At 66.2% G+C, this 54327-nt stretch carries 61 protein-coding genes and 1 pseudogene (1 of these 62 only partly in view); 38 read left to right on the forward strand and 24 right to left on the reverse strand.

Annotated features, from left to right (window positions below):
- Nucleotides 1-588 precede the first annotated feature (588 nt).
- The 20 genes from A5659_RS09710 to A5659_RS09800 all read left to right on the forward strand — a co-directional run bounded on the left by A5659_RS09710 (nt 589) and on the right by A5659_RS09800 (nt 17937).
- Complete coding sequence (locus A5659_RS09710; protein WP_231997793.1) at nt 589-945, forward strand: phosphoenolpyruvate carboxylase; 357 nt, start codon at nt 589-591, stop codon at nt 943-945.
- Nucleotides 942-1301: a hypothetical protein gene (locus A5659_RS27670; protein ID WP_156748950.1), complete on the forward strand. Its 360-nt coding sequence runs from the start codon at nt 942-944 to the stop codon at nt 1299-1301. The genes A5659_RS09710 and A5659_RS27670 overlap by 4 nt, the downstream gene beginning before the upstream one ends.
- A gap of 114 nt (nt 1302-1415) precedes the next feature.
- The gene (locus A5659_RS09715; protein ID WP_067144726.1) at nt 1416-2567 is read left to right on the forward strand and encodes a PPE family protein; all 1152 of its coding nucleotides are present in this window, start codon (nt 1416-1418) and stop codon (nt 2565-2567) included.
- 113 nt (nt 2568-2680) lie between these two features.
- On the forward strand, nt 2681-2887 hold the full coding sequence (locus A5659_RS09720; RefSeq protein ID WP_231997794.1) for a hypothetical protein: 207 nt from the start codon (nt 2681-2683) through the stop codon (nt 2885-2887).
- Complete coding sequence (locus A5659_RS09725; protein ID WP_067144729.1) at nt 2887-3807, forward strand: NADP-dependent oxidoreductase; 921 nt, start codon at nt 2887-2889, stop codon at nt 3805-3807. Before A5659_RS09720 ends, A5659_RS09725 begins: the two co-directional genes overlap by 1 nt.
- Before the next feature lie 17 nt (nt 3808-3824).
- The gene (locus A5659_RS09730) at nt 3825-4253 is read left to right on the forward strand and encodes a cupin domain-containing protein (protein WP_066865062.1); all 429 of its coding nucleotides are present in this window, start codon (nt 3825-3827) and stop codon (nt 4251-4253) included.
- An 81-nt stretch (nt 4254-4334) separates the two neighbouring features.
- Nucleotides 4335-5813, forward strand: a complete 1479-nt coding sequence (locus tag A5659_RS09735; protein ID WP_067144731.1) for an NAD(P)/FAD-dependent oxidoreductase — start codon at nt 4335-4337, stop codon at nt 5811-5813.
- A gap of 97 nt (nt 5814-5910) precedes the next feature.
- Nucleotides 5911-6810: an NADP-dependent oxidoreductase gene (locus A5659_RS09740; protein WP_231997795.1), complete on the forward strand. Its 900-nt coding sequence runs from the start codon at nt 5911-5913 to the stop codon at nt 6808-6810.
- 33 nt (nt 6811-6843) lie between these two features.
- Nucleotides 6844-7233, forward strand: coding sequence for a RidA family protein (locus A5659_RS09745; RefSeq protein WP_066865053.1), 390 nt, complete (start codon nt 6844-6846; stop codon nt 7231-7233).
- Nucleotides 7230-7895, forward strand: a complete 666-nt coding sequence (locus A5659_RS09750; RefSeq protein WP_066865051.1) for a nitroreductase family protein — start codon at nt 7230-7232, stop codon at nt 7893-7895. The genes A5659_RS09745 and A5659_RS09750 overlap by 4 nt, the downstream gene beginning before the upstream one ends.
- Before the next feature lie 7 nt (nt 7896-7902).
- Entirely contained in the window at nt 7903-9372 is a 1470-nt protein-coding gene (locus A5659_RS09755) for an MFS transporter (RefSeq protein ID WP_067180704.1), read from the forward strand.
- Nucleotides 9373-9418: 46 nt separating this feature from the next.
- Nucleotides 9419-10447: a methyltransferase gene (locus A5659_RS09760; RefSeq protein ID WP_067180706.1), complete on the forward strand. Its 1029-nt coding sequence runs from the start codon at nt 9419-9421 to the stop codon at nt 10445-10447.
- A gap of 241 nt (nt 10448-10688) precedes the next feature.
- Complete coding sequence (locus A5659_RS09765; RefSeq protein WP_066865042.1) at nt 10689-11114, forward strand: MmpS family transport accessory protein; 426 nt, start codon at nt 10689-10691, stop codon at nt 11112-11114.
- Nucleotides 11111-14047, forward strand: coding sequence for an RND family transporter (locus tag A5659_RS09770; RefSeq protein WP_066865039.1), 2937 nt, complete (start codon nt 11111-11113; stop codon nt 14045-14047). The genes A5659_RS09765 and A5659_RS09770 overlap by 4 nt, the downstream gene beginning before the upstream one ends.
- 563 nt (nt 14048-14610) lie before the next feature.
- A complete protein-coding gene (locus A5659_RS09775) occupies nt 14611-15378 on the forward strand; it encodes an SDR family NAD(P)-dependent oxidoreductase (RefSeq protein ID WP_067180708.1) in 768 nt (255 codons plus the stop codon).
- A gap of 17 nt (nt 15379-15395) precedes the next feature.
- Nucleotides 15396-15926: a cupin domain-containing protein gene (locus tag A5659_RS09780; protein ID WP_231997796.1), complete on the forward strand. Its 531-nt coding sequence runs from the start codon at nt 15396-15398 to the stop codon at nt 15924-15926.
- 93 nt (nt 15927-16019) lie between these two features.
- Nucleotides 16020-16331, forward strand: coding sequence for a hypothetical protein (locus A5659_RS09785; protein ID WP_066865033.1), 312 nt, complete (start codon nt 16020-16022; stop codon nt 16329-16331).
- Nucleotides 16332-16336: 5 nt separating this feature from the next.
- The gene (locus A5659_RS09790) at nt 16337-16747 is read left to right on the forward strand and encodes a GNAT family N-acetyltransferase (RefSeq protein ID WP_066865029.1); all 411 of its coding nucleotides are present in this window, start codon (nt 16337-16339) and stop codon (nt 16745-16747) included.
- Nucleotides 16744-17514 (forward strand): SDR family oxidoreductase, encoded by a 771-nt coding sequence (locus tag A5659_RS09795; RefSeq protein WP_066865026.1) that lies wholly within the window; start codon nt 16744-16746, stop codon nt 17512-17514. Before A5659_RS09790 ends, A5659_RS09795 begins: the two co-directional genes overlap by 4 nt.
- Before the next feature lie 12 nt (nt 17515-17526).
- A complete protein-coding gene (locus A5659_RS09800; RefSeq protein WP_066879192.1) occupies nt 17527-17937 on the forward strand; it encodes a cupin domain-containing protein in 411 nt (136 codons plus the stop codon).
- Nucleotides 17938-17987: 50 nt separating this feature from the next.
- On the opposite strand, the gene A5659_RS09805 is transcribed toward A5659_RS09800, so the two are convergent.
- The 5 genes and pseudogenes from A5659_RS09805 to A5659_RS09820 all read right to left on the reverse strand — a co-directional run bounded on the left by A5659_RS09805 (nt 17988) and on the right by A5659_RS09820 (nt 21184).
- Nucleotides 17988-18218, reverse strand: coding sequence for a hypothetical protein (locus A5659_RS09805; protein WP_066865019.1), 231 nt, complete (start codon nt 18216-18218; stop codon nt 17988-17990).
- A 107-nt stretch (nt 18219-18325) separates the two neighbouring features.
- On the reverse strand, nt 18326-18937 hold the full coding sequence (locus A5659_RS09810; protein ID WP_369829367.1) for an N-acetylmuramoyl-L-alanine amidase: 612 nt from the start codon (nt 18935-18937) through the stop codon (nt 18326-18328).
- Nucleotides 18938-19109: 172 nt separating this feature from the next.
- Nucleotides 19110-20012: an N-acetylmuramic acid 6-phosphate etherase gene (murQ, locus tag A5659_RS28940; protein WP_369829368.1), complete on the reverse strand. Its 903-nt coding sequence runs from the start codon at nt 20010-20012 to the stop codon at nt 19110-19112.
- A 96-nt stretch (nt 20013-20108) separates the two neighbouring features.
- Nucleotides 20109-20819, reverse strand: a pseudogene (locus A5659_RS28945) (BadF/BadG/BcrA/BcrD ATPase family protein); the annotation flags it as partial.
- Nucleotides 20816-21184, reverse strand: a complete 369-nt coding sequence (locus A5659_RS09820) for a VOC family protein (RefSeq protein ID WP_067180710.1) — start codon at nt 21182-21184, stop codon at nt 20816-20818. The pseudogene A5659_RS28945 and the gene A5659_RS09820, both read right to left, overlap by 4 nt.
- Before the next feature lie 60 nt (nt 21185-21244).
- Between A5659_RS09820 and A5659_RS09825 the strand changes: the two genes are divergently transcribed.
- On the forward strand, nt 21245-22573 hold the full coding sequence (locus tag A5659_RS09825) for an adenylate/guanylate cyclase domain-containing protein (RefSeq protein ID WP_066879184.1): 1329 nt from the start codon (nt 21245-21247) through the stop codon (nt 22571-22573).
- Between the two features lie 134 nt (nt 22574-22707).
- Nucleotides 22708-23436: a class I SAM-dependent methyltransferase gene (locus tag A5659_RS09830; protein ID WP_067180712.1), complete on the forward strand. Its 729-nt coding sequence runs from the start codon at nt 22708-22710 to the stop codon at nt 23434-23436.
- A gap of 7 nt (nt 23437-23443) precedes the next feature.
- Here the strand turns inward: A5659_RS09830 and A5659_RS09835 are convergent, their stop codons facing one another.
- From A5659_RS09835 to A5659_RS09845, 3 genes are all read right to left on the reverse strand, one after another.
- Entirely contained in the window at nt 23444-24613 is a 1170-nt protein-coding gene (locus tag A5659_RS09835; RefSeq protein ID WP_067180799.1) for a glycosyltransferase, read from the reverse strand.
- On the reverse strand, nt 24610-25647 hold the full coding sequence (locus A5659_RS09840; protein WP_231997798.1) for a UDP-glucuronic acid decarboxylase family protein: 1038 nt from the start codon (nt 25645-25647) through the stop codon (nt 24610-24612). The genes A5659_RS09835 and A5659_RS09840 overlap by 4 nt, the downstream gene beginning before the upstream one ends.
- A 187-nt stretch (nt 25648-25834) precedes the next feature.
- Nucleotides 25835-26293 (reverse strand): hypothetical protein, encoded by a 459-nt coding sequence (locus A5659_RS09845; RefSeq protein ID WP_066865000.1) that lies wholly within the window; start codon nt 26291-26293, stop codon nt 25835-25837.
- A gap of 86 nt (nt 26294-26379) precedes the next feature.
- Between A5659_RS09845 and A5659_RS09850 the strand changes: the two genes are divergently transcribed.
- A complete protein-coding gene (locus A5659_RS09850; protein ID WP_067180717.1) occupies nt 26380-27885 on the forward strand; it encodes an adenylate/guanylate cyclase domain-containing protein in 1506 nt (501 codons plus the stop codon).
- 32 nt (nt 27886-27917) lie between these two features.
- Here A5659_RS09850 and A5659_RS09855 read toward each other — a convergent pair whose 3' ends face one another.
- Genes A5659_RS09855 through A5659_RS09860 form a run of 3 tightly spaced genes read right to left on the reverse strand, consistent with a single transcriptional unit; the run spans nt 27918 to nt 29492 of the window.
- On the reverse strand, nt 27918-28355 hold the full coding sequence (locus A5659_RS09855) for a nitroreductase family deazaflavin-dependent oxidoreductase (RefSeq protein WP_067024087.1): 438 nt from the start codon (nt 28353-28355) through the stop codon (nt 27918-27920).
- 26 nt (nt 28356-28381) lie between these two features.
- Nucleotides 28382-28540 (reverse strand): hypothetical protein, encoded by a 159-nt coding sequence (locus tag A5659_RS28120; RefSeq protein ID WP_197497967.1) that lies wholly within the window; start codon nt 28538-28540, stop codon nt 28382-28384.
- Nucleotides 28541-28568: 28 nt separating this feature from the next.
- Entirely contained in the window at nt 28569-29492 is a 924-nt protein-coding gene (locus tag A5659_RS09860; RefSeq protein ID WP_067024090.1) for a LysR family transcriptional regulator, read from the reverse strand.
- A gap of 97 nt (nt 29493-29589) precedes the next feature.
- Between A5659_RS09860 and A5659_RS09865 the strand changes: the two genes are divergently transcribed.
- From A5659_RS09865 to A5659_RS09880, 4 genes are read left to right on the forward strand one after another with little or no spacing between them, the layout of a single operon-like run.
- Complete coding sequence (locus tag A5659_RS09865) at nt 29590-30867, forward strand: SRPBCC family protein (protein ID WP_067024093.1); 1278 nt, start codon at nt 29590-29592, stop codon at nt 30865-30867.
- Nucleotides 30864-31187: a hypothetical protein gene (locus A5659_RS09870; RefSeq protein WP_067138457.1), complete on the forward strand. Its 324-nt coding sequence runs from the start codon at nt 30864-30866 to the stop codon at nt 31185-31187. The genes A5659_RS09865 and A5659_RS09870 overlap by 4 nt, the downstream gene beginning before the upstream one ends.
- A gap of 5 nt (nt 31188-31192) precedes the next feature.
- Nucleotides 31193-32023 carry a TauD/TfdA family dioxygenase gene (locus A5659_RS09875; protein WP_067138455.1) on the forward strand — a complete coding sequence of 277 codons (831 nt, stop codon included), beginning with the start codon at nt 31193-31195 and terminating at the stop codon, nt 32021-32023.
- Complete coding sequence (locus tag A5659_RS09880) at nt 32020-32898, forward strand: TIGR03619 family F420-dependent LLM class oxidoreductase (protein ID WP_067138453.1); 879 nt, start codon at nt 32020-32022, stop codon at nt 32896-32898. The genes A5659_RS09875 and A5659_RS09880 overlap by 4 nt, the downstream gene beginning before the upstream one ends.
- 95 nt (nt 32899-32993) lie before the next feature.
- Here the strand turns inward: A5659_RS09880 and A5659_RS09885 are convergent, their stop codons facing one another.
- Both A5659_RS09885 and A5659_RS09890 read right to left on the reverse strand, forming a co-directional pair.
- On the reverse strand, nt 32994-33503 hold the full coding sequence (locus A5659_RS09885) for a DUF2505 domain-containing protein (RefSeq protein ID WP_067180802.1): 510 nt from the start codon (nt 33501-33503) through the stop codon (nt 32994-32996).
- 28 nt (nt 33504-33531) lie between these two features.
- Entirely contained in the window at nt 33532-34236 is a 705-nt protein-coding gene (locus tag A5659_RS09890) for a M15 family metallopeptidase (protein WP_067180720.1), read from the reverse strand.
- Between the two features lie 120 nt (nt 34237-34356).
- Here A5659_RS09890 and A5659_RS09895 point away from each other — a divergent pair, with 120 nt between their 5' ends.
- Nucleotides 34357-35913: a serine hydrolase gene (locus tag A5659_RS09895; RefSeq protein ID WP_067180723.1), complete on the forward strand. Its 1557-nt coding sequence runs from the start codon at nt 34357-34359 to the stop codon at nt 35911-35913.
- A gap of 7 nt (nt 35914-35920) precedes the next feature.
- On the opposite strand, the gene A5659_RS09900 is transcribed toward A5659_RS09895, so the two are convergent.
- The 3 genes from A5659_RS09900 to A5659_RS09910 all read right to left on the reverse strand — a co-directional run bounded on the left by A5659_RS09900 (nt 35921) and on the right by A5659_RS09910 (nt 40062).
- A complete protein-coding gene (locus tag A5659_RS09900; RefSeq protein WP_067180804.1) occupies nt 35921-37462 on the reverse strand; it encodes an LCP family protein in 1542 nt (513 codons plus the stop codon).
- A 193-nt stretch (nt 37463-37655) separates the two neighbouring features.
- Nucleotides 37656-38522 carry a phytanoyl-CoA dioxygenase family protein gene (locus A5659_RS09905; protein WP_066864964.1) on the reverse strand — a complete coding sequence of 289 codons (867 nt, stop codon included), beginning with the start codon at nt 38520-38522 and terminating at the stop codon, nt 37656-37658.
- Between the two features lie 82 nt (nt 38523-38604).
- Nucleotides 38605-40062, reverse strand: coding sequence for a phospholipase D-like domain-containing protein (locus tag A5659_RS09910; RefSeq protein WP_066879155.1), 1458 nt, complete (start codon nt 40060-40062; stop codon nt 38605-38607).
- A gap of 184 nt (nt 40063-40246) precedes the next feature.
- On the opposite strand from A5659_RS09910, the gene A5659_RS09915 reads away from it, so the two are divergent.
- A complete protein-coding gene (locus A5659_RS09915; RefSeq protein ID WP_066864956.1) occupies nt 40247-40636 on the forward strand; it encodes a DUF732 domain-containing protein in 390 nt (129 codons plus the stop codon).
- Between the two features lie 46 nt (nt 40637-40682).
- Here A5659_RS09915 and A5659_RS09920 read toward each other — a convergent pair whose 3' ends face one another.
- The 3 genes from A5659_RS09920 to A5659_RS09930 are packed head-to-tail and all read right to left on the reverse strand — an operon-like array spanning nt 40683 to nt 42846.
- Complete coding sequence (locus A5659_RS09920) at nt 40683-41279, reverse strand: methylated-DNA--[protein]-cysteine S-methyltransferase (protein ID WP_067180808.1); 597 nt, start codon at nt 41277-41279, stop codon at nt 40683-40685.
- Nucleotides 41280-41293: 14 nt separating this feature from the next.
- A complete protein-coding gene (locus A5659_RS09925) occupies nt 41294-41791 on the reverse strand; it encodes an RNA polymerase sigma factor (RefSeq protein WP_066879151.1) in 498 nt (165 codons plus the stop codon).
- Nucleotides 41792-41841: 50 nt separating this feature from the next.
- On the reverse strand, nt 41842-42846 hold the full coding sequence (locus A5659_RS09930; RefSeq protein ID WP_067138473.1) for an oxygenase MpaB family protein: 1005 nt from the start codon (nt 42844-42846) through the stop codon (nt 41842-41844).
- A 97-nt stretch (nt 42847-42943) separates the two neighbouring features.
- Here A5659_RS09930 and A5659_RS09935 point away from each other — a divergent pair, with 97 nt between their 5' ends.
- The 5 genes from A5659_RS09935 to A5659_RS09955 all read left to right on the forward strand — a co-directional run bounded on the left by A5659_RS09935 (nt 42944) and on the right by A5659_RS09955 (nt 46795).
- Nucleotides 42944-43540 (forward strand): TetR/AcrR family transcriptional regulator, encoded by a 597-nt coding sequence (locus A5659_RS09935; protein ID WP_066864946.1) that lies wholly within the window; start codon nt 42944-42946, stop codon nt 43538-43540.
- An 11-nt stretch (nt 43541-43551) separates the two neighbouring features.
- Nucleotides 43552-43824 (forward strand): hypothetical protein, encoded by a 273-nt coding sequence (locus A5659_RS09940; protein WP_066864943.1) that lies wholly within the window; start codon nt 43552-43554, stop codon nt 43822-43824.
- Between the two features lie 58 nt (nt 43825-43882).
- Nucleotides 43883-44293, forward strand: coding sequence for a DUF4267 domain-containing protein (locus tag A5659_RS09945; RefSeq protein WP_066865234.1), 411 nt, complete (start codon nt 43883-43885; stop codon nt 44291-44293).
- A gap of 70 nt (nt 44294-44363) precedes the next feature.
- The gene (locus A5659_RS09950; RefSeq protein WP_067180726.1) at nt 44364-45935 is read left to right on the forward strand and encodes an adenylate/guanylate cyclase domain-containing protein; all 1572 of its coding nucleotides are present in this window, start codon (nt 44364-44366) and stop codon (nt 45933-45935) included.
- Nucleotides 45936-45967: 32 nt separating this feature from the next.
- Entirely contained in the window at nt 45968-46795 is an 828-nt protein-coding gene (locus A5659_RS09955; RefSeq protein ID WP_067024914.1) for an LLM class F420-dependent oxidoreductase, read from the forward strand.
- Nucleotides 46796-46797: 2 nt separating this feature from the next.
- Here A5659_RS09955 and A5659_RS09960 read toward each other — a convergent pair whose 3' ends face one another.
- The 3 genes from A5659_RS09960 to A5659_RS09970 all read right to left on the reverse strand — a co-directional run bounded on the left by A5659_RS09960 (nt 46798) and on the right by A5659_RS09970 (nt 49373).
- Nucleotides 46798-48273 (reverse strand): YdiU family protein, encoded by a 1476-nt coding sequence (locus A5659_RS09960; RefSeq protein WP_067180728.1) that lies wholly within the window; start codon nt 48271-48273, stop codon nt 46798-46800.
- Between the two features lie 30 nt (nt 48274-48303).
- Entirely contained in the window at nt 48304-48870 is a 567-nt protein-coding gene (locus tag A5659_RS09965) for a hemerythrin domain-containing protein (RefSeq protein WP_066864929.1), read from the reverse strand.
- Nucleotides 48871-49100: 230 nt separating this feature from the next.
- Complete coding sequence (locus A5659_RS09970; protein WP_067180731.1) at nt 49101-49373, reverse strand: WGxxGxxG family protein; 273 nt, start codon at nt 49371-49373, stop codon at nt 49101-49103.
- Between the two features lie 340 nt (nt 49374-49713).
- On the opposite strand from A5659_RS09970, the gene A5659_RS09975 reads away from it, so the two are divergent.
- Both A5659_RS09975 and A5659_RS09980 read left to right on the forward strand, forming a co-directional pair.
- Nucleotides 49714-50676, forward strand: a complete 963-nt coding sequence (locus A5659_RS09975; protein WP_066864923.1) for a hypothetical protein — start codon at nt 49714-49716, stop codon at nt 50674-50676.
- Between the two features lie 92 nt (nt 50677-50768).
- Entirely contained in the window at nt 50769-51692 is a 924-nt protein-coding gene (locus tag A5659_RS09980; protein WP_066864920.1) for a CoA ester lyase, read from the forward strand.
- A 3-nt stretch (nt 51693-51695) separates the two neighbouring features.
- Here the strand turns inward: A5659_RS09980 and A5659_RS09985 are convergent, their stop codons facing one another.
- Nucleotides 51696-52970: an HNH endonuclease signature motif containing protein gene (locus A5659_RS09985; protein WP_067180734.1), complete on the reverse strand. Its 1275-nt coding sequence runs from the start codon at nt 52968-52970 to the stop codon at nt 51696-51698.
- Nucleotides 52971-53022: 52 nt separating this feature from the next.
- On the opposite strand from A5659_RS09985, the gene A5659_RS09990 reads away from it, so the two are divergent.
- Nucleotides 53023-53379, forward strand: a complete 357-nt coding sequence (locus tag A5659_RS09990; protein WP_066879137.1) for a DUF488 domain-containing protein — start codon at nt 53023-53025, stop codon at nt 53377-53379.
- Between the two features lie 8 nt (nt 53380-53387).
- Nucleotides 53388-54014 (forward strand): GNAT family N-acetyltransferase, encoded by a 627-nt coding sequence (locus A5659_RS09995; protein ID WP_067024926.1) that lies wholly within the window; start codon nt 53388-53390, stop codon nt 54012-54014.
- 7 nt (nt 54015-54021) lie between these two features.
- Here A5659_RS09995 and crcB read toward each other — a convergent pair whose 3' ends face one another.
- Nucleotides 54022-54327, reverse strand: partial view of a fluoride efflux transporter CrcB gene (crcB, locus tag A5659_RS10000; protein WP_067180737.1) — the 3' portion only. The gene runs 78 nt beyond the window's last position; only the last 306 of its 384 coding nucleotides appear in the window; its start codon lies beyond the right edge, outside the window; its stop codon occupies nt 54022-54024.

Genomic DNA, 54327 nt, shown 5'->3' on the forward strand with positions numbered 1-54327 from the left:
GTCGGTGGGGGGCGGTTCGCGTGAGCACCGCGAGGGCGTCGGGGAATCCGCGCACACCGCCGATTCGCGGGCGGACGACTTCCAAGTTATGTGATCCACAGTTCTCGCCACCGCTAGCGCTGGCAATCAGTGTAAGCGTGTTCCTGCCCCACCTGGTGAACCGCCATTCGGCGCTTCATCCCCTGATCGCCGCTGCCGCAAGAGCAAACCGAGTGCGCGCGAGCAGCTCGAAACACTCGGCAAATCACCCGGGTGAATCAGTCGCGGGGGCGATGACCAAACGTCGCGCGCCGATTAATGCTGGCTTAACAACTGGCGAGCGGACGGTACGTGGAGCCGAACGCGTTTTCGGATCCGCGTGGGCGCCGCACAAGTGAGCAACGCCTCGCGATGACGTGGACGACCTGGCTGCGTTGAGCACCACCGAACGCCATCGCCACAAACGGGAGAAACCAGATGACGCCTCGTCAATTTCAACGATCGCCGGCCGAAATCGGCTCCGGCGCCGCACGAACGCCACGGCTGCTGGATCGAGTGCTCGATGCCGCCTTCGCCCGGCGTTGGTCCCATCGGAAGGGAGATACCGCGATGGACCCGGTCTCGGCGATCGAGGATCAACTTCACGCGCTGCAGCCCATCTGCAGTGCCGAGCGGGTGTCGACCGGCACCACCTGCGGTGCGCCGGCGGTGGCGGTCGCCGAGATCCACGCCGTCGACGGATGCGACCGGATGGGGCTCACCCCAGACGGCGACTTCGTCGAGACGTTCTGCCAAGCCTGCTTGGCCATCGTGCGATCGGCGATGGCGACCTACGTGAGCGACAGGCGCGAGATGGCTTCCCGATGCGGCACCCGCCCGGTGTGCGCCACCTGCGGGCGTCCCACGGGATACCTGCGCAGTGTCTTTGCTGTGCGCCCGATCGGACCTGGGCGGCTGACATCATGACCCCACTACAAATTGCCATCCTGTCTGTGGCCGCGGTGGCCGGTGATTATGCGGTCCTTACGTTGATTAATGGCCAGCTAAGCGAATTCGGTGTCGCCACCGCCGTTTGCGCGGGATCGTTGGTCACGGCGGGACTGATCATCCATGCCGCCAACCGGCGCCGCCAGGCGATGGCGCGGGGACGCGCGGCTGTCTGGGAGCGCCGTGATCGGCAGGCGGCTACCATCGCCGCACAGCGGGCACCGCTGTGCGGAGGAGCCAGCCAAAAGCCAAGTGAGTCAACCAGTTTCGTCGACCGGCAACTGACGCGCTTATGCGGGGCATGCGCGCCGACTTTCAACCGAGAGCCGACATGATGAGCCCGCGGCCGCCCAGGCCGATGATCCCCGAAGCCACCGGCTCACTGCGCCAGATCAGCCGCTATCTCCGCGGAGCGACCGGATAATAAACGCGCGCTGGGAGTTTCGAAGATGGATTTCGGGGCGCTGCCACCAGAAGTCAACTCCGGCCGCATGTACTGCGGTCCCGGCTGCGGGTCGATACTGGCTGCCTCGGCGGCCTGGGACGGGATGGCCGCCGACCTGCATTACACGGCCGCTGCCTACGGGTCGGTGATCTCCGACCTGACCAGCGCGGCATGGCTGGGTTTGGCATCGGTGTCGATGGCGGCCGCCGCCGCGCCCTACGTCTCGTGGCTGACGACGACTGCCGCGCTGTGCGAGCAAGCGGCTACCGGGGCCAGGGCCGCCGCGACCGCCTACCAGGCCGCATTTGCGATGACGGTCCCTCCGCCGGTGGTCGCGGCCAACCGCGCGCAGCGGATGGTGCTGATCGCGACTAACATCCTCGGTCAAAACGCGCCGGCCATCGCGGCCACCGAAGCCGAGTACGGCGAAATGTGGGCCCAAGATGCCGCCGCGATGTACGAGTATGCCGGCGCATCCGCGGCCGCTTCGGCGGTGCCGCCGTTCACCTCGCCTCCGCCCACCACAAATCCAGCCGGGGCCATCATGTCGACGGGCTCGCAACTGCTCTCAGCGGTGCCCAACGCGCTTCAGGGGCTTGCGCTGTCCCCGGCCACCGCGCCGTCACTGTCGTCGTTCTCGCAGTTGCTCAGCTTCCTGAGCCCGGTGAACTTGGGCGTTTCGTCGGCGGCAACGGCCATCACGTCGACGGGCACGGGCGGATCATATGCGGGCTTGGGGTACGCGATGCACTACGACCCAGAAGGTGCCAGCAAGATGGACGCCATTCTGGAACGTTTGGGGGCGCCGCCGGCAGGCTCCGCGGCCGGCGGGCTCGCGTCAGTCGGTTCGGCAGGGCCGGGGGCGGGTAGCGGTGCGTCACCTGTAATGACAGCGGGTTTGGGCCGGGCATCCTCGATCGGCGCGCTATCGGTACCGCCACACTGGGCCGCGGCCACGCCGACCATCAGAAGTGTCGCGGTGACATGGCCGAACGCGCTCCCGGGTGCCATCCCGACCGTCCTCGCAACGAGCCCCGAAAACATGCTCGACGAAATGCTGTTGGCGAGTATGGCGGTGCGCGGCATCCGCGGTGCGCCCCCTCAGGGCCGGCCCACGATCACGATTACCGTGACGCCTTCGCGTTCACCCGGGTGAATTAGCTCGCCGGGTGATGACGACTCACCCCGCGCCGGTGAATGCTGACTCAGCAGCTGGCGAGCGGAGGGCAAATGCAGCCGACCACGTACCGGATGTGCATTCGAGGCCGCGTGACCGAGCGGCTCGGGTTCGCATTCGAAGGGATGCGCCTCGAGGCCGGTACGACCGAAACCGTGTTCACCGGCGAAATCCGCGACCAGTCACAGCTTTACGGACTCCTGGACCGGGTCCGTGATCTCGGCCTCGAGCTCGTCAGCGTACAACCGCAGCCCGCGGCTGACCCGACGACAACAACCCACATCAGGAAGGACATGTAATGCGAGCCATAACTGTTTCAGATCGTGACGCCGGTACCGCTGGTCTGTCGCTGACGGACCTGCCTTATCCTCAGGCGGCCGACAACGATGTCGTTGTGCGGGTCCACGCCGCTGGTTTCACCCCGGGGGAGCTCGACTGGCCGCACACGTGGATCGACCGCTCGGGTCACGACCGGACGCCGAGCGTGCCCGGCCACGAGCTGTCGGGCGTGGTGGTTGAATTGGGCTACGGCACCACACTTTTAACCGTTGGACAGCGGGTGTTCGGCCTCGCCGACTGGGCCCGCAACGGCTCGCTGGCGGAGTACGCCGCCGTGGAAGCCCGTAATCTCGCACCGCTGCCGATGGACATCGACCATACTGTGGCCGCGGCGCTGCCGATCTCGGGATTGGCGGCCTGGCAGGGTTTGTTCGACCACGGCCGCCTCGCCGCCGGGCAGACGGTTCTGGTCCACGGCGCCGCCGGCGGGGTGGGGTCGATCGCGGTGCAGCTCGCTCGCGAGATCGGTGCGCGCGTCATCGGTACCGGCCGGACCGCAGACCGGGACCGGGCGACGGAGCTCGGCGTCCACGCCTTCATCGACCTGGAGAACGAAAAGCTCGAAGACGCAGGCGAAGTCGACGTGGTGTTCGACGTGATCGGCGGAGAGGTTCTCGCCCGATCGGCCGCTCTGGTGCGCGCCGGCGGAACGCTCGTCACCATCGCTGAGCCGCCGAAGACGCAGCCGCAAGACGGAAGGGCAATTTTCTTCCTTGTCGAGGCCGATCGCGCCCAGCTCGCCGCCCTCGCCGCGCGAGTGCGCGATGGACGCCTTCGGCCGGTGGTCGGTGCAGTGCTGCCGCTTGCCGAAGCAGCCGCCGCATTCGCTCCGGCGAAGCGCGTCCCAGGCAAGACGATCCTGCGCGTCGCCGAAGACTGAAAACGGAGGCAGCCGAAATGGCCATGAAAATAGCACTCGCCGCACTGGTGGTTGCGGTAATGCTCGCGCCCGCAAGCGATGCCGCGCCGGTGCCGGAGAATTCGGATCAAAACCCGGTGATCCGACCAGTTTTCAGCCAACCCACCAACGTTCCCGGTAAATCGCTGGAAGCGGTGGCCGTCAGCTATCCGCCCGGCGGTAAAAGCGAAGCCCACCACCACGCAAAATCGGCGTTCATCATGGCGTACGTGATCTCCGGAGCGATCCGCAGTCAGGTGGAAGGTGAGCCGGCACGCGTCTACCACGCCGGTGAGACGTGGAGTGAAGCCCCTGGCGCGCACCACACGATCAGCGAAAACGCCAGCACCACCGAACCCGCCGAATTACTGGCGGTTTTCCTGCTCGATACCGGAGACGGCCCGCTCACCACCAACGACAACGCCTGAAGATGAGACATCGTTCACTCCGGGCGCTCGAAACCGTCGCACGACGGCTAATCCGTCGAGTCGGTTTGGAAAAGAGGGCAGATGAAAGCCAGTAAAGACTTCGACGTGATCGTCATCGGTGGCGGAGTGGGCGGTGTGGCCGCCGTGCGCAAGCTTGCATCCGTGGGCCTTTCGGTAGCGCTCGTCGAGGATCGTCTGGTCGGCGGAGAATGTCATTACTGGGGTTGCAACCCGAGCAAAACGTTACTCCGCCCGATCGAGGTGTTCAACCTCGCAAAAGCGGTTCCCGGTGTGCGAGAGGCGATTTCGGACCGCAGGTTGGACGTTGCGGCCGTCTTCAAGAAGCGCGACGCGATCATCGAGAACCTGTCGGACCAAGACCGAATAGAGTCGCTGCGGCAAGCCGGTGTTGCGGTGTTTCACGGGTTCGCTCGGTTGAGCGGCCAACGAACAGTGCGGGTGGCCTACACCCTGGGAGACACCACCGAAGCCGTCTTGACCGCACGTCACGCGGTCGTGCTGGCCACCGGCACTCGTCCCAACGTGCCGGAGATACCTGGGCTGGCGCAGGCACGCCCGTGGACCAATCGGGACCTGACGACCATGACGCGGGTGCCGCCTCGCGCGCTGCTGGTGGGTGGCGGCCCCGTCGCTGTCGAGTTCGCGACCATCCTGAGCGGGTTAGGCTCAGCGGTAACGCTTCTGGTGCGTGAGAACACTCTGCTAGCCAGCTGCGAACCCGAAGCTCGAGAGCTGGTCACGCAATCGCTGCGCAGCAAAGGCGTGACGATTCACTTCGAGACGGAGTTGTCGGCGGTATGCCGGCCCGTGCCGGGCGGCTGCGTCACGGCAACTTTCCACGACCAGACCATCGAGGTAGACGAAATCGTCCTGGCCGCGGGACGCCGCACCAACACCGACACCATCGGACTGGAATCCCTTGGCCTGCCAAGCGGCGGCTTCGTCACAGTGAACGACCATCTCCAGGCGGTCGGCGTCTCGGGCGGTTGGCTCTACGCCCTCGGGGATACCACCGGGCGTGCCCGGCTGTCTCATATCTCCACCTACCACGGCCGGGTCGTGGCCGACATCATCGCGGCCCGGGCCGCGGGACGTGAACTATCCGACAACGAGTTGATCGCCCGTGATGCCGGCAATGTGGCGCAGGTTATCTACACCGAGCCTCAAGTGGCCTGGGTGGGGCGCACCGAAAGTCAGGCCCGGGCAGAAGGGTTCGCGGTTCGGACGAGGGCTGCCCGTTACCCCGGCGCGGTGTCGTTCCTTGCCCTGTACCGGGACGGCTTCCAAGGATGGGCAAAATTGGTGATCGACGCCGAGACCAACACACTTCTCGGCGCGACATTCGTGGGCCCGCAGTTCTCCGAACTGGTTCAAGCAGCCACACTGGCCATCCTCGCGGAGGTCCCGGTCAGTCTGCTACGCCATGCCGTCGCACCACATCCGACGGTCAACCAGGTTTGGGATCCGCTACTGACCCAAGAATCCGAGCTCGGCCCGTTGCTGGAGAACGAGGCGCGGCAAGCGCAGAAGAGCGCGTGAGCGAATCCCTGAGAGGAACGGCAATGACCTACGAGTGGCCGGTAGTGCGACTGTGACCATGCTGGTAGCGGGGGTCCGTACGCTCGGCGGCGACGTGGTGACGTTCGAAGCGGACGACCCGCGACCGTTGGCGGCCGACGAGGCTCTTGTCGACATTCGAAGTGCCGGCGTTGGCAACTGGGACAACGTCATTCGCTATGGCGGCTGGGACGTCGGAACACCGCCGCCGCTGGCGCTCGGCGTCGAGGCCGCCGGGGTCATCAAGGCCGTCGGTGGCCACTCGAGCGGATTCAGCGTAGATCAAGAGGTGCTGTGCCACCCCGTGCCGCTACGCGACCAAGGCACGTGGGCGCCGTTGCTGATCGCACCCGCCGGGTCGCTCGCCCACAAACCGCCCGAGGTTCCGTGGGAGATCGCAGCGATCTTTCCGGTGCCGGCCTTGACCGCCGAGCAGGTGGTTGCCGAGGCGTTGGCACTGCGCGGTGGAGAAACGTTGCTCGTTCATGGCGCGGGCGGAATCACCGGTGGGCTGATCGTCCAGATGGCCGCCCTGCGCGGGGCCGAGGTGCTCGCGACCGCCGGCCCGCGCAGCGCCGACCGGGTCCGCGGCCATGGCGCCCGCGAAGTCATCGACTACCGCGATCCGCTCTGGCCCCGACACGCACGTGCGTTGGCCAAGGACTCCATCGACGCCGTCGCCAACGCGGCCCCAGGCGGTGCTGCCGCGGCGATGACCGCGCTTGCCGACGGCGGCCGGCTGGCCACCATCACCCCCGATCCACCCGCATCGACCCGGGGGATCAGCGTGACAGCGGTTTACGTCCGCTCCGACGGGGCCCAACTCGGCCGCCTCACCGCGCTACTCGCCTCCGGTCGATTGAGCATGCCGACCCCGCGTTCCTGCGGCCTCGATCAGGCCGCCGCCGCCCTCGCGCACGTCGTCGCGGGCCACGAGCCCAGCGGAGTGGTGATCACGCAAACGAACTCACCAAGTTAGCCGCAAACCTCACACCACAGAAGGAGTCTGCAGATGACCACCATTACCCCCATCCACACCGGAGTGGCCGATCACATCGGGCACTACGCCGACGCGGTCACCGTATCCGGCGGTGGCACAACAATTTTCGTCTCCGGAACACCCGGGGTACGCGAAGACGGCACGTTGCCCGACGACTTCACCGAGGAGGCGCGTCAATGCTGGACCAATGTCGAAACCGCGCTCCGCAAGGCCGGTGCCGAACTCACCGACATTGTCTACATGCGCCAATGGGTCACCAGCCGTGACAACGCGTCCGCCTACCTGGCGGTGAGCAAAGAGTTCATCCGCCACCGACCCGGCGGCATGTTCAGCATCATCGACGGGCTGGTATGGCCCGACATCCGGGTGGAAGTCGAAGTCATCGCCGTCCTGCCGGCATGAGCGATTACGCGAAACTCCAGCTATCCACCGACGAACTGCTGACCACGACCCGCTCGGTGCGCAGACGCCTCGACCTGACCAAACCCGTTCCCATCGGCCTGATCCGGGAATGCCTGGAGATCGCGGTGCAAGCACCGACGTCGGCCAACGTGCAGAACTGGAGCTTCATCGTGGTCACCGACGCCCAACAGCGTCGTGCGATCGCCGATGTGTACCGCCGCACCTGGGACCTGATCGCCGCGTCGCCGTACGCGGTCGCCGATCGGTTCAAGGAGGACCCCGCGCGCAATCGGGAGCAGCGCAAGGTGTCCGACAGTGCGGCGTATCTGGCCGAGCATTTCAGCGAGGTCCCGGTTTTGATGATTCCGTGCGTCGCGGTCATCGACGGCGACGGCAGGTTGACCGGCGAAAACGCCAACCAGTATTGGAGTTCGGTCATGCCCGCCACGTGGAGTTACATGCTGGCCGCGCGCTCTCGGGGCTTGGGAACCACGTGGACCGGGGTGACCATCATGGCCGACGACGAGATGCGGGCCATCCTCGGCCTGCCGGACAACGTCTATCACGCCACGACCGTCCCCACCGCCTACTACACCGGCACGACCTTCCGCCCCGCCAAGCGGATTCCGCTGGACGACGTGCTGCATTTCGACCGATGGTGACCCCGCAATGAGGTTGCGCGACGCGGCGCCGACCAGACGTGCCATGGTGGTCGCGGTCACGGTGTCGATGGTCGCGTTCCTCGACTCGACGGTGATCAACCTGGCCTTGCCGGCCACCGAGCACGACCTCGGGGGTGGCCTGGTGCTGCAGCAATGGATCGTCGACGGCTACCTGTTGGCGATGGCGGCCGCAATGTTGCCCGGCGGGTCCATCTCGGATCTGATCGGACGGGTACCCGTAATGCGGTTCGGGCTGTCGGCTTTCGGGGCGGGCTCGGTTCTCGCGGCGGCCGCCATCACGCCGACGATGCTGATCACGGGGCGCCTCATCCAAGGCCTGGGAGCGGCGTTCCTCGTGCCGGGCTCGCTGGCGCTAATCAACTCGGTGTTCGACAAAGCGCACCAGTCGGCAGCGATCGGCGTCTGGACCGGATGGACGGGAGCCGCGTTCGCGTTGGGCCCCCTGCTAGGAGGACTGTGCGTCGATTTCCTCAGCTGGCGTTGGATTTTCGTGTTGTCTGCGATTCCCATGGCGATCGGATATGCGCTGACCTTCTGGTTGTGCCCGATGTCGGCGCGCATCGAGGGCGCCCACGTCGATGTGGCCGGGGTGGGCCTATCGTCGATTGGGTTGGCCGCGACCGTGTTTGCGTTGATCGAATCACAACACGACGGCTGGACCGCCCCGATGGTCATCACGCCATCGGTGGTCGGGATTACCGCACTGGCCGGCTTCGTGAGCTGGCAGCACCGCAGCCGATGCCCGATGCTTCCGTTGCCGCTGTTCGCCTTTCGCAACTTCGCTGCCGCCAACCTCGTCACCGCCTTCGTCTACGGCGGGTTGACACTGGGGTCGTTGGCCGTCGCCCTCTACACCCAAGAGATCGGCGGCTACTCAGCCACCGCGGCCGGACTGGCCACCCTGCCGATCCCAGCGGTGTCGTTCCTGTTCGCCCGTCACGTCGGCCGCATCGCCGCGCGGGTGGGACCACGCGCGTTCCTGATCGTCGGCCCCGCCGTGGCGGGGGTCGGGCTGCTGCTGATTCGCCCGAAGCCCAAAGGATTTCACGCGATCACCGACCTGATCCCCGGCATGACCGTGCTGGCCATTGGACTGGTCGCGACCATCACACCGCTGATGTCCGTCACGTTGGCCTCGGTGCCGATCGAACACGGCGGCTTGGCGTCGGGGATCAACAACGCCGTCTCGCGACTCGCCGCGCTGATGTCGATCGGATCCATGGGCCTGATCACCGTTGGCGTGGCGAGCGCCACCGGATTCGCCCACGTGTTAGGGGTGAGCGCTGCGCTCTTCGGCCTGGGCGCATTGTGCGCCGCGCTGTTGATCACCAACCCCGTCGCCGGGTGCCAACCTGTGCCCTGTGACATCGCGGCGCTCTGCCGCGACCGGCCCGGTGCGCAACCCGCCCTGGCCGGCCAGCCGTCGGCAGCGACCGAACCATCCCCGCCGCCGTGATGTCGCAGGAAGGTACCGCAACATGGCACGGCAAGTTGGAGGAAAGATGACCACACCACCCGTACCGTCCGAAGCCCGAGACCACGAGCGGATGATGACCATGCTGACTGGTTACTGGGTCACCCAGATCGTTCGTGCCGCAGCGACTTTCAACTTAGCGGATCATCTCGCTGGGAGTATCGATACGGCTGAATCGATCGCTGCGGAGGAGTCCCTCGATCCCGACGCCACTCGGAGGCTCATCCGGGCCTGCGCCTCGCTGGGGCTTGTGACGTCGGCCGACGGTGTGCAGCTGAGCGGGACGCCCCTGCTCAGCACGCTGCTCAGAGACGACCCGAACTCGTTGCGTGGCATGGTCCTTGCGCAAGCCGCACCTGGTCATTGGTTGACCTGGGGATGCTTCCCGGATGCTGTTCGCAGCGGCACCAGGCAGATGGAGGCTGCCCACGGTATACCTGGCACGATCTTCGACTACTTAGCCACACATCCCGACGAGGCGAGTCATTTCACCGAAGCCATGTCGAATCTCAGTGCGGCCGCTGCGATCGAGATCGCGAAGCTGGTCGATACCCGAGGCGTCGAGTACGCGCTCGACGTCGGGGGAGCAAACGGCGAGGTTCTTCGGGCGATGATGCGGTCGGATCCCGAGCTGCGCGGCGGCGTCTTCGACCTGCCGCAAATCGTGCCCTACGCGGCGGCGGCGGCTCGCAAAGATGGCCTGCGGGAACGCCTTAACGCAGTGGGGGGAGACTTTTTCGAGTCGGTACCGCCCGCAGATCTGTACGTGCTCAAATACATCCTGCACGACTGGGACGACCAGAACTGCATACGGATCTTGACAAACTGCCGTGCTGCCCTCCAAGAGGGTGGGCGCCTCGTCGTGATCGACTATCTCGTCGGAGAATTCGGCGGTCCCGTGCTGCCGACAATGATGGACATGAACATGTTGGTCATGACCGGTGGCAAGGAACGCGACATCGCAGAGTTCGACGCGCTTTTCGCCTCCACCGGATTTCGCCGCACCACCGTCGGACAGGCTGGGCAGTTCGCCGTCATAGAAACCGTAGGGATCTGACATGGTAGCCGCCACGGGGGGCCGATGTATTGGCAGCGGACGCGATCGGCCAGAGATATCAGCGAAAGGCGCTCGACTTTCACTATCACAGGGGCGACGACGATGCCTGCTCGCTGCTGCAGCGTCGCCCTAGCGGCTACCCCGGGAATCAACTCGATCGTGATGGCGTTCGGCTAGCCGTGGCACAAGCGAAGAGATGGCTTAATATCAGCCCTTCGGGCATTCCAAATCGGGGGGCGCGGTGTTGAGGCTTCTCACGCGGGCATGGGTTCCGCTGGTCGTGGTGGTGGCGCTGGCCGTCGGCGGCATCGCGGTGATGCGACTCAATGGCGTCTTCCCTGGACCCGGCTTGCCCAAGCCCGATCCCCGGGATGCCACCCCGCCCTATGCGGCCAAGACCGCCATCTACGAAATACTGGGACCGCCCGGGACGACCGGAGTCGTCAACTGGATGGATGCGGAGTCGCTGCCGCAGAAGGCGAACTTCACGACATTGCCGTGGTCGAAGACGATCGTCGCCGAGATGCCCGGTATCTTCGCCTATGTCGTCGCCCAAGGTGACAGCCCCTTCATCGGTTGCCGCATCACCGTTGACGGCAAATTGGTCGATCAGCAACAGGCCAACGGGCACAACGCGCAAGTTTCCTGCTTGGACAAGTCGGCATGACCGACCAAACCAGCGACACGGACGAAATCCCCGTCGCGCAGCCCTATGAGCTCGAGCGCAAACCGCGCCTCGCTCGTACCATCCGCGCGCTGGCGCTGCCGATCGTCGTGGCCTGGGTGCTGATCGCGATCGGGGTGAACGTCTTCGTCCCGCAGTTGGAGAAGGTTGCCGAGGAGATTTCCGTCCCGCTCTCGCCGTCAGACGCACCATCGGTAACCGGGATGAAACACATCGGCGAGAAGTTCAAGGAGTACGACTCCGACAACCTCGTCCTGGTCACCCTGGTCGGTGACAAACCGCTCGGCCCGGACGCCCACCGGTTCTACGACGACCTGGTCAAAAAGATCCAGGCCGACCACGAACACGTCGAGCATGCGCTGAACTTCTGGGGTCAGCGATTCACGTCCTCAGGTGTGGAGAGCTACGACCATAAGGCCGCCTACGTCCAGGTCAACCTCAAAGGCGATCAGGGTGGGGCGGTCGGCGACGAATCCGTTGCAGCGGTGCGCAAGATCGTCGCGGACTCCAAGCCGCCCGCCGGCGTCAAGGCCTACGTCGCGGGCCAGGGAGCGCTGACCGCCGACGTGATTGTTGTCGGTGACAAGAGCCTGGCCAAGATCACGATCATCACGGTCGTGATCATCGCGCTCATGCTGATGTTCGTTTACCGGTCCATCAGCACCGTGTTACTGACCATGGTGATCCTCTTCGTGGGACTCGCGGCCGGCCGCGGCGCGGTGGCGCTGTTGGGCGAAACCGGCGTCATGGGGTTGTCGACCTTCGCCGTGAACCTGCTGACCTCACTCGCGATCGCAGCGGGTACCGACTATGCGATTTTCATGGTCGGCCGCTACCAGGAGGGCCGCGAACGCGGTCTGGACCGTGAGGCCGCCTATTACGACACGTTCGCCGGCGTCAGCAAGGTGGTCCTGGGCTCCGGGCTGACCATCGTCGGGGCGCTGGCCTGCTTGAAGTTCACCCGGCTGCCCTACTTCAGTTCGCTGGCGTTCCCGTGCGCGGTGGGACTGCTGGTGGTGGTGGCGGCTGGGGTCACGCTGACGCCCGCTCTCATTGCAGTCGCCAGTGGCTTCGGCCTTTTGGACCCCAAGCGCAAGTTCAACTACACCCGCTGGCGCCGCCTGGCGACGGCCATCGTGCGCTGGCCGGCGCCCATCCTCGCGACCTCGGTCATCCTGGCGATCGTTGGCGCCCTTGGTCTCGCGGGCTTCACCCCGCGCTACAACGACCTGTATTACCTGCCGAAGAGCGCGGCCTCGGTGCAGGCGTACGACGCGGCCGATCGGCACTTCACCCAGGCCCGCCTGAACCCGGACCTGCTGATGATCGAATCGGACCACGATTTGCGCAATCCCCGAGACATGCTGGTGTTGGACAAGGTTGCCGGTGCCATTTTCCGGGTGCCGGGCATCGAACGGGTGCAGAGCATCACCAGACCGCTCGGCCCACCGATCGAAGACGGGTCCATTCCGTTCCAGCTGAGTGTGCAAACCGCGCCGATCCGCAGCAACCTGAACTACCTCAAGGACCGCGTCGCCGACATCAAGAAGATCATCGGAGATCTCGACACCCAGATCGCGCTGTTGGAGCGCCAGTACGCGATAACCCAAAAGCTCGCCGACGCCGCGGAGGACAGCTCGAAGACCACCGGAGAGACGGCGGCCATCACGGACGAGATCCGGGACCACATCGCGGATTTCGACGACTTCTGGAGGCCGATTCGCAGCTACTTCTACTGGGAGAAGCACTGCTACGACATCCCGATCTGCTGGTCGCTACGGTCGCTGTTCGACGCGCTGGACGGATTCGATCAGCTGGCCGAAAAGTTCCACGCCCTCACCGGCGATCTCTCCAACACAGCCAAGGCCACGCGCGAATTGCTGGCGATCATCCCGGAGAACATCGCCGTCACCAAGTCGATCCGCGATACGACGCTGACCATCTACAGCACGTTCGACAACCTGGTCGATCAGTTCGATCGGCTGACCGACACGAACGCCGTAATGGGCAAATCGTTCAACGACGCTCGGGTGGAAAGCCTGTTCTACCTGCCGCCGGAGATCTTCCAGAACTCCGACTTCCAGTTCGGGTTGAGCCTGATGGTGTCGCCCGACGGAAAGGCAGCGCGCTTCATCATCACTCACTCCGTGGACCCGGCGACCGCGGAAGGCATCAAGTCCGTCGAGCAAGAGCGCAACGCGGCCAAGGAGGCGCTGAAGCTCACCTCGCTGGAGAACGCCGACATCTATCTCGGCGGCACCGCCGCAACATTCAACGACATCGCCACTGGCGCCTGGTACGACCTGCTGATCGCCGCGGTGGCGTCGATCGTGCTGATCTTCATCATCATGGTGATCGTTACCCGTGCTCTCGTCGCCGCGGGAGTCATCGTCGGCACGATCGTGCTGTCGCTGGGCGCGGCGTTCGGATTCTCGACGCTGATCTGGCAGCACCTGGGCCACTTCCAGTTGCACTGGGTGGCAACGGAATTCGCGTTGATCGTGCTCTTGGCGGTGGGGTCCGACTACAACCTGATGCTGGTGTCCCGAATCGAGGAAGAGATCGGAGCCGGCCTGAACACGGGACTCATCCGCGGCGTCGGCGTGACGGGCCCGGTGGTGTCCGCGGCCGGTGTGGTGTTCGCCGTCACGATGGCCGCGATGCTCTCCAGCGATCTGCGGGCGATCGGTCAGTTCGGGTCCACGATCGGGATCGGTCTGATGTTCGACACCTTCGTCGTCCGAACCCTCATCACGCCGTCGATCATGACGGTGATGGGCCGCTGGTTCTGGTGGCCGAAGCGAGTGCGGGTCCGTCCGGCCAGCCAGATGCTCCGGTCCGTCGGCCCGCGGCCGCTGGTCCGTGCTCTGCTGTACCACCCGCGGCACGGTGCCCCACCGGACCCGCAGACCTAGCACCCCGCACAGCGGGCGTCGCCGATCGCCGGATGGTCTCGGCTACCGGGCCGCCTTGGCGGCGTGGCGCCGAGCCTTCTCCTTCGCGTGGGCCGAGCAGCAATGACCCATATCGCAATGGAACCGGTCACTACAATCATGCGAACAATAGACTGAGGCGGCCGGAAGCCATTCCGGATCGGACAAATCCCGCGGCCGGTCGTTCGGATCGAACGTATGGCCGCAATGTACACAGACCTTGGTCTTGGTCTTGGACATACCGCTCAGGGTACGCGCCATCGCCCCGAATCGGGGCTGATTTCAGGGCGAGGGTCAACGGTCTGCGTTTCGCAAAAAGATCGTGCAGTCAAAGGCAACTACATTTACGCGAACGTAATTACTAATCGTTACCGCCCTATTCATTCACGCGTCGCTTCAGGCGGCGCATTCTCACCCGGGTGAATGGGTGGTTGGGGTGATGACAGTTCACCCGGGCCGGCCGCAGCCTAGGTACGAGCGACCGCGGGATCGTCCGTCCGGGTCCACTCGTAGCTGTCAAGGAGAGCCAGGAAGGGACCCCGCTTATGCATTTCGATGGCAAGAAGGTCATCGTTGTCGGCGGTAGTGCCGGCATGGGGCAGCAGGTCGCGATCGACATCGTCGGTCACGGCGGCAGCGCGGTGATCGTCGGACGGTCGAAGGCGCGCGTCGACGACACCGTCAGCGAGCTGACGAGCGACGGGGAAGCCTCGGGCATCGTCGCCGACCTGACGGACCGTGCGGCGGTCGCCGACGCGCAGCGCGCGCTTTCCGAGAATCACAGCGACGCCACGCTCCTGGTGAATGCGGCCGGATTCTTCATCCCGAAGCCGTTTCTCGCGTACGACTCGCAGGACTACGACTCCTACATGGAGCTGAACTTCGCCTTGTTCTTCCTGACGCAGACCGTCGTCGCGGGCATGATCGCACGCGGCGAGGGCGGGTCCATCGTCAACATCGGTAGCATGTGGGCGCATCAGGCACTGGGCGTGACCCCATCGACCGGCCATTCGATGCAGAAAGCCGGGCTGCATGCGCTCACCCACAACCTGGCCATCGAGCTTGCCGGGCATCAGATCCGCGTCAACGCCGTAGCGCCGGCCGCCGTCAAAACCCCCGCTCTCGAGCGGTGGGTCCCGAAGGACGAGATCGACTCCACCCTGGACACTTTCGCGCCAATTCATCCCCTGGGGCGAGTCGGCACCCCCGCCGACGTCGCCAACGCCATCACCTATCTGCTCTCCGACGCGGCCAGCTGGGTCACCGGCGCGATTCTCAATGTCGACGGCGGCATCATGGCCGGGCGCAACTGAGCTGACGGAGGATCCCAGTGACAAACGACATCTTGAGGCCAGGCGGCCCGTCGGCCAAGTCGGTCGGCCGCACCGAAGGCAAGTACGTGTTCAACGGGACGGTCGGTATCCGCCACATCCTGGATAGGTTTCAGGCGGAAGGGCGTTTCTCCGTGCTCGAGCATCCCATGTCCCCCCGAGCGTTGGCCGCACCACTTCATCGCCACCACAACGAAGATGAGTACAGCTTCATCATCGAGGGACGCGTGGGCGCTTTGCTTGGCGACGAGGTGCTCTATGGCGGACCAGCCGACTTCATTTTCAAGCCACGAGGCCAATGGCATACATTCTGGAACGCGGGCGATGAGCCGGCCCGCATCCTGGAGATCATTTCCCCCGCAGGATTTGAGCAGTTCTTCGACGAACTTTCCAACCTCGGCGGTATAGCCAAGATATCGACAGAGACGCTGGATCAACTCTGCGCGCGGTACGAACTTGAGATGGATGTCGACAGCGTCCCCGAACTATGCAAACGCTTCGGATTGAAATTCCCCGGTGAACCTATTTGATAGTGGACCCCCGGAGTCCGAAATCCCGGTACACACAAGCAAAGTCGGCGGGAAAGCCACAGGTCGGCGAGCGAAAAGTCAAGGAGGACAACCTTGGACGGCGACTACGACGACCCGGGACCCGATAATACGCTGGGCCCCAGCGAATCTCTGGACTCCGACGAGGTGCGCAACGACGATGGTGACATCGTGGTCGACGCTCCATTGCGATGGATCTCGCCCAAGGAAAATTTGGCGCTGGATGAGCGCCTGGCCGCTGAGGAGCCCGAGTTCGGGTACACCGAGCAACCGCCGCTGCGGCCCCGGCGCCACCGCGGTCAGATCAGTGGCAGCCCACACGACGGCACATCGTTCTATGGTGTGGCGCGCCAAGAGTTTGACCGGGATGACGAGGACGTCGGCTGACCGCTATGAGTGAATCACCAACGCCGATGGGCACTATCGAACGCAGGGCAAACCATGGCCTGCTAACAATCATCGCCGACAACGCCCGAGAAGGTCGGTTCGAGGCCACCGTAGACGACCAGGTGATCGGTTGGCAGCCCTACCGCCGCTACCGCGGCCACATCGTGTTGATGGCCACCGAAGTCGATTCGCAATGGCGTGATCGGGGTGTGTCCTCGGCGATGATCGGTGGTGTGCTCACACTGATCCGCAGGGCCGGGCACACGGTTATCCCGCGGTGCAAGATCACGGGTGACTACATTCTGCGCCATCCTGAATATCGGGATCTGGTGACCGACCAATACCGGGGATTGCTCCGCCCGGTGTCGCGGCCTGCCGCGCCCGACGAAACCCGAACTGTGAAAGGTTCATCATGAAGATCGTCGTCATCGGCGGACGCGGGCTGATCGGCTCGAAAGTCATCTCCAAGCTCAGCGCCCAGGGGCATGACGTGATCGCGGCCTCACGCCGATCAGGTGTCGATTCATTCACCGGCGCAGGCCTTGGCGGCGCGCTCGCCGGTGCTGATGTGCTGGTCGATGTCGCTGATTCGCCAGAGTTCGACGATGAACCCGTGATGCGCTTCTTCACCACCACGACCACCAATCTCCTTGCGGCTGAACAAGAAGCCGGAGTCAACCACCATGTGGCGTTGTCCGTTGTGGGTGCGCAGACGATGCCGGACAGCGGCTACAACACCGCGAAAGCCGTTCAAGAAAACCTGATCAGGAAGTCCGGTCGGCCTTATTCGATCGTGCGAGCGACGCCCTTCTTCGAATTCGCCGTTGGACTGGCCGATTCCGCGACCGAAGGTGACGTGGTCAGGCTGCCGCACGCGTTGTTTCGTCCTATCGCCGCCAACGATGTCGCGACGGCCGTGGCCCACGCGGCCGGCGGGAGCCCCATCAACGCAGTGATGGAGATCGCCGGGCCAGAGGCAATAGGGATGGACGACTTTGTTCGCATGGGCCTTGCCGCCGTTGGCGATCATCGTCACGTCGTGACCGACGCACTGGCGCCCTACTTCGGTGCCGTGATCGACGATCACACCCTCGCGCCCGCTGAGAACGCCACCATCTTCACCACCCGATACTCCGACTGGATCGACGCACACTCCGGTCGTGCGCCCGTTTCGCAACCATAAGAGGGGCAACGAATGGTGCAGGACACGACCGACTCCGAATCGACCTCAACTATGACCGTGTTGCAGGAAGTACCGTCGGCGTTGATTCCCGACGATGCCCATGTGATGACGGTTCTCATCAGCCATCCGCCGGGGGCCCCGGGTTACCCACCACATCGCCTTCCCGGCGGCCCGGGGTTCGGTTACATGATCGACGGTGAGTTGTTGTTCGAGATCGAGGGTGAGCCGCCACGCGTCCTGCGCGCTGGAGACGCGTTCTGGGGGCCGGGCGGCGACGTGATCCACTATCAGGACGCCAACAACCGCACCGACATTCCTTGCAGCTTCGTCCTCACCCTGTTCCGCGTGCCCGGGCAGCCGATGCTCGAACGGGTTACCGGCGAGGAGTTGGCGCAGCGAAAGGGATTGCGCGTCACCGGTTGACTGGCTCGGCTCGCCAGGTCGACGAGGACGACCAGTGGGATGGCGAGCGGCTAGGAAGCGTCGCGCAGGCGGGTCTCCACACCCTTGATCCCCTGACGCAGGTGCTCGGCCAGGTACCATTCCTCACCGCTATGGGCATCGCGTAATGCCGTGTCGACCGCCGATTTGGCATCAGAGAGGTGCTCTCGGCGTTCGTCCCCGTGAGTGGTGATGGCATGAAGGACGGCCGTCACGGCCTCCTGGCAGGCGTTGGCGAAACCGCTGAGATGTGTGACCGACATGCTGACCCCTTCTTAGCCCGTGCTCAGCGAGATGCCCGCTGCTGAAGGACTGCAAACATTTCCGGCGATTCGCATCCCGGCGGCCTCCGACGAGCGGATGGCGGTGGTCAGTTGCCGGCCTCGATTGACGCGACCCGTGCGGCCGCGTCGGGTCCGCAGAAGCGCTGAAGATCCACTCCGCCCGCGCCGAGGAGATCGTCGATGCGGCGCTTGAGGTCGCCCGAGGATAGGTGGGCGTACAGGTTTCGACCCGGGCACGAGGTTTGGGCCAGGTCCCGATGGCCCGCCAGCGTGTCGGTCGAAACGCGAAAATTCTGGGCGGCCCAGGCGAACGCGCGCGCCGCCCCCTGAAGCTGGGCCTCCGGCACGGCCTCTTGATCAAAGTCTCCTTCGCAGAGAACCAGGAAATGGCCCGTCGTGTCGTAGTCCGTCGCGGTGTCGCCCGCGATCTCGGTGCTGCGCAGTTCGTAGATGTTGCCATTGCGGTCGACGCCGACGTGATAGGCGATGTCGACCCATCCGTGCTGATCCTGGTGGAATCGCTGATCCTGGCGGAGATGGTTTGGGGCATTGCGGTTTTCGCCGAGGACGACGGCCTCGTGGTGCAGTGTCATCCGGGTGATGGTGTGGCGCTTCCCTCCGGAGTGGGCCGGTCGGGCGCCCCAGGCGTCCCGGCACAGCAGCAGTGCCGAAGTCGTGGCGGTCAGGTGCGCACCGATTGTCGGGGGAGGAGCCGGTGCCGACGGCGGGCCGCCGAGCAGGGACGCCGCCCCGGCGCCGCCGGCGAGCGCTAACAGCTGACGGCGGCTGACCAGAGCCGGCGGGCCGCACGCTGGCTCACACACGATTCTCACGATACGAGCGTGACCCCGGCCCGCGGGACGACTTCATTCATGTCCCACCCAACGCGGCCCGCACGCGTCCGCGCGCCCGGTCGAGCCGGGCGGCGGCCTCGGCCGCGTCGAGGCCCGCGAGCAATGCGACGATCGCGGTCTTGGCGTGACCGCCCGCGGCGGCCAGCGCGGCCGTCGCGGTCTCCTCGTCGACGCCGGCCACGTCGCGAACGATCCGCACCGCGCGGCGACGCACCTTCGCATTGGTCGCCCGCACGTCGACCATCCGCGGTCCGAAGGCCTTGCCGAGCGCGATCATCACGCTCGTCGAAAGCGCGTTGAGCACCACCTTCTGCGCCGTCCCGGCGGTGAGCCGGGTGGACCCGGCGAGCACCTCCGGCCCGGTCAGCAGCTCGATCACGAGGTCGGCGGACGCTTCGCTTAGCGGGTTGTTGACTATCGCGACGGTCAACGCACCCACCGTGCGGGCGTGCGCGAGGGCTCCCACCACGTACGGCGTGCGGCCCGACGCCGTGATCCCCACGAGCGCGTCGGCGGCGGTCAGGTCCGCGAGATCGGCGGGATCGAACGCATCCTCCGCGCCCTCGATCGCCTCGGTCAAAGCCGTTGGCCCGCCGGCGATCACGCCACGCACCAGGTCGGTGCCGAACGTCGGCCCGCATTCGGCCGCGTCGAGCACCCCGAGCCGGCCGGGTGTCCCGGCACCGGCGTAGATCAGGCGGCCGCCGCGTTCGAGCCGCGCGGTGATCGCCTCGGCCGCCGCCGCGATCTGCGGGACCGCCGTGGCCACCGCCTCGTGCGCTTCGCCCTCGGCTGCAACGAGCAGCGCGACGACCTCGCCGATGGGCCGCGCGTCGAGGTCGTCCAGGCCTGGCCGCACGGCCTCGGTGGCGAGCGCGTCGAGCCCTTGCGGGACAGAGACTTTCGGATCCGCCTGCACGCGAATCAGGTAGGGCTCGTGGATCGCTGAAAGCCGCAGTGCGCCGTCGAGCGCGTCGCCGGCCGCGGGGATGAGGTCGAGCCCCGAGCGCAGCGCCTGTACTCCCGCCAGCCCGCCGACCATCGCCACCGGGCCGTTGCCGGCCGCGCGGGCGGTCGCGGCGAGCGCCTGCGCGGCGGCGCTGACGATCCCCAGCGCCGCGGCATCGCCCTCCGCCGCCAGGACGTCGGGCGCGAACGACGCGACCGCGGCGGCGCCCGTGAGCTGCGTCGGCCAGGTCTTCGGCGCGCCGAAGCGGGCGCGTGCAACCTCTAGCAGCGCGGTGGACGGACCGCGCCCGTCGTGGGCGCGTAGCGCCGCACGCAGCCCGGCGGCGCCGATCCACGCGCCGCCGCCTTCGTCGCCCAGCCAGGGGCCCCAGCCGTCGGCGGTGCGCAGCGCGCCGGTCGTGTCGATCGCGAGCGCCACCACGCCGGTGCCCACGACCAGCACGACGCCCGCCTGTCCGTTCAGCGCGCCCGCGTGCGCGATCACCGCGTCACTGGTCACCGCGACGTATCGGGTCCGCAGCGATGCCAACAGCGCGTCGCCCAGTGCGCGCGCCGCGTCGGGTGCCGCCAGTGCACCGGCGGCGCCCACGACCACCTCGTCGACCGGCCCGAAATTTCGCGCCACCGCCAAGATGGCCGCCTCCGCGGCCCGCACGCCACCGGGCGTCGCGAGCCCCGGCGCGCCCGCGCCCTCGGCCCTGCGGCCGCCCGCCGCGGCCCGGCAGGACGTCTTACCGAGGTCGACGGCGAGTATCACCGCAGCTTCTGCGCGAATTCGACGACGTTGCCGTCGGGGTCGGCGATGTGCAGCGTCCTCTCATGCCAGGGTCGATCCACCGGCCCGGTGAGGATCTCGACACCGAGCCCGCGCAACCGTTCCGCTTCCGCGTCGACGTCGTCGATCAGGAAGCCGATCTCTCCGCAGGGCGGGTTGCCGCCGTCGCGACCGATGAGTTCCGGCAACTTTGAGCGTTCGAAAAGCGCGAACTTGGTGTTCTCCATGTCGAACTCGACATAGCCGTCGCCCTCGATTCGGACCTGAAGGCCGATCACGTCGCGGTAGAACGCCACCGACCGGCGCAGCGACTCGACATAGTGAATTACGTAGTCCACCCGACGCATGCCATGCACGGTATCCGTTCCGTGCGCCTTCGTAGGGCCCACGCGGCGTAAGGTTCGACCATGAACGTCCCGACGGACATTCACTATGCCAAGAGCGGTGGCCTCAACATCGCGTTTTCGGTAGCCGGAATGGGTCCCGACCTCGTCGTCGCGCCCGGCTTCATCTCGCACCTCGACATCATGTTGGAGGAGCCGTCGGTCGTTCACTTCTACTCGCGGCTCGCGTCCTTTCGTCGCGTCGTCACCTTTGACAAGCGGGGCACCGGTCTCTCGGATCCGGTGATGCACGCGCCGACGTTGGAAGAGTCCGTCGATGACCTGCGCGCCGTCATGGATGCGTCCGGATGTGAACGCGCCGACCTGGTGGGCGTCTCGGAAGGCGGCACGATGGCGATGCTGACGGCGGCCAGCCATCCCGATCGCGTGAATGCGCTTGTCCTCTATGGCTCGTTCTCTCGCCTGCTCCGAACGGCCGACTACCCGCTCGGTGTCACCGAGGAGCAGCTGTCGGCGCTGGTTGAGGTGAGCGCGGCAGGCTGGGGCGAGGGCGTCGGATTGGGTGCATGGGCGCCGAGCCGGCGGGGCGACGCCGATTTTCGGCGGTGGTGGGCGCGGCTGCAGCGCGTGGCGGCCAGCCCCGGCATGGTCCGCAACATCTTCGCGCTTTATCCGCAGCTGGACATCCGTGACGTGCTGCCGGCGATCCAGGCGCCGACGCTCGTGCTGCACCGGCACGACGACCGGATGGTGAGGTGCGAGATGGGTCGCTACCTCGCCGATCGCATCCCCGGGGCCAAGTTCGTCGAGATTGACGGCGCCGACCATCTGTTCTTCACGGGTGACGCCGACGCGCTGCTCGACGAGGTCGAGGAGTTCCTCACCGGCGTCCGCCCGCAGCCGGCGGTCGAGCGCGTCCTGGCCACCGTGTTGTTCACCGACATCGTGGACTCGACGAAGCGGGCGGTCGAGCTTGGCGACCAACGGTGGAAGGAGCTGCTCGGCAGGCATGACGCCCAGGTACGACGCCAGCTCGCACGCTTCAAGGGCTGTGAGGTCAACACGACGGGCGACGGCTTTCTCGCCCGGTTCGACGGGCCCGCGCGGGCGATCCGGTGCGCCATGGCGATCCGCGACGTCATGCGGAGCCTTGGTCTCGAGGTTCGGGCGGGCGTACACACGGGTGAGGTCGAGTTGCGCGACGACGACATCAGCGGCATCGCCGTCCACATCGCAGCGCGGGTGGCGGCAGCGGCCCGGGCCGGCGAGGTGCTCGTTTCGCGCATCGTCGTCGACCTGGTCGCCGGGTCGGACCTGCGCTTCGCCGGTCGCGGCGAGCACACGCTCAAGGGTGTGACGGGCGAGTGGGGGCTGTTCGCCGTCGAGGGCTGACGGCTGGCTGCGGCATCGATTGCGGCTGGGCGCAGAACTGATACCGTTCAAACCGCACGCCGCTCGCCATATTGACCTCACGAAAATCGGCGGCCCACAACCGCGCTGGAGGAGTTCATGCGCAGGAGCGCGTCATGACCGATGCCACTTGGGCCCTCTACACCGAGCAGATGGACAAGGTCGACGGCTGGTTTTTCGAGGCTGACGTCGAGCTGTTCAGCAAACTGCTCGCTTGCCAGACGGCCGAGGGCGTCAAGGGCGACATGCTCGAAATCGGCGCATATCAGGGCAAGTCCGCCATCTTGATGGGCTATGGCCTGCGGGACGACGAAGAACTGGTGATCTGCGATCTGTTCGGCGGCGTGATGAATCACGCCGACATCGCCGAAGCCCCACGCCAGCAGTACTCGGGCTTGGACCAGCAGCAGTTCCTCACCAACTGGGACCGTTTCCACACTCGCCGGCCAACGCTGGAGGTCTGCGAATCCTCAGAGCTCGATCTCGGAGACCGCAGCCTCCGCTTCGTCCACATCGACGGTTGTCACGGGTACCAGTGCGTCGCCAATGACATCATCCTCGCCGTGACTCACACGGCCAGACGGGGAGTGATCGCGCTGGACGACTATCGAGGGGTCGAAACCCCCGGTGTGGCGGCAGCCGTTTGGCAGGCTGTCGGCAACGGCTTCCTGTTCCCGTTCGCTGCGACGTACATGAAAATCTATGCCTGCACCTCGGCCGCCGATCAGCGTTACTGGTTAGAGCGGGTCAGGGATCGCGGCGACATCTGCGCTTTCCCCGACTTCGAGATGCCGTCTTATCGGAGCGTTTCGGACGCGCAACTTCGCCGCTCCGATGAGCGCTGACAGGCGTTCAGCCGGCGTATTGGACGACCGCGTCTTCCAGCAGACCGGCTGCGGTGGCGGCGCTTTCGGCGGGTGTGGCCATCTGGGCGGCGACCTCGAGGGTCCGAGCTACGCAATGCGGAGTGAGGATGGCCCGCAGGTCGGCGAGCAGCGAATCCGGAGTGGTTGCGGAAAAGTGCCGTCCGATGCCGACGCCGAGCTGGCCGACCGCAGCAGCCCACATCGGCTGATCGACCGAAACGGCAAGGGCCAGCGTAGGTTTGCCGGCCCGTATGCCGGCGAACGTGGTGCCGGGGCCCCCGTGGTGAACGACCGCACGGCAAGCGGGAAAGACGGCCGAGTGGTTCACCGCGCCCACAACCATCACGTGGTCGTTTTGCGGGATGTCGGCCAGATCGCTTACGCCGCTGCAGATCAGCGCACGCTCGCCTAGTTGCGCGCAGGCCCAGCTGATCATCTCGAGCAAGCCGGCGGGGAAAGCGACTCGCGCGCTGCTCCCGAAGCCGAAGTAAATCGGCGGCGTGCCCGCGGCAATCCATGACGAGACCTCGTCGTCGACCTCCGTCGGTAATTCCAGCGTCAGCCCGCCAACGAAAGGCCGTCGGACATCCCATTTCGCCCACTCGGCTGCCAGCCCGGGGAAGAAGAGTTCGTCGTAGGCCTGGATCTCCAGCGGTTGTCGCGCCGAGGACCCCGATCCCTCCGGCAGGCCCAACGTTTGGCGCACGGCGTCTTCGGCCTCTTTGGTTACTTGCGTACCCGTGTCACGCCCGAGCGGGTAGATGTGCAGCGCGGCCTGCGGAATGTCGTAGTATTCCGCAATATTGGCGGCCAGCCCCTGCTGGCTCGCGTCGGTCAACAATAGGTCCGCCCCGTGTGCCAGTGACGTGAGCGCCGTGCCCAGCTGCGGCCAGAGTCGTTTGAGATCCTCGGCAATCACCCACGCCATGAAGACCGGGTTCGGAGTCTCCCCGTATTTGCGGGCGATCTCCGCGTTCTGCAGAATCTGGTCCGGGCCGTGGGGGACCGCAGCAAGCCCCGCCGACTCGACGAAGCCAAGGTAGTTTGGCGGGACCGCCATGCGTACGTCGTGACCTCGGCGCTGCAGCTCGCGACCGATGGTGGCGCACGGCTCGACATCGCCCCGAGTTCCCAAGGTAGCCAGTGCAATCCTCACCACTGGACGCCTGTCTGGGAGCCGGATCCGGCGATGCCGGTGAAATATTCGATTGTCCGCTCGACGCCTTCTTCGAAACTGACTCGCGGCCTCCAGCCGAGGGCGGACTCGGCGAGGGCGATGTCCGGCCTGCGCTGCTTCGGGTCGTCCGCCGGCAGTGGCTGAAAGACCGTCACGGAGGGGGAGCCGGTCATTTCCTTGATCAGCTTTGCTGTTTCGAGCACGGTGCGTTCGGCTGGGCTGCCGAGGTTGACGGGTCCGGTGAACGAAGCTTCGCTCGCCACCATTTTCACGAGCCCTTCGATGAGGTCGTCGACGTAACAAAAGGAGCGGGTCTGGCTGCCGTCCCCGAAGACGGTGATCGGTTCACCGCGTAGCGCCTGGACGATGAACGACGAAATGATTCGCCCGTCGGCCGGATCCATCCTCGGACCGTAGGTATTGAAGATGCGGACGACCTTGATGCGGACGCGGTAGCGCCGCGCGTATTCGAGCATCAGCGTCTCCGCAACCCGCTTGCCTTCCTCGTAGCAGGCCCGCATGCCGAAGCAGTTGGCGTTGCCCCAGTAGGTTTCGGCCTGCGGATGGATAGTCGGATCCCCGTAGACCTCGCTGGTGGAGGCCTGCAGGATCGTCGCCCCGCGCTCGCGCGCCAGTTCCAGTAGGTTTCTGGTCCCGGCGTAGTTGGTCTCGAGGGTGAACAGCGGATCGCGCTGGTAGGCGCGCGGCGACGCGGGGCAGGCCAGGTTGAAGATGACGTCCAGTGGACCTGGCATGACCGCGGCTACGGGCCGGGTGATGTCGTGCTCGATGAAACGGAAGCCCGGGTCTGCCTCGAGCTGCATCATGTTTTCGCGCCTACCGGTGCAGAAATTGTCGAGTCCGATGACTTCGATGCCGTCGCGGCGGAGACGATCGCACAGGTGAGACCCCAGGAATCCGGCGGCGCCGGCGACGAGGGCTCTCACTGCTTGCACTCCTTGGTTCCGGCCATCGAACACGTAGCTTCGCATGGCGGAGCTGACTTCCTGCAAGACGCCCGCTGGAACTGTCCCGACTCACACTGGCGTTATTGGTTCGTTCAGCGGAAGTTCACCGTCGATGCGAACACGACGCCCATCAGCGTGCACGTCTGAATGTGCGCTGCCCCGGTTCACCGTCGGTTGTCGCCGCGTTTCCGCACTCGCCGATGTCAAGCGCGTTGGGCAGCGCCGCGGTGCTCTAGGTTCCGGCCGGCTTATTCGTCCGCGCATCCCAAATGGCTTGTGTCTCAACACCGACCGAGGCGTGATGGATCTCCTGGAAGTTCCGTCCGCCTCGACGAAATGTCGCGACGACGGCGACCGGCACGTCTTGCTCCAGCATCGGGACGGACAGCCACTCGCAGGGTCGGATGTGCACCAAGTCCACCGCTGCGGCGCTTGGGTCGGCGTCGTAGCAGTAAGGCCCGCAGATGCGGCCCAACCAGAACCACCCGTGGGTGTCGCGGGTCCACACAAACGAGCCTTCGTCGACGTCAACGAATCGGTCGACCCGATGGACAAGCCGCTCCTGTTCGCCCGGCCGGTTCACGAATTGCCCAAACCCGCACACCCCGAGCCGGCGGGCGCGATCGATCGCGGCCTGTGGGTCGACGGCATCGTTGCGGGATCGCATCGGCGCGCGGTACACGGCAACCATGGGAGACATCGTGCCTCGGCGCCGCAGCCGGGCCGATGTGGGCCTTTTCCCGCGCATCGCCCCCGAGGACGCTTTAACCTCCCGGCATGGACCGTATCTGGCAGTGGACATGGGATTGTTGCGGACCGAGGTATTACTGGTGGGCCCTGTGCGCTGCGGGGTTTCTCGTGTCGCTGCCCGTCTACACGGTGTTCGTGTCGCTTCCGATCGTCGTCTCCGAAAAGTCCGGCCGCTACCTCGGTGCGACCGCCGTCACCGTTGTCGCCGTGGTGGTGCTCGTAGGCATCATGGTTTTCCCGGACCACGGATGGGCGCGCCTGGTGAAACAGTGGGCCAGGGGCGACGGCGCCGACGGAGTGACCGCCCTCGAGGCCACGTACCGGTATGTGCGCAGCTCGACCGTCCGAACGGTGTGGGGTACCGGCATATGGGCCGCCGCCTTGTCGGTCGTCGTCGGCGCGATCGCCGGTGCGACGGGGCCACGATTGCTGCAATACGGGATCCGCGGCGCCGTCATCGGAATAGCGGTGCAGCTGATCGCTTTTCACAGCATCGCGGAGGCGATGCAGCGGCCCGTCAGGATCGCCCTCGCCGGTGACACGGGGATCGGCGATTCGTTGCCGCGCTCGCGCCCCACGTTTGCCACGCGATCGAACGTGTCCATGCTCGCGGCCGCCTTCGCGTACACCGTCGGTGGCGCCATGCTTGCGACGGTGCTGCACCCGGTCAGCGATGCCCCGATCCTGTCCGTCCTGGTCGGCTGCGCCTTGACGCTCGTCTTCGCGGTGCCGATCACCGTCGGCATCGGGTTCTCGCTCTCGCTGCAACCCGTCCGCGACCTCGCCAAAGGCGCCGAACGCGTCGCCGCAGGCGACTATGGCCGACGCTTGCCGGTCGTTCAGGACGACGACCTGGGTGCACTGGCCGCGTCGTTCAACCGCATGCAGGCGGGTTTGGCTGAGCGCCAACGACTTCAGGGCGCGTTCGGCACCTACGTCGATCCCGCTTTGGCCGCGCGGTTGCTTCAGCAGGGCGACGACGTGTTCACCGGTGAGCGCCGCGAGGTGACCGTGATGTTCGTCGACATTCGCGACTTCACCCCGTTCGCGGAGGCGAACTCCGCCGAGGACACGGTCGCCCGGCTCAACGCGCTGTTCGAAATCGTGGTGCCCGCCGTCGTCGAGGCCGGTGGTCACGTCAACAAATTCCTCGGCGACGGGGCCTTGGCCGTATTCGGGGCGCCCAACGACCTCGCACACCATGCTGACGCGGCGGTGGGAGCGGCCGCACTTATCCATCGTCTGGTGACGCAGCGATTCGGCGGTGAACTTCGCATCGGAATCGGCGTCAACACCGGCAAGGTGATCGCCGGCAGCATAGGAGGCGCAGGCAAGCTCGAGTTCACCTTGATCGGTGACGCGGTCAACGTCGCCGCGCGCGTCGAGCAACTCACCAAGACGACGGGTGACGCCATCCTTATCACCGGTTCGTGCGTTGACGCACTGGCCTCTCGACCGCCCGGACTCCTCGATCGGGGACCGCACGCTTTGAAGGGGAAATCGGCGGAGGTACGGGTCTTCGCTCTCGGCTAGGGGCGCGACCTGAGCTGCGCGGCCTGCGGCCTTTAGCCTTTCGGGGCCAGGACGACGACGGGGATGGGTCGCGACGTCCGCTTCTGGTATTCGTTGTACCGGTTCTGATTGTTCTTGTTGACGATCTGCCATAGCCGCGGATAGTCGGGATCGTCGGGCAGCACCGGTCGTGCGGTGACGGCGAAACGCCTTGGGCCGACGTTGATCTCGACGTCGGGATGCGCCTTCAGGTTGTGGTACCAGCCGGGGGCCTGGGGCGCGCCGCCCTTGGAGGCGACCACCAAATAGTTGTCACCGTCGCGGGCGTAGGTCAGCGACGTCGTGCGTTGCCTACCGGTCTTCGCCCCGACGGTATGCAGCAGCAGGCTCGGTATCCACAGTGTGCGGTGACCGATCCAGCCGTTCGTCTTCTGATACACCGTGTCGTGCACCCGCAGCACCTGCGGGAGCAGCTTTTCTGCCAGACTCATAGCGACCAGTCTGCGCCTTTTTACGGCTAGTGGTGATGGGGAGGCTGTTCGTCGCGGAGCCGGCGCTCGTCCAGCGCCTCGCGCGCCTGGTCCTCGTCGGCGTACCGTTCCACGTCCTCGGGCGTGACCTGCCCCCGTGGCGGTGTAGGCGCGGCCGGCGGTCGACGTGCGGATTCGCGAGACATCAAGCGATTGTCTCATTGTCGACGAGCGTTAGGTCTCGGCTCTGGCGATGTTCTCGACGATGATCTGACAGGCCGTGTCGTAGAAGGCGCTGATCAGCGTGGAGAAGGACAGCTCGAAGGGGTAGATCATGTGCACGGCCAGGGGTTCGACCGCCCATTCGGGAAGGACCGGCACGATGGTGCCCTGTCTCAATTCTTCCGCGCAGATGATCTGTGTCGGCATCGCGCCGATGCCGAGGCCCTGCAGAATGTACTCCTTGCACACCTGAAAGTTGTTGGCTCGGGCCCGCACCCGGGGAGACAGCTCGAATCGTCGGTCGAACTTTGTCAGCGCCAGCTTCTGGGGCCCGCAGAAGCCGAAGTCGATGAACGGCAGCGCGTTCAACTGCAACGGATCGGTGACCGGCTCCGGCAGCGTCTGCACGAATCCCGTCGAGGCGCAGAGGAACAGATTCAGGTCAAACACTTTTCGTGCGATCAGCGTCGAATCCTGCAGCGGTCCCGGACCGAACACGACGTCGAAACCGTCTTTGATCGGGTCGACCATCGCGTCGACCAACCGAATATCCAACCGGGAGTGGGGGTACCGCTGCAGGAAGGTGGCGCCGACCCGGGACGCGTAGTCGATGCCGAGGCTCACCGGTATCGCGACCCGCAGCTCCCCGTGCGGTTCCTGCTTGCTGGCCTCCACCAGTGCCCGCACGCCATTGGCCTCGGCCAAGATGTTCATCGCGTGGTCGTGGATCCGCTCGCCGAGGTCGGTGACCGTGAGTTGATGAGTGTTCTTGCGCAGCAGCTTGATGCCCAGGTCGGATTCCAGCTTGGTCAGCTTGCGGCTCACCGTGGATTTGGGCATTCCGAGCGATGTCGCCGCCTTCGAGATGCTGCGGCAGTCCACCACCTTGCCGAATACCAGCAGGGCATCGAGGTCAAAGGGCAGATTCTGTTCCATCGGTGTTCCAAGTATGCAACAGGGTGTTGCGTCCGTACACCTTATTGGGGCCTCGCGCGACTGCTACCGTCGGCCGCACCACGTAGGAGGAACGGGGATGAACCAGCCCATCGCCGTCGCCAAGCCCCCGACCGGGCACTGGACCGACGCATATCCCGAACTCGGCCGCGGCCCGGTGTCGCTTGAAGACTGCGTGTCCGAAGAGTTCTACGAGAAGGAACGCGAACACGTCTTCAAGAAGACCTGGCTCTACGTCGGACGGGTCGAACGCGTCCCGCGCACGGGCAGCTACTTCACCCGCGAGTTCAAATTCCTGAACACATCGATCATCATCGTGCGCGGCAAGGACCGGGTGATCCGCGCCTTCCACAACATCTGCCCGCACCGCGGCAACAAGATGTTGTGGGAAGACGATCCCTTCCAAGAGGTCTCCGGCCGCGCCCCGCTGCTGTACTGCCGCTTCCATGGCTGGCGCTACAAGCTGGACGGCTCGCTGCACTCGGCCACTCGCAAGGACCTGCTGCTGGACTTCGACGCCGACAGCTGCCGGGTGCCGGCGGTGCAGTGCGAGGTCTGGGAAGGCTTCATCTTCATCAACCTCAACCCGGACAACACCGAGCCGCTGCGTTCCTTCCTCGGCGAACTGGCCCACGGCATCGAGGGCTATCCATTTGACGGCCCGCACCAGGTCTACAAGTTTTCGGCCGAATTGCAGTGCAATTGGAAGATTTTCGTCGACAGCTTCGCCGAGAGTTACCACGGACCGTACCTGCACGCGTCGTCGTTCGGCGCTCTCACCGCGGAGGCCAGGGACGCCTTCGACCAGCCGAACCCGTTCACCGATGCCCTGGCCTACCAACTGAGCGGCCCGCATCGGATGTTCTCTTTCGCCGGTGAGCCATCGCGAAAGACGCCATATTCCAAGCCGATTGAATGCGTCATGGAAGCCAGCGCGGCGGGGCCCTGGAACAAAAAGCTCGACCGGGGACCGATGCCTCCAGGGATCAATCCCACACGGTCCGAGAAGTACGGGTTCGACTCGTTCCAGTTCTTCCCCAACTTCGTCCTCATTTTCGGCGCATCAGGGTTCACCACCCACGCCCACTGGCCCACCGGACCGCACTCGCACGTATTCGAAGTCGAGATGTTCTATCAGCCGCCCAAGACGCACAGGGAACGGCTCGGTCAGGAGCTCACCGTCACCTTCCTCAACGACATCATCCTCGAAGACGCCAGCCCGTCGGAGGGCCTGCAGGCGATGCTCAACAGCGGTGTGCTGACCCACTTCACGATGAATGACGAGGAGATCCTGCTGCGCCACCTGCACAAGGTGGTCGGCGACTATGTCGCGGCCGGCGAATCGGGTCAGCAATGAACACCGCACTGCCGCCTCAGTTTTCGCAACTCGAGCACCTGGTGCCCGAGTGGGCGATCGAGGACGGCCACGAGCGCTACGTCAAACGCGTCAACAGCTCGATGGAGCAAATCCGGGCCTTCTACGACGAGGTGTTTCCGCACGCCGAGGAGGCCGTCGCCTACATCGACAAGTTCGACTACTCCGAGCCGCTGCCCGACGACGTCGCCAACCTGCGCAACCTGCTCTACTCGCTGATCACCGTCTCGCTGGCGGTCGAGCTGTGGAAGCAGCCGCGGGTCAAGCATTCGGCCAACACCATCCTCACGAGAGTCAGCTGAAGATCATGGACCTCACCTCCGCACAGCTGGAGATTGTCGACCTCACCCCGAGAATCGGCAGCGAGATCAGAACCGATCTCGACACGCTGCTGAGCGGGCGCGAGGCTTCGACCATTCGCGAGGTCCTCGAACGGCGCGGTGTGGTGTACTTCCGCGGATTGGACATCGGCGACGAGCAGCAAGTCGCCATCGCCAAGACCCTCGGCACGGTGGTCGCCAACGAAGGCCAGGGTGGCATCAACAAGATCTCCCTCGACGAAAAGGTCAACCAGCGCGCCAAATATCTCAAAGGCTCGATGTTCTGGCACTTCGACGGTTCCTTGCAGCCGCTACCGAATCTGGCCACGCTGCTGCGTGCGGTGCAGCTCTCCGACACCGGTGGGCAGACCGAATTCTGCAACACTTACGCGGCCTACGAAGACCTTCCGGACGCCGACAAGGAGGCGATAGCGAAGCTGCGGGTGGTGCACAGCGCGGAGCGGTCACAGTATTACGTCACCCCGGAGATGAGCTACGACGAGGTGGCGTTCTGGCAGAAGTCGCCCACCAAGGCCTGCCCCATCGTGTGGACCCACCAATCCGGGCGCAAGTCGCTGCTGTTGGGCGCGACGTCCGACTACGTCATCGGTTTGCCGGTAGAGGAAAGCCGCGCTCTGCTTGCCCGGCTTCGTGATTGGGCCACCCAGCCCCAATACGTCTACCAGCATCAGTGGCAGCCGGGCGACCTGCTCATCTGGGACAACACCGGAACCATGCACCGGGTCTTGCCGTATCCGGCGGACAGCGGGCGACTGATGCACCGAACCATCCTCGCGGGCGAAGAGCCCCTGCAGTGAAAGTCGGCATCGCCACCCCGGTCGTCACCAATGTCGCTGGGGCACCGCTGGAGTGGGAAAAAGACGCGGGCATCGAGGACATCAGCCGGGCCGCCGAGGTCGCCGATCGCCTCGGCTACCACCACATGACCTGCAGCGAGCACATCGGTATCCCATCGACCGAATCCGGGCGGCGCGGAGCGCGTTACTGGGATCCACTGGCCACATTCGGCTACGTGTCGGGGCGCACCACGCGGATTCGCTTGGCCACCATGACCTTGGTGCTCGGATACCATCATCCGCTGGCGATCGTAAAGCGTTACGGCACACTAGATCACGTGAGCGGCGGGCGGGTGATCCTCGGAGTCGGCGTCGGCTCGCTCAAGGAGGAGTTCGACCTGCTCGGTGCGCCTTTCGACGATCGCGGCGCCCGCGGCGACGACGCCCTGAAGGCGCTGCGGGCGGCTCTGACGAGCAACGAGCCGGCGTATCACGGCGAGTTCTACTCGTTCGACGGGCTGACGGTGGATCCCTGTGCGGTACAGGCGCACATGCCGATCTGGGTCGGCGGGCGCACGCGCCGTTCGCTACGGCGCGCGGTCACCCTCGCGGACGGCTGGTGCCCGTACTACGTGTCGATCCGCACCGCGGCGGACTGGCTTCGGCGGTTTGACCTGCCACCGGATTTCGAGGTGGTGATGCCAGCTGAGCAGCCCCTCGACCCGGCCGGGAAGCCCGAAGCGACCCAGGAAACGCTGCGGGAATTGGCCGACGGCGGCACCACGACCCTGTCGGCCCGCTTCGTCCACCATTCGTTGCGGCACTACCTCGAGCAACTCCACGCTCTGATCGAATTGCACCGCGAAGTCTTCGGCGCCGACGCGCGGACGCAGTAGACAGGACTGGCGATGACCATCCGCGACCCCTAGCGGCTGCCGGCTAAATCAACGTGGAGCATCCGGCCCGAAGGCCGCGATCGACGATCCACGCCTCAGGCGTTCTGGATGATCCACGTGGTGGTGAAGCGCAGCATCTCGGGGATGCCCTTGGCCAGGTCAGACCCGATGGACTTCTCCAGCTTGCCGCCCACCAAAGGGAGCTTGACCTCGACCCGCAAGGCTGACCGCAATTGCGAGCCCCCGTCGTCCGTCGGCGCCAGCCAGACTTCCGCGCGGCCCGACCCCAAACCGCCGGACGCCGAGACGTTGACGTGTCCGCGCACCTGCCCGTCACCGTCCGGTCGCCACGTCTCCGCCTGCACGATCTTCACGTCACCGGTGACGAACTTGGCGATCAGTCCAGGGAGGAGCTGGCGGCCCAGGTGCTGGGTCGTGCGGACCGTCACCGTGCCGTCGTCGTCGACCAGCAGAGAATCCAATGTGACGAGTACGCCGTCAGCGGCCGCGATGCGGGCCAGCCAATAGTCCTCGCGGCCGAAGGCGGAATGGATCTGCTTTACAGTGGCGGACGACTCGGTCGAGACGTCGAATGATCGCGACATATGCATCCATTCTTACCGCAAGCCTGGCTCAGGGCCGCTCGAAGTGCTGGTAGTCGATGGGCTCCGTCCAGTGGCCGCCCCACCGCCACCCGCCGTCCGTGAAGACGCGGACAGCCGGGTCGCCGTCGTGTAAGAGCCCCCGGTCACTGCGGCCGCGATCCAGATAGCCCGCTGCGTTGTGCGGCTGAAAAGTGCCGTCGGCGTAGACGCAGGGGTTCAGGCGTGGGTTCAGGTCGATGGCCCGACCGTAGGCGTGTGGTGACCAGTGTTCGCTTCCCGGGATGCCGCGGCAGTTGAACGCCGACGTGTTGTCGTCCTCCATGGATTGCTCGTCGTCGGCGGCCGGATAGCGGTCCGCGGTGCGGATCTTCTCGATGGGGAAGCCCAGTCGGTGCAACCGCTCGAAGATCGCGATGACGTCGGGCACCAGGTCCTCGTGCACGATCAGTTCACCGCGGTGGGTCTGGCCGTCGAAGCCAATGTGGTCGACGCCGACGCGCCGCAACTGCGCCGGGCTCACCGGGCAGCCAGGGCGCCAGCTCGCTCCGAGCTCCCCGGCGGTGACCGGGCGAACGTCGGGATGGCCAGGCGCCGGCGGCGGCCTCGACGCCGTGGATGCGGGAGGTGACGGCCCGGCCACCGGGGGTGGCGGCGCGGCGGTGCACTGCGTCGCGGTGACCCCGACCGCCAACGCGCCGGCCAGCACGGCACCCCACCGCCTGCCGGCAATCAACGGGGATGGGTCCTCACCGCTTGCTCCATCGCGAACAAGACCGTCGCAACCGGGCGTCGCGAGACGGGTCCGGCGCCAACGCTACTGCAGACAGCCAAGCCCCCGCCTTACCCTTGCGATATGCCGGTAGTCAGTGGCAGGGGGAAGTTCTGGCCACCCTCGCTGCGCAAGACGGTCGTCGTCGCGATTGTGTTGCTCGCCCTCATCGCGGCTTCGCCGTGGGCGTTCACGGCACACACACCGGTCCCCGAGCGCCCACCGCAGCCCGCGCAGACACCGGCGCCCGCGGCGGCGCCGACTGCGGCTCCCGCCCCCGAATTCGACACCATCTCCAAGCTGATGAATGACGCGATCGCGGCAGGCGGGCTCCCGGGCGGCGTGGTGATGGTTGGGCACGACAGCAAGGTCGCCTTCCACCAGGCCTACGGGTCGCGCAAGCTCGCGGGCGAGCCGGGGCTGGACGGGTCGCCCGCACCGGCCGAGCCGATGACCGAGGACACCATCTTCGACATGGCGTCACTGACGAAGTGTCTCGCCACGGCGGTCGCCATCATGCAGCTCTACGAACAGGGCAAGGTTGCGTTCGACGATCCGGTGCAGAAGTATCTGCCCGACTTCAACGCGGCGAACGACCCGCAGCGGGCGAAGGTCACGGTCCGCATGCTGCTGACCAACACCTCCGGCGAGGGGATCGACGTCAACCTCGCAGACCCTTGGGGACTGGGCGGACCCGACAAAGCCGAAGGCATTCATCGCGCGCTCACCACGCCACTGCAGTCGGGCCCGGGGGAGCTTTTCCGCTATTCCGACATCAACTACATCCTGCTGGGCGCGCTGCTGGAAAAGACGACCGGCGAGGCCGAGGACACCTACGTCGAGCGCAATGTGTTTGCGCCGCTTGGGCTGCAAGACACTCGGTATCTTCCGGTGGACAAAGCGTGCGGACCACATGTAGTGCGCGGGGCCGCCGTAGCGTGGGGCCCCGCCGCAGCGGGGTCGGCGCCCGTGACATGTCCTGCGGGGACCTGGAACACGAACGTTTTGCCGCGCATCGCCCCGACAGCGCGCGACGAGGAAAGCCGAGACGACCCGGGCAAGAATCCGGATTTCTTTGCGCTGCTTCGGGGCACGGTGCATGACCCGACGGCGCGCCGCATGGGAGGAGTGGCCGGCAACGCCGGCCTGTTCTCGACGGCCCACGACGTCGGCGTCTTTGCCCAGGCGCTGCTTGATCGGCTGGCGGATCGCCCGAGTGAATTCCCCTTGCGGCCAACGACTCTCGCGCTGATGACGACACCGCAGCAGCCCGGCCATAGCCCGGAACAAGTAGAAGCGGCCAACCGTGCCGCCCAGCAAGCCCGCACTCCGAAATATCCGGCGATCGAGGGGCAGAGCCTGTTCGGTTTTGGCTGGGACATCGACACGGCCTTCTCCAGGCCGCGCGGGACGGTCTTTCCCGTCGGCAGCTTCGGCAACACCGGATTTACCGGAACCACGCTGTGGATGGACCCAGGGTCGAATACCTACGTCATTCTGCTCTCGAACTCGATTCACCTACGGGGCAGCCCGCCGATCTCGCACCTCCGGGGCGCGGTGGCCACAGCCGCGGCGCAGGCCCTGCACCTCTACGGCGCCGCACCAATGGAAACGACGCCCGCGCCGCGGAAAAAACCGTAGCTCTTTGTCATTTCACGCAGGGAATGCCGTCGGCGGTCATGCGGGAGAGGTTGGTAACGGCGGGTTGCTGCGTACCGGCGCCGGTAGCGGGCACGGTGGTGACCGGTGCCGCTGCCGTCGTCGTCGATTCCGACGTGGAACGATGGGTCTGGTCGAACCGGGAGAAATCGGTCCCGACGGTCAGCCGCACCGTGTTGAGGGCGACGCTGTCGGATGCGGTCGCCGTTATGTCGTACTGGTCGGCGAGCTCGGTGGCCGCCACCTTCGCGCCGACCCCATAGGTGATGGTGCTGGTCTCGGTGGTGGAGTCGGCCGTGCTCACCTTGCCCTGGCTGAATTTCCCAGTCGCCAAGAGCATTTGGACAGTTGCGGCCTCACCCTGGCGTCCCGAGGCATTGACGACGTCGAGGACGACGCTGCCCGCGGTGCTCTGCGCGTCGCCGTCCGGTTGCGCCGCCGTGGTGGGGCTGGTGGTCGAGGGTGCGGTAGACGAATCGGCGCCCACCAGGTTGTGTGCGATGGATCGGACGGTGGATGTGTCGATGAAGTTCACATAGGCGCCATCTGAGAGTTGACCGAAGCCGGTGACCGGCAGCGTGTACAGCTCCACCGGCCTATCGGGGTATGTCAACGCATTTCGCACCAAATCGTCGAAGTCGAAGCCGGCGTCCACGGCGACGTTCTGCTTGGCGACGTCCAACAGGGCGCGCAGCCGGCTGGGGTCCGACAGCGCCCCGCCGCGGCGCAGCGCGCTGAGAACCGAGACGATGAAGGCCTGCTGGCGCCGGCTTCGATCGAGGTCGGTGAACGCCGCATCGTTGGGGTCGCGGCGTTGTCGAACGAAGGCCATTGCCTGGCCTGCGCTGATCTGTTGCATGCCCTTATGAAAGTCCGCGCCGGAATAGTAGCGGTCCGACGTGTCCTCGTTGAGGCACACCGTGATTGGTTCCACCACCCGGGCGATTTGGAAGAATCCGGCCAAGGTGACTTCGATGAAGTGGTCGATCGGGATCTGCAAAAGGCTTTTGACGGTGCTGATCTCGGCTTTGCGGCCCGCCTCCCGTGCGGCCTGTTCCTTCGCGGTGGCGTCTTGACCTTGAGTCGGGGTCGGACTCGATTGCGAGCCGGCGGAGGTGCGGCCGGTCATCACCCGTTGGTAGGCGTAGCTGTAGGCCTCCTTGATCTTGCCGCGGCAGTCCGAGGTGGGGCATCCGGCCAGATCGACATAGTCGTCGCGGGGGATTGAGATCGCCGTGGCCGCAGCGTCGCCGGCGGGCAGGTGCACGACGATGAGCGCGTCGGAATCCCCGTCGGCGGAGTCCTCGTTGCCCGCGTGCAGCGCGTCATAGATGTCGGGTGGAAGCGGCCTGCCATGCTGGTCGCGCCGGCTGTCCAGACCCATGATCAGAATGTTCTGATCACTTCCGGTCGATGCCGGTTCACCGGCCAGCGCCTCGGATTTGGTGATGCCCGCCGACGCGCTGCGATACGCGTGCCAAGCGATGCCGATGACCGCGACCACCACCAGGGAGATCAACGCGGCCAGCATCTTGGCACCGGCCACGATTCTGTGGTTGCGGTGCAGGCGATTCCGGGGCTCGGCCGTCGCTGAATCCGATGCTTCTTCGCCGGGCGGCCCCGCTCGACGCGTCATGACAGGACTGAGAATAGCCAGGTAGCGGCGCTTCAAACCGCGGTTTGCGCGGATTGAGAGGTCGGCATCGGGTGGCGCGGCTACGGTGTTACTGCGGCCCGAACTCAATCTCCAAGAGCCGCAACGGATGCAGCCCGTCGACGTTGCCGACGAACGGCGGGTGGATGCTGTAGCCGAGCATCCGGCGGATGTCATCGGAAACGGTTCGCGCGATATCTCGCGACACCGACAAGGTGAAGGCCTCCATCGGGCGCAGCCAGGGTTGGCAGTACTGCGCGGTGACGGCGAGGCGCTCACCGTCGGTGTTGTTCGCGCCGCCGCCGTGCCACAGCGTGCCCACGAAGAAGACGCACGAGCCGGCGGGCATGACGACCGGTAAAGCCTCATCGCCGGGAGCGGGCCGGCGCTTGCCCCAGCGATGGCTGCCGGGGTAGAGGACCGTGGCGCCGTTGTCGGCGGTGAAGTCGTCGATCGCCCAGATCGTCGCGGCGGCCAACGGTGCGCGGGGGCGCGGAATCGGGTAGAAGCCGTCGTCGTGGTGCGCCAGCTGTGCGGCCTCACCGGGCTGAATGTTGATGGCCTGCAACGCCGAAAGCAGGTAGTTGGGCATCAGCAAGCGGTCGAGCACCGCCAGCACCCGGGGATCATCGACAAGTCGATCGCACACCCGGGTCCTACTCAGCACGCTGTAGATGCGCTGGGTGCGCAGGCCCTCGAACGAGTTGCGTCCGGTGTGCCCGAGCCACGGCCGCACCACCTCGCGGATCTGCGAGCACTGCTCGGCGCTGATCAGGTTCTCCCAGATGACGTAGCCGTCGCGGTCCAGGGCCGCCATGTCCGCCTCGACAATCGCGTTGTCGACCGAACTTCCGCCGGTCGGCGTGCGCTTGTACCGCTGCGCCAGATCGCCCCGCAGATCCTCCAGCGTGGTGACGGATTCGTCGTCGATGCTCATCGGTGCTCGTCCTTAGTCCACTGGCACTTCTGCCCACACTAAGCCGATTTCGCCTCGGTCCACACCCCGAATCGCCGACTCGTCAGCCCCGAAGGCCGGTGATGAAGCGTTGCACGCTACGGGTCAGCGACCGCGGAACGTGGTCGGGATCCATCAGGTCGTTCTCGGCCAGCGGACCCGCCTCGTTGGCCACGGTGCGCTCGGTGAATGGCCGCAACGTCTTGCCCTCTCCGCGAAGCGCCTCGATCGCCTTGAAAACCGACTGGTGTTCGCCGATCGCCTCTGTCAGCTCGCCCACCGAAACACCGAGGTGCTCGGCCACCAATTCGTCCCGGAACGAAGAGATTTCGCGGCGCAGCTCGTCGTGTCGCGGATCATCCGGCCGCGCCTCGATGGCCACGTCGCACTCGCTGTCGAAGCCCATGGACCGGTTGTTGAAATTCGACGAGCCGATACGCAACAGCCGATCGTCGACCACCAACACCTTCGAGTGCACGTAGATCGGTCCGTCGCCGTCGGTCACCGGCCAGTAGATGCCCAACCGGTCATGCTCGTCGGCTTCCCACAGCAGCCGGATGAGGCGGTGCCGTGCGCTGTCCATGGTTCCGCGCTCGAGAGGGTTGTTGCCCCTACGGGCCAGCACGATGACGACGTCGGGACCGTCGTCTTCGGCCAGCCGCGCGGCCAGCGCCTCGACGATGGTCCGGGAAGCCAGGTACTGGTTCTCGACATAGATGGTGTGGCGTGCCGCCGCGATCGCCGCCAGGTTGAGCGCCTCGACCTCCCGCACTTCGGGGCGATCTAGCAGCTCCGGCACGGTGCGGGCGATTCCGACGTCCACGTTGTGCAGGCTCGGCCGCAGCTTGGCGGGCCAGGCGCTGTGCTTGGCCTCGACCTGGCTCAGCGATTGTTTCGTCGCGGTCTCCCAGCGCGCCAGCGCCTGCTCGCCCAGCGCCCGCGCCGCCGCGCCGTCAACCGCCAGCCCGACGTCGTGCCGCGGCCCATAGCCGCGTCCCGCCGTGCGCCGATGGCGATTGTCGTGCTCATGCGCACGGGTGTCCCACCGTTCCAGGGTGAGATCGATGCCGGCGCAGAAGGCCACGGCGTCGTCGATGACGACGATCTTCTGATGGTGCACGGAGCCGATCGGGTGTGCGCCGTCGATGGCGAAGTGCAGTCGCCTGCTGCTGATCTGGTTGAGCAGCGACACCGGGGTGAGGGCGAACCACAGCCCATCGAAGGCCGGCAGCAGACGAAGATTGGACTTCAGTACATAGATGTCCAGGCCGGGGCGTTTCCACACCATCCAATAAAGGAACGCGCCCAACTGATTTGGCCCGGGGAGGGTTTTCTCGCCCCGCTCGAACGTCACCCGCGAGTCGAAATCCCAGCCGATCAGCACGATTCGATGGCGGGCGCGCAACATGGCCGCCTTGACGTGCTTGAAGTAGTCGGCCGCGTCGATGATGGGGGCGAACTGGTCGGCACGCGCCACGCGCCAGCAGGTCTGGCCGGGAATCAGAAGTCGATCGTCGTGCATGCCGGGGCTCTCAACGAGGTTGATAGGGCAGCGCGGACATAGCCACTGTGTACCACATCGGAGGCGGCTGTCAGGATTGCTGCGCAACCGCCGCCCGACCGCTCGACTTGCACCTTCACCGCGGTTATGCGGGGTCGGAGGGCCTCGGCAGGACAATGGCGCCGATCTATATGAGGATGAAGCGATGCGAATGCTGGTAGTGCTTGCGGGCTCCGCCGCCCTGGTCGGCGCGGCCGCGCCCGCCTACGCCGACCCGGTCGGGACTTCGGGACCTGATGCGAGCTTCATCGCCGCGCTCAACCAGGCGGGCATCACCTATCGGGATCCGGCCGCCGCCGTCGGGGTGGGCAAAAGGGCATGTGAGCTGATGGACCAGGGCAGTCCCCAGGTGGACGTCATCAAGAGCGTGTCGTCGAGCAATCCCGGGTTCACGGTCGACGGCGCCGCGCAGTTCACCATGATCGCGGCGAGCGCCTACTGCCCGCAGCACCTGGGTCAACGCGTGAACCAGGCGCCGCCGGCGCAGCCGGCGCCGGTCGTCGACCTTCCGCCGCTCACCCCAGGCGCCGCCTAGCGGTCGGCTCGGCCGCTATCACGTTATGCAGCAACGGGTTTCGCCCTTACGCCGCGGCCTCGAGGGTGAGCAAGATGCGTTTGGCTTCCACGCCCCCGAGATAGCCGCCCAGCGCGCCGTCGCTGCGCACCACGCGGTGGCAGGGGACCACGACCGGTAGCGGGTTGGTGGCACAGGCACTGCCGACGGCGCGAACGGCGTTGGGGTTGCCCGCCAGCCTGGCCACCGCGGCGTAGCTCGCGGTGTGGCCGTAGCCGATCTCGGGCAGATGGCGAAGCACCGTGTTGCGGAATCCGGCCGAGAGCCGCCAGTCCAGCGGCACACTGAATTCTTGGCGCTTGGCGGCGAAATACTCGTCGAGTTGCCTGGCGGCCGTGTCGAGACGGGCCGGCGCGAGCAGGATGCGTGGGCTGATTCTGTCGGCGAGGCTCTGCAGGACGGTGTCGTGGCCCTCGCTGGCGTAGGCGACGCGGACCAGGCCGTGCTCGGTAGCCGCGATGAGCAGGGCGCCGACCGGGCTGTCGACGACACGGTAGGCGATGTCGAGGATGCCTTGGTGTTCGGCGGACGTGGCTAGCCGGGCGTGCAGCGCGTCGAGATCGCCGGCGGTGGCGTCGGTGATCCGCGCCAGCTCGTGGGCCATCACTTGTTCGTTGCTCATCGGTGTTCTCCTGTCCCGGTGGTGGCGATGCCGGGGTACGTGCGCCTGAGGGTGGCGATGCCGTCGGCGGCGGCGCGCCGGGCGGCGTCGGGGCTGCCGCCGAGGATGGCGGCGATCTCGGCGTAGGGCAGGCCGGCCAGATAGTGGTAGGCCACGGCCTGCTTCTGTTTGGCCGGCAGCCTGTCCAGCGCGTCGGCGAGGTCGTCGTCCCTGCCGGGGTCCGCCGGGCCGGCGGTCTCGGGAACCTGATCGGTGGGCACCGCGCGCCGCGCCCGGGCCCGGGTGACGTCGATGGCTTTGCGGTGTGCGATAGTGACCAGCCAGGCCTCGACGTTGGCGTCGGCGGGCAGGTCGGGGTAGCTGCGCAACGCGGATAAGAACGTCTCCGACCAGGCGTCGTCGGCGTCGACCGGCCCCACGATGGCACGGCACACCCGCAACACCGCGGGACCGTGGTCGACCACCACCGCCTCGAAGGGGCGTTTGGCTGTCACGCTGTGTAGACGCTTGGGCCGGGAGTTTTGTGAGATGCCCTTAGTGTGGGCTACACCGACTGGAAGCTGCGCTCCACCTCGGAGCGGCTGCGAACCTGATCGCTGCCGAGGACGTAGGTCGGCAGGGTGTGTGGGACGGCGGTGCCGCCCTTGACCCTGGCCTGGGCCTGCCGAAACTCCGGGGCCGGGCCGGATGCGGCGTTGATCCCGTTGATGATCGACCACACCGCGGTGCGACGGGCGGTGCGCTCGATGATGTTGCAGTCGCGGTGCTGCAGCAGCTGCTTGGCCCACTTCGGCATGGTGTCACGGATGGCCCAGTCGACGGCCGCCTGCGGCATGGGAACGTTGGGGCCGGTACCCATCGCTTTGCCATGTGTGACAGCCAGTTTCGGCAAGTAGGACTCGAGACACTCGAGCGTTTCGGCCTTGGTGGCCGGCAGATCGGTGCCGCCCAGGGCGTGTCCGACCCGGACGAACTCGCCGTAGTATCGGTCGAGTTGCTTGCCGCGCAAGGGCATTGGGTGATAAAGCTCGTGTGCGGTGGCCAGGCCCCAGACCACCGTTGCATAGTTCCACCGCAGCCACTCGGGGTCGTCGGCGTCGTAGCGGGCGCCGTCGGGGCGCGTGCCCTTGATGGTGTGGTGCATCGCGCGCACCGATTTCGCCAGTCGCTCAGCGGTTTCCGTCGACCCGTATGCCGTGCCGATGAAGAAGGCCACCGAGTGGCCGAGGCGCGTCGCTGCGCCTTCCGGATCGATTTGGGGCACATGCGAAACCGGGTTCCCGTTGCTGTCCCGTTTGATCAGCCGCGAGTGATGCATCCCCATCCAATAGATCGACGGGTCCAGAGTCTCCATGAAGGCGGCGCATTGCAGGCCGAAGATCAGGGCGGGCAGGTGCGAATGCACCCGCCACACGGCGCTGTCGGGACCGAACCAGCCCGGATCGCCGACGGGTGCGGCGAACTCCATGCCACGAAAGAAGTACCGCCGCATGTTGTCGTCCAACTTTTTGTTGATCAGCTGCCCGACGATCTGGTGTGGCAGAAACACGGCGCGCTCCTCGGCAGTTCTGGTCACGACTGTAACCAGAATAAGTTTTGGCTACGACTGTGACAAGACCGAAGCCCACTCGACTTACGCTGTAGGAATGTCGAGTCCCACCCGGTGGGCCGGTATACCGCTCAAGGACCGCCGCGCCGAGCGTCGTGCGCTGCTGGTCGAGGCCGCCTATCGCCTGTTCGGCAACGGCGGCGAGGCGGCCGTCTCGGTGCGCTCGGTATGCCGGGAATGCGGGCTGAACACGCGGTACTTCTACGAAAGCTTCGGCGACACCGACGAACTGCTCGGCGCGGTCTACGACCGGGTGAGCGAGCAGCTGACCGAGGTGATCGCGGCCGCCATCGAGGAGGCGGGGGACTCGTTGGGGGCCCGAACCCGCGCCGGCATCGCGGCGGTGCTGGGCTTCTCGTCGGCCGATCCGCGGCGCGGTCGCGTGTTGTTCACCGATGCCCGCACGAATCCCGTGCTGGCCGCGCGCCGTCGCGCGACGCAGGACATGCTGCGCCAGGGCGTGCTGACCGAGGGCTGGCGGCTCAATCCGGATTCCGATCCGGTGGCCGCGGAGGTGGCCGCCGCCCTGTACACGGGTGCCATGGCCGAGCTTGCTCAGCAGTGGCTCGCCGGGCATCTGGGCAGTGATCTCGACGCCGTCGTCGACTACGCTCTCAAACTGGTGCTGCGGTAGCTGGGAGTCTCATGGGCGGAATCGATCATGCGATGGCCCCGGTCCGACGCATTCTCGGGCACAAGGTCAGCGTCGGCGCGCTGATCGAACTGGCGGTGTGGCTGACCATTCCGTATCTGTGTATTGGGTTCGCGTGGACCGTCTTTCATCCCGAGCAGACCCAGCGAATCCAGGCACGGATCGAAGCCGTGTCGCCCACCGGCGCGGACGCCATAGCCTTCGGCGCGGCCACGGTGCTGTGGCCGGCGTCGTTGCAGATCGCCGATTCCTGCCCCGCGCCGTGAGCGACGTGCGGATGCAATGCGTGCACGACGGGACGGTTTGCTCCTAGGCTCTGTGAACATGTCAATCGACCGGTTCGGCCTTCTTGCAGGCACCATCCGCCTCGCCTCTGGCGTTTCATTCCTCGTCGATCCCTTACGGGCGAACAAGCTATGGGGCGACCCGGAAGAGCCGACGCCGACCGCGCAATTGTTGTTGCGCTCGATGGGTTATCGCGACGCATTGATCGGTGTGCTGCTCGCCGCGGCGGCGCTGCGCGGTAAGAACACGCGCGGCTGGTTTCTGGCGTCCGCCGGCGCCGACGTGGCCGACCTGGTCGGCGGGCTGAGCGTGCACGGCGAGCTGAAGCCCTCCCAACAGATCATCGGCCTGGGCGGCGCCGCCGTCGGCGTCGCCACCGGCCTCTGGGGTGCGGTACGCCCGAGCCGCCGTCCGGCCAACCGCGCGGTGACCGAACCGCCAGCGCCCTGAGCTGACATACCCGAGCGAATCATTAATCTTTTGCTGACCTAGAACGGAATGCACTCGGTACGCTCAGTGCGTGCCGGAGACGGCGTATGCAAACTGCGGTGGTCTCAGCCTCGCCTACCAGGTGTTTGGTGACGGGCCGATCGAACTTGTCTTCGCTGGCTCGTTCGCCAGCCATGTCGAGCTGTACTGGGCGATGCCGGAGTTCCAGGCCTTCATGGAGCGGCTGGCCACCTTCTGCCGAGTGATCCTCTTCGACAAGGCGGGCGTCGGGTTGTCGGACCCGGTGCCGCGGGTCCGCACCCTGGACGATCGGGCCGCCGAGATCGAGGCCGTCATGGACGCCGCGGGCTTCCAGCGGGCCGCCCTGCTGGGCGTGAGCGAGGGCGGCCCGGCCGCCATGTTGTTCGCCGCGACGCGACCGGAAAGGACGAGGGCGCTGATCCTCACCGGCACGGCGGCATACCTTCCCAGCCAGGGATGGGACGACCTCGATCTTGATCCGGCCGAACTGCGGGCACGCTGCATAGCCGAGCTCGGCGAGGAGTACACCCCGTCCGAAGAACAGATCAGCGGCTTTCAGAGGTTCGGCCGGGCTGTCTTGTCGGCGTGGGGAAGTGGCGAGGCCCTCAAATGTCTGCTGCCCTCCGTCCGGTCCTCTCGGCAGCTGGGCATGCTGGAGCGGATGTGCGCGAGCCCCGGAATGGCGCGGGCCACACTGGAAGCGGCGTTCCAGATCGATGTGCGGCCGATCTTGCCGACGCTGACCATGCCCACGCTGGTCGTGCACGCCACCCGGGACCCCGGCGTCCCGGTGCAGGCGGGGCGGTACCTCACCGCACACATTCCCAACGCGCGGATGGTCGAACTCGACGGCACCGATCACGCGCCGTGGTTCACCGATCCCGACAAGATCGCCACCGAGATCGAGGAGCTTCTCACCGGCAGCCACGCCACTCCGCCGCCGTCGAACCGCGCCCTGCGCACCGTGCTGTTCACCGACATCGTTTCCTCGACCGAACGCGTGGTGGCGACCGGCGACGAGCGATGGCGCGCGATCCTGCAGCGCTTCGGCGAGATCACCGCAGAGGCCGCGCGACGATACGGCGGCACCGTGGTCAAGAGCACCGGCGACGGCTACCTCATCACTTTCGACGCGCCCACCCAGGGCATCCGCTGCGCCGAGAACCTGCGCGACGGTGTCGAGAGACTGGGCGTCGAGATTCGCATCGGCATCCACACTGGCGAGTGCGAACTCATGGACACCGACATCGGTGGCATCGCCGTGCACATCGCGGCCCGGATCCTCGGTCAAGCCGGTGGTGGGGAAATCCTGGTGTCGCGCACGGTTCGTGACCTGGTGGTCGGCTCCGGGATCGGTTTCCGGGAGCGCGGTCTCGTCGAGTTGCGCGGTGTACCGGGCGAGTGGGAGCTGGTCGCCGTCGACCGCCACGGCACCGGCATAGCGTCGCGGGAAGCGCAGTTGGCCGCGGCACCCACGCCCGGCCCACGGACCTCGATGCGTCGATCGGACCGGGCGGTGGCGGTGCTGGCCCGGCGCACCCCCTGGATCCTGCGCGGAATGGCGCGTCTGGCCCCGATCACCGACGGCGGCCAACTGGCCGCCGGAACGACGTCGCGCTGACAGCCGCACGGCGATGCGGTTGACTAAGCGTCATGGGTTTCGGCGTGCTGACTTTCGTTACCGACGACGGCATTGGTCCCGTCGATCTGGGCAAGGCGCTCGAGCAGCGCGGGTTTGAATCGCTCTTCCTCGCCGAGCACTCACACATCCCGGTCGACGCGAAGACCCCGTACCCGAGCGGCGGGCCGATCCCGCCGAAGTACTACCGCACGCTGGATCCGTTCGTGGCGCTGACCGCCGCGGCGGTCGCCACCGAACGACTCGTGGTGGGCACCGGCATCGCGCTGGTGCCCCAGCGCGACCCGATCCACGCGGCCAAAGAGGTGGCATCGCTCGATCTGGTGTCGCAGGGCCGGTTTCGGTTTGGTGTGGGCGTCGGCTGGTTGCGTGAGGAAATCGCCAATCACGGTGTGGATCCCGCGGTTCGCGGACGTGTGGTGGACGAGCGGCTCGAAGCGATGATCGAGATCTGGACCCACGAAAAGGCGGAATTCCACGGCGAATTCGTGAACTTCGACCCGATCTACAGCTGGCCCAAGCCGGTGCAGCAGCCCTATCCGCCGCTTTATCTTGGCGGCGGGCCGGCGGGCTTCAAGCGCATCGCCCGGCTGAACGCGGGGTGGCTGTCGATGACACCATCGGCGAAGGAGCTGTCGGCTCCGCTCGAGCAGTTGCGCGAGGTGGCCGGCCAGGACGTGCCGGTGATCCACTTTCACGGTGGCGAACCGACGGCGGAGAACCTCGAGGCTTATCGCGATCTGGGAGTGACACACCTGTTGGTGGACCTGCCAACGGAGCCTCGCGATCAGACGCTGCGACGCCTGGACGGGCTGCAGGCCGAGCTCGCCAAGCTATCCTAAACTCAAGTCCCGCAAAAGGTTTGGTACTTCCCGAAGTCCTCGGGGGCGGGGGTGGCGTAGCGTTCCAGACCCGGCCGTTCGGCATAGGGCTGCGTCACCGCTGCGAGCAGTTGTTCCAACGGGCCGAGCTCGCCGGCCGTCGCGGCGGTGAGGGCCTCCTCGACCAGGTGGTTGCGCGGAATGTAGATCGGGTTGGTGCGATCCATCGCATCGGCGTCGGGACCCAGCGCCCGCCACCGCGTCAGCCAGGCGTCGAAACCGGCGAGGTCGGCGAACAACCCGCGGACGGGTTCGGCGCCTGACTTGGCTTCTGTGCGCGCGGCGTCGCTGAGCCGGCGGAAGAACGAGGTGTAGTCCACGTGATTCTGCTTGAGCAGCAGGAGCAATTCCTCCACCAACACCGTGGCGAATTCGGCGTCGATGTCGGCGGGCAAGCCGAGCTTGGCGCGCATCCCGGAGGACCACACCGCGTCGTAGCGGGTTTGGAAGATCCCGAACGACCGCTCGGCGAGCGCGATCGCCTGCTCGGTGTTGTCCGAGAACAGTGGCAGCAGCGTCTCGGCGAACCGGGCGAGGTTCCATCCGGCGATCACGGGTTGATTGCCGTACGCATAGCGGCCCCAAAAGTCGATCGAACTGAAGACGGTGTCGGGGTCGTAGGCCTCCATGAAGGCGCACGGTCCGTAGTCGATCGTTTCGCCCGAGATGGTCGTGTTGTCGGTGTTCATCACCCCGTGGACGAACCCGATCAGCATCCATTGGGCGATCAGCGATGCCTGGACGGCGACCACGGCTTCGAACAGGGCGAGGTAGGGATTCTCGGCCCCGGCGGCAGCGGGGTGGTGGCGGCCGATCGCGTGGTCGGCGAGGCGGCGCAGCAGGTCGTGGTTGCCGGTGGCTGCGGCGAATTGGAAGCTGCCGACGCGCAGATGGCTGCTTGCCACTCGGGTGAGTACCGCCCCCGGCAGCGTTTCTTCGCGATGGACCGGACGCCCGGTGGCCACCACCGCCAGCGACCGCGTCGTGGGCACTCCCAGGGCATGCATCGCCTCGCTGACGATGTATTCGCGCAGCATCGGCCCCACCGCCGCCAGCCCGTCACCGCCGCGGGCGAACGGGGTGGCTCCGGAGCCCTTGAGGTGGACATCGCGTAGCCGTCCGTCACCGTCGACCAGTTCGCCGAGCAACAGCGCACGCCCGTCGCCCAACCGCGGAACAAAGCCGCCGAACTGATGCCCGGCGTAGGCCTGGGCTACCGGAGTGGCGCGGTCGGGCACCAGGTTGCCTGCCAAGAAGCGCAGCCCTTCGGCGCCGCGCAGCCACCCGGGTTCGAGGCCCAGTGTGGCGGCGAGCGGCTCATTGAGCACCAGCAGCCGCAACTCGGGGAACGTCTCCGCCTGCCAGCGGACCGCCATCTCCGGCAGCTCGCGGAAGAACCGATCCTGAAGGGCGACGGTGGTATCCGGGGCAACGCTCATCTCATCGAGCCTACGGAAAACCCGGGTGCTCTATCCGAGCGCTTTCCCGATCAGGTCACGGGCACGGTCGAGCATGGATGCGAACGGCCCGAGCGCGAAGTTGAGCTTCGCCGACTCCACGCCCGGGTGCGGACGCGTCGGGGCGATGGCCTCGGCCGCACGTACCGCCGCGCCCATCCGCTTGAGATCGTCGGGGTCCACTTCGCGTTCCAGCACGGGGAATTCGTCGTTCTCCTCCTGCCGGGCATGTTCGAGTACGGCCTCGCGCAGCTTGCGGAGTTCGTCGATGAATTCCTGGGAGGTGATATCGAGCTTCTCCACTTGCGAGAGCAGCTCCTTGGCTTCGTGCTCTTCTTTGAGACGGGCATCGACGATGGCGTCGCCGGCGTCGTCCTCCCGCCGCACCCGCGGATGCACGACCATTTCCTCGGCCGTTTCGTGGACGGCCAGCAACTGGCGCAAGGCCGCAAACGGCTCTTCACGCGCTTTCGGGTCCGTGGCGTGCAGCACCTGATCGAACATGTCCTCGATGAGGTTGTGCTGGGCTTTCAGGAACGCGACGACTTCGTCGGGTGACTGAATGATCATCTCGGCCATCGCCGTACCTCCTGTGAGGGGAGAGTGGGAAACGCACGTTGGGCTGTGTGCGGCTTGATCCAGGGCATACCCGCTGCACAGGCCGCCAAACGGCGCCTCACCGTGCGCGACGCACGCCGGCACTCGACCGTCAGCTGAAATAGCTTGCGGCACAGGGTGTTTGTGCGCGGGTCCCCAGATCCCCGTCAACCGCGCGGACGTCCGACGGGGATCTGGGAAGCGCGGGTTAGTTAGACGCCGCGGTCGCGGGTGGTGGCCGGCCCGACGCCGGTGCCGGCGGGCGTGTCCTTGCGGCGCATCAGTCCGGCGAGTCCGCCCAGGCCCAATAGGCCAGCCAGGCCCCACAGCCCGGTCTTGTCGCTGTGCTGGTCATTGTTGTTGTTGCTGTCCGCCAACGTCGCCGTCGTGGACGAGGGCGCCGGAGCACTGGAGGCATTGGCGACACCCGCGCCACCGAACAACAGCGCTCCGGTGGCTGAAACGATTGCAATGGTCTTACGCATTTCTACTCCTAGTGAGTTTGCTGATCGAGCCATACGACTGATCGACACGCATTTCGGGACCAGGATGCTCTAGTCTCCGCATGACGCGACGCACGACCGATGGCCGCAACGTAGCGAGGTGTGGGCTACCCCGGCAAACCACGCCGAAACTCGACGCCAGACCTTTTTCGTTTGCTGGCCACCGCCGCAGCGATTGGCGGGCCGGTCGGACGCCAACCAAAAAAGCGAGATGTGTCACACGTCCGCCGCAGATGTTGAGCGCCCCCCGGCGAATGGGTAGCCGCAGAAACAAGGCGCTCTCGTGCCGATCCAAGTAATCAACGCAGGAGGCGAAATCTTCATGACTTCATCGGACAAGACCACAGTGCTTGCGCAGCTGCGCGCACTGCACCAGCTGACCAACACCGAAATCCAGGTCGCCGAAACCCGCATCGCGCAGGCACGCACCGAGGCGGTGCAACGGGAGCTGACGCAGAACGCCTCGAACGGGCGTGAGCGATCGGAGGCAATCGAGAAGGCGATCCGGGACCTCGGTGGCGTCCCCGACGTGGTCGGCCCGTTCCTGGGCCGCGCCGCAGCCGCGGTCAAGGCCTTGACCGAGCAGGCCCAACCTTTCGATGAGGCGCTTTTGGGTGATCTGGCGCTGGAAAACCAGCTGCTGGACCGCTCGCGCTACCTCAAGGCGCTGGCCGTCGCCGCCGAGCTCCCCGACATCGAAAGCCTGGCGACGCGGCTGATCACTGCGCACTCGGCCACCGTCGCCTGGCTGACGACCGTCCTTGCCGAGGACGCCCTCGGCGGTCCGGCCGCGCTGCGGCGCACGCCATTGCAGGCGGCGACCGGGACCGCGGTGAAACTGTTCAACCTGCCCGTTGAGTGGTCGACCCGCGGAATCGACCGCGCCGCCGACGCACTGCGTTCGGCGCGGCCGGCGATCAATGACCTGGTGGGCAGGGGCGCCCACGCCGGTGATGTGGCGACGAAAGCGCTCGCCGCGTCGCGCAACGCCGCGCTCGAAGCGGCCGAGAAGGTCACTCGCAACGAGGGCGCCCGGCAGACCGCCGACGCCCTGCACTCGGCGCGCGCCGCGGTGGGCGTGCTCGACGCCGACGAGCTGCCCATCGCCAACTACGACGAGCTCAACGTCAACGAGGCGGCGGCCGCGGTCAAGGAGCTCACCAGCCCGAGCGACGTGCGGGCGATCATCGCCTACGAGGAGGCGAACAAGAATCGCCAGCGGGTCGTCTCAGCTGCCCAAACGCGCATCGCGGCCATTGCGCAAGAGGTCGTGGGCATTAACTAGTTCGAACATCCGATCAGGTGGCACGGCCGCCCGGCCCGAGTTCTCGCTCGGTCGGGCGGCCGAGCCGTCTGCGATATCGCTACGGTTGGGGAATGTACGAGCAGGTCAACAGCAGCGCGCCGGACTCCGACGACGTCATCGGTTTCCGCATCGACCCCGTGTTGGCCCGGAGTTGGCTGCTGGTCAACGGTGCGCACGACGACCGGTTTCAGGCCGCGGCGCACTCGCGCGCCGACATCGTCGTGCTCGACATCGAGGACGCGGTCGCTCCCAAGGACAAGCACGCCGCCCGCGACAACGTGGTGCGCTGGTTGAACGCCGGGAACACCGACTGGGTGCGCATCAACGGCTTCGGCACCCCGTGGTGGGCGGACGACCTCGCCGCCCTGGCCGCCACTCCGGTCGGCGGGGTGATGCTGGCGATGGTCGAATCGGTGGACCACGTCACCGAGACGGCGCAACGGCTGCCCAACGTGCCGATCGTCGCGCTGGTGGAAACGGCCCGCGGCCTGGAGCGCATCACCGAGATCGCCGCGGCGAAGGGAACCTTCCGACTCGCCTTCGGCATCGGCGACTTCCGCCGCGACACGGGGTTCGGTGAAGACCCGGGCACGTTGGCGTATGCCCGGTCGCGATTCACGATCGCGGCCAAGGCGGCCAGCCTGCCCAGTGCCATCGACGGGCCCACGATCGGCTCCAACGCTTTGAAGCTGATCGAGGCCACGGCGGTTTCCGTGGAGTTCGGGATGACCGGCAAGATCTGCTTGACCCCGGACCAATGCGCCGTGGTGAACGAGGGCCTGTCACCCTCACACGACGAAATCTCGTGGGCTAAAGAGTTTTTCGCTGAGTTCGAGCGTGACGGGGGAGAGATCCGCAACGGCTCCGACCTCCCGCGCATCGCCCGGGCGACCAAGATTCTCGAGCTCGCCCGGGCGTACGGCATCGAATCGTCGGAATTCGACGACGAAGAACGGGACCATTCGCCGGCGCCGTCGGACACCTATCACTACTGAGCGCTATGCGGCGTGTCGCGCGAGCGCGACACCGACGCGGATCTCCAGCTTGCTGACGGTGATCGTGGGCCCACGCGCCGGGGCCGCCGACCGGTAGGTTTTGCCGGTCGGTGTCGTGAAAAGCGCGGTGTGCGTATGGTTTTCGTCAACACCGGCGCTAACCTTCCACCCCGCGTTCTCCTTGACGTAGTTGCAGCGCTCGCACAGGCCCAGGCCATTGTCTGCGGTGGTGAGGCCGCCGTCGGCCCACGGCTGTGCGTGGTCGCGATGCCGGATCGGCGCGTCGCAGTAGGGCGTGCGGCAGCGTTGATCGCGCAACCCGATGAACGCGGCGAGGGCGCTCGGGAAAAGTCGTGCCCGTGATTCCATGGCCACCAGTGCCCCCGCTCGGGGATGCGTGTAGAGCCTGCGCAGGGTCGCTCGCGAACGATCGTCGGTGGCGGCCTGTGCGACCATGCTCCGCGCGACCGCGGCGGGAATGGGACCGTAGCCGCAGACGTCGGCCGGTGCATTGCCGCCGCCGAGCAGCGTTTCGTCGGACAGCACCAGGTTGACCGCGATCGGCGTAGGGACCGTCGCGCAGCGCCCGGTGACTCGTTCCACCAGCGTATCCGCCATCACCTGCCCGCGCGGCCGCCCGTCGCCGCGGGTGTCAGCTTCACGGCGCAGCGCCGCGTACACCGAAACCCCTTGGGCCACCGGCAATAACGCGGTGAGATAGGTCATCGTGTCCGGCGCCGGCCGAATGGTGACCGTCCGGTCATTCGCGGCCTTGGCCGCCCGCTCGACGACGGCGTGCGGATCGAGCCGGTAGGCGATCGCCTTCGCGGTCGCGGCCACGCGCGCATCGCCCATGCCGGTCAGACTCGTCGGGTCGGCACACATTTCGGCGTCCAGGGCGCGGCGGTCCTCGACGTCCAGGCATGCGCTTTCGCGCACGATCAACGTGGCCCGCCACTCGGACAAGACCCCACTCTCCAGCGCCGCCAGCGTATGTGGCATCTCGTACACCAGAGCCTTGGCGAAGCCCAGGTGCCGGCCGCCTCGCGCGGGTGCGTCCCGTCGCGCCAGCGCGACCTCGCCGGCCACGCCGCGGCCGCGGCGCGCCGCGGGCACCCCGGCGGCCGCTTCGGCGGCCCGACGCGTCGCATCCAGGGCCGCCGCCGCTCGGGCCTGGCCCGCTGCCGCCGCAGACTTGATCGACTCCAAGTCGGCGATGCGCTCGATCAGCGCCGCTTCGTCGGCAGCCGGGTCGACCGCCGCCAATTCTTCGAACATATATTCGATTATAAACGGCCCACCGACAAGCGCCCATCGCTACGCTGAACGGATGAGCGCCAGAAGGCGCATCCAGGTGGCGCGGGTCTACGACGAAGTCAGCCCCGGCGAGGGGCAGCGGGTTCTGGTCGATCGGGTCTGGCCGCGGGGAGTGCGCAAGGACGATCCGCGAGTGGGCATGTGGTGCAAGGACGTCGCGCCGTCGAAGGACCTGCGCGAGTGGTATCACCACGACGCGGACCGGTTCGACGAATTCGCGGCACGCTACAAGGAGGAGCTGCACGGCAATGCCGCCCTGCAGGAGTTGCGCGCGCTTGCCAAGCAGGGCCCGGTCACGCTGGTGACGGCGACCCGCGATCTGGACATCAGCCAGGCGGCCGTCCTGGCGAAGCTGCTCAAGCCGCGCTGAGTCCAGTGATGAGTGACGCCCAGCCCATCCTTCCGCGGGAACTGACCGATCTTCCCGAGGCGATCAGCAGCGTCCCGCCGCCGCCCATCCCGGACCTCCCCGAGCCCTACGGTCTGCGCGTCGTCGACCCGGACGCCGACGCCGCAATGATCGCGGAGTGGATGAGCCGGCCCCATCTGGTGCAGGCCTGGGAGTCCAACTGGCCGGTGCAGCGCTGGCATCGGTATCTGCAGGCGCAATTGGAAGGCGCGTTTTCGCGTCCCTTCATCGCCACCCTGGACGGGGTCGATCGCGCGTATATCGAATTATACAGGGCGGCAAAGGATTCCATCGCCCGACGGTATGAGCACGACCCGCACGATCTGGGATTGCACGTCGCGGTCGCCGATCTGGACCACATCGAGCGCGGCCACGTCAGCTACCTGCTGCCTTACCTGGTGGTCAGCATCCTCACCCTCGATCCGCGATGTCGCCGCATCATGTTCGATCCCGACCATCGCAACGTGTTGGCGCGCAAGTTCTGTGAGCGCAGCGGTTGCACATTCCTCGGTGAGCATCAGATGTCGAATCGGCGGATGGCGCTGTACGTGCTGCCCCGCACTCCAGAGGACGTCCCGCGTCAGCGCGATAGCTGAACAGCCATCAAAGCTGCTGTGCCAGCTGCTGTCCGATGAAGGCCGCCGCCTCACCCAGCGCGACGCTGACGACGATGTTGGCCAGTGCCGCGCGGAGTTGGCGTTCTTCGCCGAGCCGCTGCGTTTCCAGCATCCAGGTCGAAAACGTGGTGTAGGCGCCGACGAAGGCGATGCTCACCAGCAGGGCCGCCTCCTTGTTCAACGCCAGGCCACCGAGAAAGCCCAAAAGCGCTGCGCCGCTGACATTCACGACCAGCGTGCCGAACGGAAACGGCCGAGACACCCGCCGCGCCACCGTGCGGTCGACGACGAA

It is taken from the genome of Mycobacterium sp. 1165196.3 (assembly GCF_001673415.1).
GTDB lineage: Bacteria > Actinomycetota > Actinomycetes > Mycobacteriales > Mycobacteriaceae > Mycobacterium > Mycobacterium europaeum_A.

What these genes read in the sequence shown, in the direction of transcription:
- A5659_RS09910 (WP_066879155.1), bottom strand. Translation starts at nt 40,062, where the DNA reads ATGCACGACGATCGACTTCTGATTCCCGGCCAGACCTGCTGGCGCGTG.
- A5659_RS09945 (WP_066865234.1), top strand. Translation starts at nt 43,883, where the DNA reads ATGTCAATCGACCGGTTCGGCCTTCTTGCAGGCACCATCCGCCTCGCC.
- A5659_RS09905 (WP_066864964.1), bottom strand. Translation starts at nt 38,522, where the DNA reads ATGAGCATCGACGACGAATCCGTCACCACGCTGGAGGATCTGCGGGGC.
- A5659_RS28120 (WP_197497967.1), bottom strand. Translation starts at nt 28,540, where the DNA reads ATGTCTCGCGAATCCGCACGTCGACCGCCGGCCGCGCCTACACCGCCA.
- A5659_RS09775 (WP_067180708.1), top strand. Translation starts at nt 14,611, where the DNA reads ATGCATTTCGATGGCAAGAAGGTCATCGTTGTCGGCGGTAGTGCCGGC.
- A5659_RS27670 (WP_156748950.1), top strand. Translation starts at nt 942, where the DNA reads ATGACCCCACTACAAATTGCCATCCTGTCTGTGGCCGCGGTGGCCGGT.
- A5659_RS09745 (WP_066865053.1), top strand. Translation starts at nt 6,844, where the DNA reads ATGACCACCATTACCCCCATCCACACCGGAGTGGCCGATCACATCGGG.
- A5659_RS09800 (WP_066879192.1), top strand. Translation starts at nt 17,527, where the DNA reads ATGGTGCAGGACACGACCGACTCCGAATCGACCTCAACTATGACCGTG.
- A5659_RS09975 (WP_066864923.1), top strand. Translation starts at nt 49,714, where the DNA reads ATGACTTCATCGGACAAGACCACAGTGCTTGCGCAGCTGCGCGCACTG.
- A5659_RS09710 (WP_231997793.1), top strand. Translation starts at nt 589, where the DNA reads ATGGACCCGGTCTCGGCGATCGAGGATCAACTTCACGCGCTGCAGCCC.
- A5659_RS09760 (WP_067180706.1), top strand. Translation starts at nt 9,419, where the DNA reads ATGACCACACCACCCGTACCGTCCGAAGCCCGAGACCACGAGCGGATG.
- A5659_RS09870 (WP_067138457.1), top strand. Translation starts at nt 30,864, where the DNA reads ATGAACACCGCACTGCCGCCTCAGTTTTCGCAACTCGAGCACCTGGTG.
- A5659_RS09850 (WP_067180717.1), top strand. Translation starts at nt 26,380, where the DNA reads ATGGACCGTATCTGGCAGTGGACATGGGATTGTTGCGGACCGAGGTAT.
- A5659_RS09790 (WP_066865029.1), top strand. Translation starts at nt 16,337, where the DNA reads ATGAGTGAATCACCAACGCCGATGGGCACTATCGAACGCAGGGCAAAC.
- A5659_RS09900 (WP_067180804.1), bottom strand. Translation starts at nt 37,462, where the DNA reads ATGCTGGCCGCGTTGATCTCCCTGGTGGTGGTCGCGGTCATCGGCATC.
- A5659_RS09970 (WP_067180731.1), bottom strand. Translation starts at nt 49,373, where the DNA reads ATGCGTAAGACCATTGCAATCGTTTCAGCCACCGGAGCGCTGTTGTTC.
- A5659_RS09805 (WP_066865019.1), bottom strand. Translation starts at nt 18,218, where the DNA reads ATGTCGGTCACACATCTCAGCGGTTTCGCCAACGCCTGCCAGGAGGCC.
- A5659_RS09770 (WP_066865039.1), top strand. Translation starts at nt 11,111, where the DNA reads ATGACCGACCAAACCAGCGACACGGACGAAATCCCCGTCGCGCAGCCC.
- A5659_RS09860 (WP_067024090.1), bottom strand. Translation starts at nt 29,492, where the DNA reads ATGGAACAGAATCTGCCCTTTGACCTCGATGCCCTGCTGGTATTCGGC.
- A5659_RS09845 (WP_066865000.1), bottom strand. Translation starts at nt 26,293, where the DNA reads ATGGTTGCCGTGTACCGCGCGCCGATGCGATCCCGCAACGATGCCGTC.
- A5659_RS09730 (WP_066865062.1), top strand. Translation starts at nt 3,825, where the DNA reads ATGGCCATGAAAATAGCACTCGCCGCACTGGTGGTTGCGGTAATGCTC.
- A5659_RS09755 (WP_067180704.1), top strand. Translation starts at nt 7,903, where the DNA reads ATGAGGTTGCGCGACGCGGCGCCGACCAGACGTGCCATGGTGGTCGCG.
- A5659_RS09940 (WP_066864943.1), top strand. Translation starts at nt 43,552, where the DNA reads ATGGGCGGAATCGATCATGCGATGGCCCCGGTCCGACGCATTCTCGGG.
- A5659_RS09820 (WP_067180710.1), bottom strand. Translation starts at nt 21,184, where the DNA reads ATGCGTCGGGTGGACTACGTAATTCACTATGTCGAGTCGCTGCGCCGG.
- A5659_RS09750 (WP_066865051.1), top strand. Translation starts at nt 7,230, where the DNA reads ATGAGCGATTACGCGAAACTCCAGCTATCCACCGACGAACTGCTGACC.
- A5659_RS09990 (WP_066879137.1), top strand. Translation starts at nt 53,023, where the DNA reads ATGAGCGCCAGAAGGCGCATCCAGGTGGCGCGGGTCTACGACGAAGTC.
- A5659_RS09960 (WP_067180728.1), bottom strand. Translation starts at nt 48,273, where the DNA reads ATGAGCGTTGCCCCGGATACCACCGTCGCCCTTCAGGATCGGTTCTTC.
- A5659_RS09965 (WP_066864929.1), bottom strand. Translation starts at nt 48,870, where the DNA reads ATGGCCGAGATGATCATTCAGTCACCCGACGAAGTCGTCGCGTTCCTG.
- A5659_RS09980 (WP_066864920.1), top strand. Translation starts at nt 50,769, where the DNA reads ATGTACGAGCAGGTCAACAGCAGCGCGCCGGACTCCGACGACGTCATC.
- A5659_RS09875 (WP_067138455.1), top strand. Translation starts at nt 31,193, where the DNA reads ATGGACCTCACCTCCGCACAGCTGGAGATTGTCGACCTCACCCCGAGA.
- A5659_RS09995 (WP_067024926.1), top strand. Translation starts at nt 53,388, where the DNA reads ATGAGTGACGCCCAGCCCATCCTTCCGCGGGAACTGACCGATCTTCCC.
- A5659_RS09955 (WP_067024914.1), top strand. Translation starts at nt 45,968, where the DNA reads ATGGGTTTCGGCGTGCTGACTTTCGTTACCGACGACGGCATTGGTCCC.
- A5659_RS09865 (WP_067024093.1), top strand. Translation starts at nt 29,590, where the DNA reads ATGAACCAGCCCATCGCCGTCGCCAAGCCCCCGACCGGGCACTGGACC.
- A5659_RS09735 (WP_067144731.1), top strand. Translation starts at nt 4,335, where the DNA reads ATGAAAGCCAGTAAAGACTTCGACGTGATCGTCATCGGTGGCGGAGTG.
- A5659_RS09795 (WP_066865026.1), top strand. Translation starts at nt 16,744, where the DNA reads ATGAAGATCGTCGTCATCGGCGGACGCGGGCTGATCGGCTCGAAAGTC.
- A5659_RS09920 (WP_067180808.1), bottom strand. Translation starts at nt 41,279, where the DNA reads ATGGCCCACGAGCTGGCGCGGATCACCGACGCCACCGCCGGCGATCTC.
- A5659_RS09985 (WP_067180734.1), bottom strand. Translation starts at nt 52,970, where the DNA reads ATGTTCGAAGAATTGGCGGCGGTCGACCCGGCTGCCGACGAAGCGGCG.
- A5659_RS09935 (WP_066864946.1), top strand. Translation starts at nt 42,944, where the DNA reads ATGTCGAGTCCCACCCGGTGGGCCGGTATACCGCTCAAGGACCGCCGC.
- A5659_RS09830 (WP_067180712.1), top strand. Translation starts at nt 22,708, where the DNA reads ATGACCGATGCCACTTGGGCCCTCTACACCGAGCAGATGGACAAGGTC.
- A5659_RS09715 (WP_067144726.1), top strand. Translation starts at nt 1,416, where the DNA reads ATGGATTTCGGGGCGCTGCCACCAGAAGTCAACTCCGGCCGCATGTAC.
- A5659_RS09895 (WP_067180723.1), top strand. Translation starts at nt 34,357, where the DNA reads ATGCCGGTAGTCAGTGGCAGGGGGAAGTTCTGGCCACCCTCGCTGCGC.
- A5659_RS09825 (WP_066879184.1), top strand. Translation starts at nt 21,245, where the DNA reads ATGAACGTCCCGACGGACATTCACTATGCCAAGAGCGGTGGCCTCAAC.
- A5659_RS09885 (WP_067180802.1), bottom strand. Translation starts at nt 33,503, where the DNA reads ATGTCGCGATCATTCGACGTCTCGACCGAGTCGTCCGCCACTGTAAAG.
- A5659_RS09915 (WP_066864956.1), top strand. Translation starts at nt 40,247, where the DNA reads ATGCGAATGCTGGTAGTGCTTGCGGGCTCCGCCGCCCTGGTCGGCGCG.
- A5659_RS09725 (WP_067144729.1), top strand. Translation starts at nt 2,887, where the DNA reads ATGCGAGCCATAACTGTTTCAGATCGTGACGCCGGTACCGCTGGTCTG.
- A5659_RS09855 (WP_067024087.1), bottom strand. Translation starts at nt 28,355, where the DNA reads ATGAGTCTGGCAGAAAAGCTGCTCCCGCAGGTGCTGCGGGTGCACGAC.